General features: G+C 60.3%; 39 protein-coding genes, 1 tRNA gene, 1 rRNA gene and 1 riboswitch. Of the genes, 13 read left to right on the top strand and 28 right to left on the bottom strand.

The genetic code is table 11. The annotated features are described in order from the left end of the window. The 4 genes from HMPREF7215_RS12235 to HMPREF7215_RS01760 all read left to right on the top strand — a co-directional run. Positions 1 to 1,184 (top strand): ankyrin repeat domain-containing protein (locus tag HMPREF7215_RS12235; RefSeq protein ID WP_009163870.1); only part of this gene is annotated, 1,184 nt, incomplete at its 5' end. A gap of 659 nt (positions 1,185 to 1,843) precedes the next feature. Next, on the top strand, positions 1,844 to 3,091 hold the full coding sequence (locus HMPREF7215_RS01770; RefSeq protein WP_009163868.1) for an OmpP1/FadL family transporter: 1,248 nt from the start codon (positions 1,844 to 1,846) through the stop codon (positions 3,089 to 3,091). Positions 3,092 to 3,186: 95 nt separating this feature from the next. Continuing rightward, positions 3,187 to 3,765, top strand: coding sequence for a LysE family transporter (locus HMPREF7215_RS01765; protein WP_009163867.1), 579 nt, complete (start codon positions 3,187 to 3,189; stop codon positions 3,763 to 3,765). A gap of 67 nt (positions 3,766 to 3,832) precedes the next feature. Next, positions 3,833 to 3,918 (top strand) — tRNA-Ser (locus tag HMPREF7215_RS01760). 272 nt (positions 3,919 to 4,190) lie between these two features. On the opposite strand, the gene HMPREF7215_RS01755 is transcribed toward HMPREF7215_RS01760, so the two are convergent. The 4 genes from HMPREF7215_RS01755 to HMPREF7215_RS01740 form a co-directional block, all read right to left on the bottom strand. After that, a complete protein-coding gene (locus HMPREF7215_RS01755) occupies positions 4,191 to 4,604 on the bottom strand; it encodes a type II toxin-antitoxin system HicB family antitoxin (RefSeq protein ID WP_009163866.1) in 414 nt (137 codons plus the stop codon). 37 nt (positions 4,605 to 4,641) lie between these two features. Further along, a complete protein-coding gene (locus HMPREF7215_RS01750) occupies positions 4,642 to 4,812 on the bottom strand; it encodes a type II toxin-antitoxin system HicA family toxin (protein ID WP_009163865.1) in 171 nt (56 codons plus the stop codon). Positions 4,813 to 5,200: 388 nt separating this feature from the next. Further along, a complete protein-coding gene (locus HMPREF7215_RS01745) occupies positions 5,201 to 6,436 on the bottom strand; it encodes a dicarboxylate/amino acid:cation symporter (RefSeq protein WP_009163863.1) in 1,236 nt (411 codons plus the stop codon). A 24-nt stretch (positions 6,437 to 6,460) separates the two neighbouring features. Beyond that, complete coding sequence (locus tag HMPREF7215_RS01740; protein WP_009163862.1) at positions 6,461 to 7,498, bottom strand: threonine aldolase family protein; 1,038 nt, start codon at positions 7,496 to 7,498, stop codon at positions 6,461 to 6,463. 149 nt (positions 7,499 to 7,647) lie between these two features. On the opposite strand from HMPREF7215_RS01740, the gene HMPREF7215_RS01735 reads away from it, so the two are divergent. The 7 genes from HMPREF7215_RS01735 to HMPREF7215_RS01705 all read left to right on the top strand — a co-directional run bounded on the left by HMPREF7215_RS01735 (position 7,648) and on the right by HMPREF7215_RS01705 (position 15,187). Then, positions 7,648 to 8,598, top strand: a complete 951-nt coding sequence (locus HMPREF7215_RS01735) for a LysR family transcriptional regulator (protein ID WP_009163861.1) — start codon at positions 7,648 to 7,650, stop codon at positions 8,596 to 8,598. A gap of 238 nt (positions 8,599 to 8,836) precedes the next feature. Then, complete coding sequence (locus HMPREF7215_RS01730) at positions 8,837 to 9,754, top strand: ABC transporter permease (protein WP_009163860.1); 918 nt, start codon at positions 8,837 to 8,839, stop codon at positions 9,752 to 9,754. Further along, a complete protein-coding gene (gene opp1C / locus HMPREF7215_RS01725) occupies positions 9,747 to 10,607 on the top strand; it encodes a nickel/cobalt ABC transporter permease (protein WP_009163859.1) in 861 nt (286 codons plus the stop codon). Before HMPREF7215_RS01730 ends, opp1C begins: the two co-directional genes overlap by 8 nt. A 6-nt stretch (positions 10,608 to 10,613) precedes the next feature. Beyond that, a complete protein-coding gene (locus HMPREF7215_RS01720) occupies positions 10,614 to 11,591 on the top strand; it encodes an ABC transporter ATP-binding protein (RefSeq protein WP_009163858.1) in 978 nt (325 codons plus the stop codon). Continuing rightward, entirely contained in the window at positions 11,578 to 12,546 is a 969-nt protein-coding gene (locus tag HMPREF7215_RS01715; protein WP_009163857.1) for an ABC transporter ATP-binding protein, read from the top strand. The genes HMPREF7215_RS01720 and HMPREF7215_RS01715 overlap by 14 nt, the downstream gene beginning before the upstream one ends. A gap of 93 nt (positions 12,547 to 12,639) precedes the next feature. After that, on the top strand, positions 12,640 to 14,211 hold the full coding sequence (locus tag HMPREF7215_RS01710; protein WP_009163856.1) for an ABC transporter substrate-binding protein: 1,572 nt from the start codon (positions 12,640 to 12,642) through the stop codon (positions 14,209 to 14,211). Positions 14,212 to 14,353: 142 nt separating this feature from the next. Then, a complete protein-coding gene (locus HMPREF7215_RS01705) occupies positions 14,354 to 15,187 on the top strand; it encodes a M55 family metallopeptidase (RefSeq protein ID WP_009163854.1) in 834 nt (277 codons plus the stop codon). Between the two features lie 98 nt (positions 15,188 to 15,285). Here the strand turns inward: HMPREF7215_RS01705 and HMPREF7215_RS01700 are convergent, their stop codons facing one another. The 5 genes from HMPREF7215_RS01700 to HMPREF7215_RS01680 all read right to left on the bottom strand — a co-directional run bounded on the left by HMPREF7215_RS01700 (position 15,286) and on the right by HMPREF7215_RS01680 (position 20,131). Continuing rightward, positions 15,286 to 16,797 (bottom strand): tripartite tricarboxylate transporter permease, encoded by a 1,512-nt coding sequence (locus tag HMPREF7215_RS01700; RefSeq protein ID WP_009163853.1) that lies wholly within the window; start codon positions 16,795 to 16,797, stop codon positions 15,286 to 15,288. A gap of 11 nt (positions 16,798 to 16,808) precedes the next feature. Continuing rightward, entirely contained in the window at positions 16,809 to 17,288 is a 480-nt protein-coding gene (locus HMPREF7215_RS01695) for a tripartite tricarboxylate transporter TctB family protein (RefSeq protein WP_009163852.1), read from the bottom strand. A gap of 79 nt (positions 17,289 to 17,367) precedes the next feature. Further along, on the bottom strand, positions 17,368 to 18,330 hold the full coding sequence (locus tag HMPREF7215_RS01690; protein ID WP_009163851.1) for a tripartite tricarboxylate transporter substrate binding protein: 963 nt from the start codon (positions 18,328 to 18,330) through the stop codon (positions 17,368 to 17,370). Positions 18,331 to 18,343: 13 nt separating this feature from the next. Next, on the bottom strand, positions 18,344 to 19,375 hold the full coding sequence (locus tag HMPREF7215_RS01685) for a 2-hydroxyacid dehydrogenase (RefSeq protein ID WP_009163850.1): 1,032 nt from the start codon (positions 19,373 to 19,375) through the stop codon (positions 18,344 to 18,346). Between the two features lie 30 nt (positions 19,376 to 19,405). Further along, entirely contained in the window at positions 19,406 to 20,131 is a 726-nt protein-coding gene (locus tag HMPREF7215_RS01680; RefSeq protein WP_156797388.1) for an RraA family protein, read from the bottom strand. Between the two features lie 157 nt (positions 20,132 to 20,288). On the opposite strand from HMPREF7215_RS01680, the gene HMPREF7215_RS01675 reads away from it, so the two are divergent. Next, entirely contained in the window at positions 20,289 to 21,257 is a 969-nt protein-coding gene (locus HMPREF7215_RS01675) for a LysR family transcriptional regulator (protein WP_009163848.1), read from the top strand. 164 nt (positions 21,258 to 21,421) lie between these two features. Here the strand turns inward: HMPREF7215_RS01675 and HMPREF7215_RS01670 are convergent, their stop codons facing one another. The 10 genes from HMPREF7215_RS01670 to HMPREF7215_RS01625 form a co-directional block, all read right to left on the bottom strand. Next, a complete protein-coding gene (locus tag HMPREF7215_RS01670) occupies positions 21,422 to 22,153 on the bottom strand; it encodes a DMT family transporter (protein ID WP_269621654.1) in 732 nt (243 codons plus the stop codon). Beyond that, positions 22,154 to 22,336, bottom strand: coding sequence for a hypothetical protein (locus HMPREF7215_RS01665; RefSeq protein WP_040550111.1), 183 nt, complete (start codon positions 22,334 to 22,336; stop codon positions 22,154 to 22,156). A gap of 76 nt (positions 22,337 to 22,412) precedes the next feature. Next, a complete protein-coding gene (locus HMPREF7215_RS01660; RefSeq protein WP_009163845.1) occupies positions 22,413 to 22,928 on the bottom strand; it encodes a pyridoxamine 5'-phosphate oxidase family protein in 516 nt (171 codons plus the stop codon). Positions 22,929 to 23,021: 93 nt separating this feature from the next. After that, the gene (locus HMPREF7215_RS01655) at positions 23,022 to 23,678 is read right to left on the bottom strand and encodes a hypothetical protein (protein ID WP_009163844.1); all 657 of its coding nucleotides are present in this window, start codon (positions 23,676 to 23,678) and stop codon (positions 23,022 to 23,024) included. A gap of 13 nt (positions 23,679 to 23,691) precedes the next feature. Beyond that, entirely contained in the window at positions 23,692 to 24,387 is a 696-nt protein-coding gene (locus HMPREF7215_RS01650; RefSeq protein ID WP_009163843.1) for a DUF5058 family protein, read from the bottom strand. Between the two features lie 84 nt (positions 24,388 to 24,471). Beyond that, entirely contained in the window at positions 24,472 to 25,923 is a 1,452-nt protein-coding gene (locus HMPREF7215_RS01645; protein ID WP_009163842.1) for an amidase, read from the bottom strand. 268 nt (positions 25,924 to 26,191) lie between these two features. After that, positions 26,192 to 26,977, bottom strand: coding sequence for an ABC transporter ATP-binding protein (locus HMPREF7215_RS01640; RefSeq protein ID WP_009163841.1), 786 nt, complete (start codon positions 26,975 to 26,977; stop codon positions 26,192 to 26,194). Then, positions 26,974 to 28,035 carry a FecCD family ABC transporter permease gene (locus HMPREF7215_RS01635; RefSeq protein ID WP_009163840.1) on the bottom strand — a complete coding sequence of 354 codons (1,062 nt, stop codon included), beginning with the start codon at positions 28,033 to 28,035 and terminating at the stop codon, positions 26,974 to 26,976. The genes HMPREF7215_RS01640 and HMPREF7215_RS01635 overlap by 4 nt, the downstream gene beginning before the upstream one ends. Further along, a complete protein-coding gene (locus HMPREF7215_RS01630; RefSeq protein ID WP_009163839.1) occupies positions 28,036 to 29,040 on the bottom strand; it encodes an ABC transporter substrate-binding protein in 1,005 nt (334 codons plus the stop codon). It lies immediately after the preceding gene. 364 nt (positions 29,041 to 29,404) lie between these two features. Beyond that, a complete protein-coding gene (locus HMPREF7215_RS01625; RefSeq protein WP_009163837.1) occupies positions 29,405 to 30,412 on the bottom strand; it encodes an ABC transporter substrate-binding protein in 1,008 nt (335 codons plus the stop codon). Between the two features lie 150 nt (positions 30,413 to 30,562). Beyond that, a riboswitch (cobalamin riboswitch) is annotated at positions 30,563 to 30,731 on the bottom strand. 142 nt (positions 30,732 to 30,873) lie between these two features. On the opposite strand from HMPREF7215_RS01625, the gene HMPREF7215_RS01620 reads away from it, so the two are divergent. Then, complete coding sequence (locus tag HMPREF7215_RS01620; protein WP_009163836.1) at positions 30,874 to 31,536, top strand: L,D-transpeptidase family protein; 663 nt, start codon at positions 30,874 to 30,876, stop codon at positions 31,534 to 31,536. Positions 31,537 to 31,650: 114 nt separating this feature from the next. On the opposite strand, the gene HMPREF7215_RS01615 is transcribed toward HMPREF7215_RS01620, so the two are convergent. The 9 genes from HMPREF7215_RS01615 to rrf form a co-directional block, all read right to left on the bottom strand. Beyond that, positions 31,651 to 32,754 carry a putative NPN-dependent ornithine cyclodeaminase gene (locus HMPREF7215_RS01615; protein WP_009163834.1) on the bottom strand — a complete coding sequence of 368 codons (1,104 nt, stop codon included), beginning with the start codon at positions 32,752 to 32,754 and terminating at the stop codon, positions 31,651 to 31,653. Continuing rightward, positions 32,751 to 33,917: an ornithine cyclodeaminase family domain gene (locus HMPREF7215_RS01610; protein ID WP_009163833.1), complete on the bottom strand. Its 1,167-nt coding sequence runs from the start codon at positions 33,915 to 33,917 to the stop codon at positions 32,751 to 32,753. Before HMPREF7215_RS01610 ends, HMPREF7215_RS01615 begins: the two co-directional genes overlap by 4 nt. Then, positions 33,914 to 35,245, bottom strand: coding sequence for a helix-turn-helix transcriptional regulator (locus HMPREF7215_RS01605; protein ID WP_009163832.1), 1,332 nt, complete (start codon positions 35,243 to 35,245; stop codon positions 33,914 to 33,916). Before HMPREF7215_RS01605 ends, HMPREF7215_RS01610 begins: the two co-directional genes overlap by 4 nt. 50 nt (positions 35,246 to 35,295) lie before the next feature. Further along, positions 35,296 to 36,225 (bottom strand): carbamate kinase, encoded by a 930-nt coding sequence (arcC, locus tag HMPREF7215_RS01600; protein ID WP_009163831.1) that lies wholly within the window; start codon positions 36,223 to 36,225, stop codon positions 35,296 to 35,298. A gap of 35 nt (positions 36,226 to 36,260) precedes the next feature. Then, complete coding sequence (locus tag HMPREF7215_RS01595; RefSeq protein WP_009163830.1) at positions 36,261 to 38,750, bottom strand: AAA family ATPase; 2,490 nt, start codon at positions 38,748 to 38,750, stop codon at positions 36,261 to 36,263. A 9-nt stretch (positions 38,751 to 38,759) separates the two neighbouring features. After that, a complete protein-coding gene (locus tag HMPREF7215_RS01590) occupies positions 38,760 to 39,917 on the bottom strand; it encodes a CD0519/CD1768 family membrane protein (protein ID WP_009163829.1) in 1,158 nt (385 codons plus the stop codon). A gap of 97 nt (positions 39,918 to 40,014) precedes the next feature. Then, the gene (locus tag HMPREF7215_RS01585; RefSeq protein WP_009163828.1) at positions 40,015 to 41,394 is read right to left on the bottom strand and encodes an alanine/glycine:cation symporter family protein; all 1,380 of its coding nucleotides are present in this window, start codon (positions 41,392 to 41,394) and stop codon (positions 40,015 to 40,017) included. An 84-nt stretch (positions 41,395 to 41,478) separates the two neighbouring features. Beyond that, positions 41,479 to 42,471, bottom strand: coding sequence for an ornithine carbamoyltransferase (gene argF, locus HMPREF7215_RS01580; RefSeq protein ID WP_009163827.1), 993 nt, complete (start codon positions 42,469 to 42,471; stop codon positions 41,479 to 41,481). A 281-nt stretch (positions 42,472 to 42,752) separates the two neighbouring features. Further along, positions 42,753 to 42,862 (bottom strand): 5S ribosomal RNA (gene rrf, locus HMPREF7215_RS01575). Positions 42,863 to 43,011: the final 149 nt, after the last annotated feature.

The following is a 43,011-nucleotide window of genomic DNA, read 5'->3' as shown; positions in this document are numbered from 1 at the left end:
TGCTGCTGGCCCTGCGCGGCGGCGCCAACCGCGGCGCCGTGATCTCGCTGCTCGACTCGGGCGCCGACCGCGAGGCGAAAGATCTCTCAGGGCGCGTCCTCGGCGATTATTTCAAAGCGAGCCGCTTCAAAGCCGACGCCGCGATCGCCGCCCTGATTCAGGACGCCGCCGGTCAGAAGCCTCTTGAACCTTCGCGCCTCGTCCAGCTGTGCCGCTTCGGCAGCGCCAAACGCCTGCGCTCCGCGTTAAAGGCCGGCAGCGATCCCAACGCCGCCGTCGACGGCCTGACGCCGCTGATGTGGGCCGCCCGGGACAACCGCGATAAAGACATGCTGAGCGCGTTGATCGACGCCGGCGCCGACGTCAACGCCCAGGATCCGGAAGGCCGCACGGCCCTGATGTACGCCGTGAAAAATCCCGCAGCCGTCGCCACTCTGATGAACGCCGGCGCGCGCGTCGATTTGTTCGACAAAAACGGCCGCAGCGCCCTCGAATACGCCGAGGAAGCCGGCGTCGAAACCGACGGGCTGGGCGGACTGAAAGCCGCGGTCGAAAAACACCGCGCCCTGGCGGACTACGAAAACAAACTCGACGCCCAGAAGGCCGAATTCGATAAAAAAATTGCCGAGCTGACCCGACAGCTCGAAAAAGAACGGACCGTCCATCAGGTGACGAAGGACGCCGCCCGCCAGGCCGAAGAAGAAGCCCAGGCCGTCGCGGAGCAAGCCGCCGCCGAAAAGGCCGAACTGGCCAAGCGCATTGAGGCGGCCCAAGCCCAGATCGCCGAACTGACCCGGCAGCTCGAATCCGAAAAAGCGGGCCACCAGGCGGCGAAAGACGCGGCCGTGAAAGCCGCCGAAACGGCGAAAGCCGAATCGGCCGGAGCCGCCACGGCGCTCGAAGCGGCAAAAGCCGCCGCGGCCGAACTGAACGTCCGGATCGAAGCTGAAAAGGCCGCGGCCGTGAAGGCCACCGAAACGGCGAAAGCCGCCGCGGCGGACTCCGCCAAGGCGCTTGAGGCGGCCCAAGCCCAGATCGCCGAACTGACCCGGCAGCTCGAATCCGAAAAAGCGGCCCATCAGGCGACGAAGGACGCCTCGCTCCGCTCCGCCGAAGAAACGAAAAAGCCTCTGGGCGGCCTGCTTGACCTGCTTCGGCGCGCCGCCTGCGCGCCGAAGGAATAACCCTTCGGGCTGAAAAGAAGGGCCTGCGCCCGGATCGTCGGCGGCGATCCGGGCGCAGGCCTTGCGTTGTTCGGGAGGGCGGTTATTTCTTCATGAGCCCCTTGCCAGCGTTCCACGCCCGCCCGACCTTCTCGCCCGAAACGTAATAGCCGGACTGGAACCGATCGAAGATCAGCGCCTTCAATTTGGCGGGTACGATCTTTCCTCTCGCGAACGGCGATAAAGTTCATAAAAAAACGGCGCGATATCTGGGGGCCATGCCTCTCTTTTGCGCTTGCCGCCGAAGATAAGAAAAGATAAAATTATGCGCATGTGCAAAGGCGGGACAGCAGAGCCGCTTTTCTTTTTCCGATCGGGGAAACGGCCCGTTCGAACCGAAAGGCGGCGGCTTTGAAGCCTACAAGGTGGGGGAAAAACCTATGAAACCGCGGGACGCGCGTTCTTTGCGGCACGGACGCGCGAAGCGCGGCATTTTCAATGATGCCTTTTAATTGAGAATCAGGAGTCAGAGAGTATCTGCGCAAAAGGGCGCTGGAGACCGGCGGAGACATCGCAGGCCCCAGCCGGAGATCGGGGTCGCCCTTTCGTGGGGCGATTCCGACGGAGCTAGAGAGAGCATGACAGGCACGACACAAGAGACGAGGGGCAGGGGTTAGGGTATGAATATGAGAAAAACGGCCGCGCTGGCGCTTTCGGCGGCGCTTTTGGCGGCGCCCGCCTATGCGGACGGTTTCGCGGTGTACGAATGGAGCGCCCGCGGCGTGGGCATGGGCGGCGCGATGATGTTCGGCGACGAAGCTTCGCTGATCGCCTACAATCCGGCGGCGATCACGCAGTTCGACGAGAAAGGCACCTTTTCCGGCGCCGTCACCTACATCGCGCCGCGCGGCTACGCCGACTTTCTCGACGGCAGCGATAACGTCTTTCTGACGCAGCACAACAAGAACAATCCGGCTTACGTTCCCGCAATGTTTTACGCGCGCAGGATCCAGCCCAACGCTTGGTTCGGCGTCGGCGTTTATCCCCGTTTCGGCTTGAAAGCCTCCTATGATCCGGGCTGGTACGGCCGTTTCAGCAACCGCAGCATCGAGTTCCTGTCGGTTTCTTTCGCGCCCAACGTGGCATGGAAGATCGCGCCGTCATTGTCGATGTCCGCGGGCGCGGAACTGATGTACGCCGGGCTGAAGCTCGACAAGTCGACCCGACTCGGCGGCGAGACGCCGATCGATCTCGACGGCGACAGCTGGGGCGTGGGCTGGAACGTCGGCCTGAACTGGCAGGCGACGCCGCGGCTCTCGCTGGCGGCGCTGTACCGTTCCGAGGTCAAGCAAACGGTCGAGGGCGACGTAAACCTTTACAGCGGCATGCTGGGAACGATTTCCACCCGCGGCAAGGGGGCCATTCATCTGCCCGAGAGTTATACTTTCGGCGTCGGCTACAGGTTCAGCGACCGCACGCGCGTCGAGTTCAACGCCATCAAGACGATGTGGAGCTCCTACAAAGACCTGACCATCGACGTCGCCGTGCCGCAGCCGTATCAGGCGATGTTCGGCGGATTGACGGCCTATCCGTACAACGAGCCCAAGAACTGGCGCGACGGCTGGCGCTATCAGTTCGGCGTCGAGCACAAGATCAACGACAAGTGGACGATCCGCGCCGGTTTCGTCTACGACGACTGCTCTTCCCGCGATCCTGACAACGCCGATTTCATGGTGCCCACCGGCACGCGCCGCACCTACACTTTCGGCGCCAGCTGCCGCGTCAAAAACGTCGAGTATTCGTTCGGCTACGGCTACATGGACGTCGGCGACAAGCGCATCAACCGCAGCGGCGAGAAGCTTGAAGACGCCTCCACGCGCGGCTGCGACGCCCACATCATTTCGATCGGCGCGCGCATCGATCTGTGATTTTCGTCTGCAAACGGATATAATTCAAGGGCAGAGGCTTTTCGGCCTCCGCCCTTTTCTTTTTATCTTATCCATTTTTCGAAGGAGCGCTCCCGATGAACTGGTTCTCTTTTTTCAGCTATGTCCTTGTCTCCACCTTCACGCCCGGGCCGAACAACATCTCCTCGATGTCCAACGCCAGCCGCTACGGCTTCGGCGCGTCGCTGCGCTACCGCCTGGGGATCTTCTGCGGCTTCTTCGCCGTGCAGCTGCTGGCGGCTTTGTTCAGCGCCACGCTGCTGGATTACATCCCCGCCGCTCAGCCGTACATGCTGGCTCTCGGCGCCGCGTATATCCTCTGGATGGCCTGGAAGACCCTGACCAGCCGATCCGGCGGCGAAAGACCGTCCGCCGCCGACAACGCTTTTCTGTCGGGCGTGCTGCTCCAGTTCGTCAACGTCAAGGTAATAATCTTTGCCGTCACTACCATGTCGACTTTTGTGCTGCCCCACGTCCGTTCGCTTCCCGCGCTGGTCCTTTTCGCGTTCGGGCTGGCGGGCACGGCCTTCGTCTCGGTCAACTGCTGGGCCGCTTTCGGCGCCGCCTTCAGCCGCGCCCTGCGCCGCCACGAACGCGCCGCGAACGCCGTCATGGCCCTGCTGCTCGTTTATTGCGCGCTGTCGCTGTATCTGTAACGAAACGAGTCCGTTCCACGTTTTGCCAATCGCCGGGGCGCGTGCTATAATGCCGCTGGCACTTCGCGGAGGGGTGGCCGAGCGGTCTAAGGCGGCAGTCTTGAAAACTGTTGAGCGCAAGCTCCGGGAGTTCGAATCTCTTCCCCTCCGCCACAATTTAAAAAACAAGGAATTAAAATGAATCGCGAAGCCTGTAAAATTCGGGCTTCGCGATTTTTTGTTGTATAGGATAAAACTAAAATATATGTAGAGTTTTCACATGGATTGTGCTTAGAATCGCGCATTCTATTTCTGATTGAGAAATAGGGGCAGCTTCGATTCTTACTCTGTGTGGCATAAACAAATCATGTTCCCTTCTCAAGTGGCAGTGATTTTTTATTTCACTGTCTCTTGAAACGAGAGCATATCGTTAACGGAAGGCTTTTTCATTTGGCATAGCCAAGCTCTTTGATCAAGGCGTCCTGAAGTACCTTGGAGACGTTGATTTTTTCCTTTTCTGCAGCATAGTCAAGCCAGTTAGGCAAAGTCACCGTGCGGCGCACTGACTTGTTGTCGATCATGCGCCGATAGGCTGCCGTATCGATGTCTACAAAAGACACGATGCCCGTACCAGCGCCTGCAAACTCACCCTTCGCAGCGTCGATCTCTTTCAGTGCCGTCGGAGGGGGAATGTTTTCCCCTTCGTCCTCCAGATCGACGCATTTAAGGCTGATCGCGTCCCGCGCCATTTCGACCGCGTTGCTTAAGTCCTCGCCCTGAGTAAGCACTCCGAGATCCGGCACTTCGACCAGCACAACTCCTTCGACTGGCGTAAAAATCACAGGATAGACCGTTTTCATTTGTCCTTTCCCCTCCTCTTTGGAGTGCGCGAGAAGATTATGCTCCCCGTCTTTTTAATATGTTCTTCGCGAGTATTTCATTGATATCCCCGTGCCGAGGCACTTCTTCCGTCTCTTCGCCGCGGCTGTAAATATCGTGGCGCCTTCCATGGCGTTTGAAACGAAACCCCAGCGCTTCAAGCCGTTTTATGAATTCCTGCCGTTTCACCGCCTCGCCTCCTTCGTTCTAACTATATCATATGTATTTTTATACGTATCGTCAAGTGCGAATACAGAGAATTCACCTCTTGATAAAAAGAGCTGCCCTCTGGCAAGATAGCTTCCCCTCCGCCGTCAGAAATTTCATACTATTTCTTAATTAAAAGGTCGAACGCAAGGGAGCTGCGGAGGAGATTCACAAAGCGAGCTGCGCAGCAGTCGAGGTAATTCTGAGCGACTGAACTTCCCCGCAGCCCCTTGAAAACTATGCTAATACTTTTTATCAAGAATGAGTATCATGCAAAAAAATCGCGGCCAGTCGTCGTTGAGCCAACGCTCTTCGATGACCGGCCGCGATTTTTTTCTCTATCTCTCGACGTTTTCTATGTGAAAATCTTCTAGGCGCTCTGTTTCTCCGCGTCGTATTTTTTTTCGGCTGTGCCGACGATAATGGTACCGACGAGGTCGCCGAGGCAGTTATTCGTCGTGGTCCCCATGTCGAAGAGGCGGTAGAACGCGGCGATGACGCCGACGACTTCGATGGGCAGTCCCACGGACTGAACGACGACCATCAGCTTGACGATGCCGCTGCCGGGGATCCCCGCGCCGCCCATGGAGAGAATGGTGGAGATGAATACGGCGTTCAGCAGCTGGGGCATCGACATGGGCTGGCCGATCATCTGGCTGATGAAGAGGATGACGCAGGCGTAGAGCAGCACGGAGCCGTCGGAGTTCATCTGCGAGCCGAGGGGGATGGTGAAGCCGGAAACGCGCTCCGGAATGCCGAATTTTTCCTCGGCGGTCTTGATGTTGACGGGGATCGTGGCGATGGAGCTGCATGTGGAGATGGTGTAGATCCACACGTCGGCGCTCTCCTTGATGAACCGGAAAGGATTCATGTGGGGCTTGAAGGCCAGAAGGAAGCCGCCGTACACGAAGACAACGTGGGCAAGACAGGCAGCGTAGTAGGTTCCTACGAGCACTGCCATGGAGGTGAAGATGCCGGCGCCGTACTTGCCGAAGGAGTTGCCCATGAGAAAAAACACGCCGATAGGCGACACGTCCATGACCATGCCGATCAGCGAGAAAACCATGCTGCTGAAGCCGTCGAAACACTTTTTCATCGTCGCCTTGCGTTCAGGATCTTTGATGCGCAGGATGGCGACGCCGAGCAGAATGGCGATGACCAGTGTCTGCACGATATTGCCGTCGGCGAACGTCTTGATCATGTTGGTGGAAAACAACCCTTTGAGGAAGCCGGCGAAGGTGATGTCGACGCCGCCCTTGATCTGCTGCGAGGCCATGCCGGCGAAGTTGGCGATTTTCCCGGGCTGGAGCAGCGTCGCCACGGTCAGCCCGACTACGCAGGCCAGCACGGTAGTGACCACATAGTAGACGATGATGCGCGCGCTGACGCGCCGCAGCGAGGCGAGGCTGTCCTGCGAGGTGATGCCGGTCACGATCGTGCAGAGCACCATAGGGACCACGATCATCTTGATGCAATTGAGCCAGATGTCGCCGATGAAGCCGAGCTGAACCATGGTCTCGCCGACGACGAGCCCGGCGACGGAACCGAGGATCATAGCCACGAAAACCTGCGTCGTCAAAGATATTTTTTTACCGCCGATAACCATAATTCTTACCCCTTTCAAATGAGATCAAAGCGCCGCGTCGATTTCGCGGATGACGGCTGCCGCTCGTTCCGCGTCGCGGCGCGTGATGCCCTTGTAAAAGACGAGCCGTACCGAGGTGTTGATGATAGGGCGGATCAGCAGCCCCTTTCCCCTGGCGCGCTCGCAGAATTCCTGAGGCGTGACGCCGGCGTTTTTGACGTCGAGCATCATGATGTTGGTCTGCACGTTTTTCTGCACGAGCGTTTTTTTCAGCCCTGTCAGCAGCGAAGCGCAGTACGCGGCGTTTTCGTTGTCTTCACTCAGGCGTTCCACGTTATGTTTCAGCGCGTAGATGGCGGGCGCGGCGATAACGCCGGCTTGGCGCATGGCGCCGCCGAGCAGCTTGCGGGTGTCCTTGGCTTTCCCGATAAAGTCTTTCGGCCCGCAGAGAAGGGATCCCACGGGAGCTCCCAGCCCCTTGGAGACGCAGAACATGAGCGTGTCCGCGTATTGGGCCAGCTCCTTTACGGAAACGCCGAGATATGCGGCGGCGTTGAAAACGCGCGCGCCGTCCATGTGGACTGGCACGCCGTATTTATCGGCCAGGCGGCGGACGGCGGCCATGCGCTCCGGCGTGATACAGGTTCCACCGGTGTAATTGTGGGAGTTCTCGACGCAGATCAGCTTGACAGAGTTCCCCTTGAGCGCGCGTTCCATGTCGGCCGGGTCGGGCATGCTGTCGGCGTCGAATTTGTAAAAAGCTTTTTTCATCTGGCCGAAGCGCGGGTCGAAGGCGGTTTTTTCGCTGCGGTCGAGGTGCTGCAGCTCGTCGACCAGCACGGTGTCGCCGGGACGGCACCAGGTCAACAGGGCGGCCTGGTTGCCCATCGTGCCGGAGACGCAGAACAGCGCAGCCTCCTTGCCCGTGAGAGATGCCGCCATGTCCTCCAGTTTGTTGACCGTAGCGTCTTCGCCGCGTCCTTCCGCGTCCAGCCGTCCGTCATCGCCCAACGGCGCCGACAGGATCGTCTCCAGCATGGGACGATCCGGAAGCGTGAGCGTATCGCTCCTTAAATCGATCATTCCGTTACAGCCCCTTTCTCGTCGTAAAAAACTTCTCCTATCGGCATTAAATAACCTTGAGCGTGCATAATCAAATATAAATGTTAGAATATAGTTATAGATAAAAATAAATGATAAATGTGCATTACATCAGATTGAGGAGATTTTTCATGTTTCAGTACGCCGACTATATCTACGCCGTTTACCGCGAACGAAGCTTCAGCAAAGCAGCAGACAAATTATTCATCACTCAGCCGTCGCTCTCCATTACCGTCAAAAAGGCGGAAGCCGAGCTGGGACTGCCGATCTTCAACCGTCACACCGTGCCTGTGACGCTGACGCCTTTTGGGGTGGAATACATCCAGGCGCTGGAGCAGCTGCGCGGGCTGGAACGACGGCTGCACGAGTTCGTCGAGAAAGAGGGAACGTTGCAGAGCGGGCGGCTGGCGATCGGCGGCAGTAACCTCGGCATGCCCTATTTTGTGACGGAGCGTCTGGCGGATTTCCACCGCCGGTATCCGCAGATCGAACTGCAGATTCGCAATTTGAATACAATGCAGGCCAAGCATCTGCTCGATTCCGGCGAACTGGACTTTGTGATCACCAACCGTCCCTACGACGACAAAAAGTACGATCAGAGGGTGTGCTACCGCGAGTGCCTGATCCTCGCCGTGCCGAAATCGTTCGGCGTCAACGGAATGCTTTGCGGCAAACAGCTCGCGCCGGACGAACTGGGCAACGCGGTCTTCTCCGTCCCCGCAGCGCGGTCGGTGCGGCTTGACGCTTTCGCTCAGGTGCCGTTTCTTCTTCTCAGCAATCAGAATTACCTTCGTCAATACACCGACATCCTCTTCCGCGAACGCGGCGTTGATCCGCCGGTAGTTCTCGAGGTGGAACAATCGGCTGAATCCTTCAACTTCGCCCGTCTCGGGCTGGGCGCGACGGTTTTGAGCAACCGGCTCGTGCAGGGGGGCGATTGCGACGCGCTGTGTTTTTATAAGATCGACAGCCGCTATACGACGCGCAACGCGTTCCTGAGCAGCCGCCGCGGCGTCTATTTCACTTCGGCCATGAAGAGCTTCGAGCGGATGCTGCTGGACCCGGAATGGAACGAGAAATAGTTTTTTCCGCGTGCGGCGCGACGTTTTTGGGACAGAAAAAATGTATACGATTTTTCAAGACCGCTTTGAAGATATGCTTGAAAAAAATTATGACAGTCTCTATACTTTGATCTAAGAAATATAAAATCTTTCAGGCAAAGACGCCGTGCGAAAGCGTTTTTTTGATGAAAACAGACGGGGAGATGATGAGCAGGCTCACGCGGTGCTTCAATCTTTACGAAGGGGGAAGTAAAACAACATGGGGAAGTATATTCTTCGCAGGCTTGTGATGTCCGTCCCCGTCATGATCGGCGTCTCGATTGTCGCGTTTCTCATTATGCATCTGACCCCGGGCGATCCGGCGCAGCTTCTCGCCGGTCCCGACGCGACGATCGAGGACGTGCAGCTGATTCGCGATCGGTTCGGGCTGGACGAGCCGCTGCCGGTTCAATATGTGCAGTTCGTCAAGGGCGTTTTCGACGGTTCGCTGGAGTCGATGAAATACGAGGTGCCCGCGATCGGCCTGATCACGTCGCGGCTGAAGAACACGGCGGTCCTCGCCGGGGCGGCGCTGCTGCTGTCGGTCGCTCTGGGGGTGATGGCGGGGATCTTGTCGGCCGTGCGCCGCTACTCGTGGATCGATTATCTTTCCACGTCGCTGGCGCTGATCGGCGTCTCGATGCCGGCCTTCTGGCTGGCGATCATGCTGGTCATGCTGTTCGCCGTCGAGCTGGGCTGGCTTCCGGCCGCGGGCATGGGCGGCGTGCGGCACATCGTCCTGCCCGCTATCGTGCTCGGCACGGGATCGGCGGGGATCATCGCGCGCATGACGCGTTCGACGATGATGGACGTGCTGCGCCAGGATTACGTGACGACGGCCCGCGCCAAGGGGCTGACGGAGCGCGTCGTCGTGTATCTGCACGCGCTGCGCAACGCCATGATCCCCACGGTGACCGTGATCGGCATGCAGATCGGTTCGCTGCTGACGGGGGCCGTTCTCACCGAATCGGTTTTCGCCTGGCCGGGGGTGGGGCGTCTGCTGATCGATTCGATTCTCGGGCGCGATTATCCCGTGGTGCAGGCGACGCTGCTGGTGGTGGCTTTTATCTACGTAGGGGCCAACCTTTTGGTCGACATCCTCTACGCTTTTCTCGACCCGAGGATCCGCTATGAATAGTCCGAAGAAAACGCAAACTCACGCGGCGCTGGTATGGCGCCGTCTGCGCCGGAGCAAGACGGCGGTCGCGGGGCTGGTCATCGTGGGAGTCTATCTGTTTCTGGCTCTCTGCGGCCCGTGGCTGGCGCCTTACGATCCTTATTTTCAGGATCTGAATCTTTCCTATCTCCGTCCCTGCATGGATCACTGGCTGGGCTGCGACGAGTTCGGCCGCGACATTCTCAGCCGGATTCTTTACGGCGCCCGCGTCTCGCTGGTGATCCAGTTCTGGGCGGTGATGATCTCGCTGGTGATCGGCACGTTCCTCGGTTCGGTCAGCGGCTATTTCGGCGGCAGGATCGACGAGGTCGTCATGCGCCTGATGGACATCATGATGGCCTTTCCCGGCATTCTGCTGGCGCTGGCGATCGTCGCCATCCTCGGGCCGAGTCTGACGAATCTGATCGTCGCCATCGGCATCAACTCGGTGCCGGGGTTCTCGCGCGTGGCGCGCGGCGCGGTGATCAGCGTCAAGAAGAACGACTACGTGACGGCGGCGCGGGCGATCGGCGAGAGCGATCTGTCGATTCTGTTCCGCTACGTTCTGCCCAACGCCATCTCGCCGATCATCGTGCAGACGACGATGCGCATGGCGACGGTGCTGTTGACGGCCGCTGGGCTGGGTTTTCTCGGGCTGGGGGTGCAGCCGCCGTCTCCCGAATGGGGAACGATGCTCTCCGCCGCCCGGGTGTATCTGCGCTCCGCCCCTCACGTCGCGGTGATCCCCGGCGTGACGATCATGATCGTCGTCCTCGGCTTCAACTTCTTCGGAGACGGGCTTCAGGACGCGTTGAATCCCCGTTTGAAGGAGTAATCCGCCATGGCTGACGATAAAACGCTGCTTCGCGTCGAAAATCTGAATGCGTGGTTCTACACGGAAGAAGGGATCGTCAAGGCGCTGGAAAACGTCAGTTTCAGCGTCGGCCGCGGCGAGATCCTCGGGCTCGTCGGCGAGACGGGCTGCGGCAAGTCGGTGACGTCGTCCTGCATCATGCGTTTGATCCCGTCGCCGCCGGGAAAGATCATCGGCGGCAAAATCCTGTTCGAGGGCGAAGACCTCGCGCAGGCGACGCCGGAACGGATGCGCCAGATCCGCGGCAAGGATATCGCCATGATCTTTCAGGATCCGATGAGCTCGCTGAACCCCGTGTTCACGGTGGGACGGCAGGTGGAAGAGGCGATCCGCGTCCACAACCCCGGTATGAGCGCGGCGCAGATCCACGAGCGCGCCGCGGAGATGTTCAAAAAAGTCAACATCCCCGATCCCGAAAGGTCGATGAAGCGCTATCCGCACCAGTTCTCCGGCGGCATGAAACAGCGCGTCATGATCGCCATGGCGCTGTCGTGCAACCCTCGGATGCTGATCGCGGACGAGCCGACGACGGCGCTCGACGTTTCCATTCAGGCGCAAATCCTGTCGCTGATCAAGGATTTGCAGAAGGACTTCGGCAGCAGCATCATGCTGATTTCCCACGATCTCGGCGTGATCGCCACGATGGCGCAGAAAGTGGCCGTCATGTACGCCGGCAGCATCATCGAGTACGGTTCGGTCCGCCAGATCTTCGAACACCCGCTACACCCTTATACGCAGGGATTGCTGGGCGCGATCCCGCGCCTCGATCAGGCGCAGGAATATCTGGAAGTCATTCCCGGCGCGCTGCCCAATCTACTGCACCTGCCGGAAGGCTGCAAGTTCCGCGCCCGCTGCTCGCGCGCCACGGAACGCTGCGCGCGGGAACGTCCGACGGCCGTGGAGGCGGAAGAAGGACATGAGGTGGCCTGCTATGAATATCGTTGAAGTCAAAGATCTTCACATGTACTTCCCGATTCTGAAGGGAGTGCTCTTCCACTCGGTCGCGGGGCACGTCAAGGCCGTGGACGGCGTTTCCTTCTCCATTCCCGAGGGCGAGACGCTGGGGCTGGTCGGCGAGTCGGGCAGCGGCAAATCGACCGTGGGCAACATGCTGCTGCGCCTGCTCAAACCGACGTCGGGCGAGATCCTGTACCGGGGACGGTCGATCCTTAGCCTTTCGCCGCAGGAAGAACGCGAGTTCCGCAGCCAGGCGCAGATGGTCTTTCAAAATCCGTTCGCCTCGCTGAACCCGCGCATGATCGTCGGCGACATCATTGGCCGCGTGCTGAGGGTGCAGCGTCCTGAGCTGAAAAAAGACGAAGTGCGAGAGCGGGTGCTGAACGGCATGCAGGAAGTGGGCCTCAAGGTCGAGCACATGACGCGCTATCCGCACGAATTCTCCGGCGGGCAGCGCCAGCGCATCGCCATCGCCCGGGCGCTGATCTCGGATCCCGAATTCGTCGTCCTCGACGAGCCGACCTCGGCGCTGGACGTTTCCGTGCAGGCGCAGATCCTCAACCTGTTCAAGGACATTCAGAAGAAAAGACGCCTGTCCTATCTGTTCATCAGCCACAACTTGTCGGTCATCCGCCACATCAGCCACCGCATCGCCGTGATGTACCTCGGCAACCTGATGGAATTCTGCGACCGGCAGGAGATGTTCCGCAACCCGCTGCATCCCTACACGCAGGCGCTGCTGCGCAGCATTCCCAAACCTTACGTCACGGACGAGGACATTTCCGACAAGATCATCAAGGGCGACATCCCCAGCCCCGTCGATCCGCCGCCGGGATGCCGCTTCAACACGCGCTGTCCGCAGGCGACCGACGAATGCCGTCGCGTGCGGCCGCAATGGAGAGAAGTGAACGCCGGACACTGGCTCGCGTGCCATCAGGTTTAGCAAGCCGTTTCGATGTTTTCCGCCGTTTTTGCGGCGGAAGGGAATCCCCGCAAGGGATGAATTTTTGATGAATTTTTTAAGGAGGAATGCCGTATGAAGTTTTACCGTACCGCGCTGCTCGCGCTCGCGGGGGCAGCTCTGCTCGCCGCCGGGCCGGTTTTGGCTCTGGACAAGGACGTCCTGACGATCGTCAAGTCGGCGGAAATCATTTCCCTCGACCCGCAGGACATCACCGACACGCCGTCCGAAGACCTGAACCGCAAGATCTACGAAGGGCTCGTCGATTTCAATATGTCGCTGGACGTCGTGCCCAAGCTGGCCAAGAGCTGGGAAATTTCCGAAGACCGGCTGACTTGGACGTTCAAACTCCGCGAGGGCGTCACGTTCCACAGCGGCGCGCCCTTCAACGCCGAAGCCGTCAAGGTGAACTTCGACCGCATCCTCAACGGCCGCTACAAGAGGACGTCGCTCTACCAGCCCATCATCAAGGAAGTGCGCGTCGTCGACGAGTACGCCGTGGCCTTCGACCTCAAGCAGCCCTTCGGCCCCTTCCTCAACAACCTGGCCCACACCGCCGGCCTGATCCTCGACCCCAGCTACGTCAAGGATCCCGCCAAAAACGCCAAGATCAAGCGCCAGCCCTCCGGCACCGGCCCCTTCAAGTTCGAGGAGTGGGAACCCGGCGACTACGTAAAGATGTCCGCGTTCGAGGATTACTGGCAGGGCAAGCCCAAGCTGAGCGGCCTGATCTACAAGTTCGCGCCCGAGGCTTCGACGCGCGCCATGCTCGTCGAGACCGGCGAGGCTCACGTGGCCCAGGCCGTCGATACCAACGACGTGGAGCGGCTGAAAACCCGCGACGACGTGGAGATGCGCATCTTCCCCAACATCACCGTTTACACGCTCGTCGTCAACACCAGCGACGCGATCCTCGGCGACGTGCGCGTGCGCCGGGCCCTGAGCCACAGCATCGACCGTCAGGGCATCTGCGACAAGATCCTGCACGGCAACGCCGTTCCGGCTTACCGCATCATCTCCCCGATGATCAACTGCGCTGCCGGCCAGAACAATATGATCGCCTACGATCCCGAGCTGTCCAAAAAGCTGCTCGCGGAAGCCGGCTGGGACAAGATCGGCGAAGACGGCATCCGCATGAACGCCGAGGGCAAGCGCCTGAGCGTCGAACTGTGGACCTCCAGCAAGAGCGCCATCATCCCCGAGGCTTATATCGGTTTCGCCCGAGCCGTGGGCATGGAGATCAAGCTTCAGGCCATGGACTGGGCGACGCTGAACTCCCGCATCGAATTACCCGAAAAGAAAAACAAGGCGCAGATCTTCATGATGGGCTGGAGCCCCTCCACCGGCGACGCCGACTGGGTTTACCGCCCGCTGCTGGCTTCCTGGCTGGTGCCTCCGACGGGACAGAACCAGAGCTTCTACCGCAACGAGATCGTCGACCAGGGCATCAGGGACGGCATGCGCGAGTCCGACAACGCCCTGCGCAAGGCCGCTTACGAAAAGATCGAAGAACAGCTGATCGCCGATCAGCCTCGCATTCCGATCTATTCCATCAAGAACCTGTACGCCGTCCGCAGGGAAGTGAAGAACCTCGACATTTACCCGATCAACTTCGTCATGGTGAATCACCTGACCTGCGTGGAATAAACGGCTCGCAAAAAACGGAAGCGCGCGGATCCAGGCGCGAAAGCGGGACTGAGGCCGGCCTTTTCCGCCCTCAGTCCCTTTGCTGTCGCCGCCGCCCCCTTCGTGACGAACAAAAATCTCGTGAAAGGAATCTGATCGCACCATGAAAATTTACATCAGCGCCGATATGGAAGGCTGCACCGGCGTGACCGACGTTCATCAGACCATGAACGGACGTCCCGAATACGCTTTCGGCTGCAGGATGGAACTGCACGACGTGCGCGCCGCCGCCGAGGGCGCGCTGGAAGCCGGCGCCGACGAAGTGCTGGTCAACGACGCGCACGGGCGCAAGATCAACGTCGACATCAACGGACTCGACCATCGAATCCGATTGCTCAGCGGCACGCCCAAGCCCCTGGGCATGATGGAAGGCTGTTCGGGAAGCGACGGCGTTTTCTTCATCGGCTACCACGCCATGGCCGGCACGCCCGTCGCCGTGCTCGACCACACCATCTCCGGCGGCACGGTCTATTCGGTCGAACTGAACGGCGTGGAGATGGGCGAACTGGGGCTGAACGCCGCCGTCGCCTCTTCCTTCGGTCTGCCCGTGGCGCTGATCGAGGGCGACGACGCGCTGGAGCGCGAAGTCCGCGCGCAGCTCGGCGCGGCGCCCGTCTACGCGCGGGTGAAAGTCGCCAAAGGCCGGCTGGCGGCGGACTGCCTGTCGCCGGCAGACTCCTACGGTTATATCAAGGCGAAGGCGAAGGAAGCCGTTGAGCGCCTGAAAGCGCGCCAAATCCCGCTTTTCGACATCGGCGACGGAAGCTACGACCTGCGCGTCACCTTTCACACCACGGCCCAGTGCGACGCGGCCACCCAGATCCCCGCGCTCGAACGCCTCGGCGGCCGCACCGTGCGCGTCTGCGGCCGCGGCATGGCGGAAATGCGCCGCTGGACCGGCGCGATCATCGGCCTGGCAAGCACGGCCAACAGTTGATTCGATTCGGCGTCTGCAAACTGGCCTGCAACCCTCGACACAAAAAATTTCTGCCCGGCCGCAACGGTCGGGCAGAAATTTTTGTATGCGCGGTGGGCTCAGGCGGATTTTTCCTGAGCCCTCGACTTTTTATCCACATAGTTCATCAGAACCGGCGTGAACATGGAAAGCGCGATAAGGACCAGCAGCGCAAGGCTGATGGGGCGGCTCAGGAAATATTTGAACATGTTGCCGCGGGACATGATCAGCGCGCGGCGCCAATTGCTCTCGACGATCTCGCCCAGCACCATGCCCAGCACGAGGGGCGCGGTGGCGAAGCCCGTCCGCCGCAGCAGATACCCCAGCAGACCGAACGCAAGCATCACGAACACGTCGAACATGTTGTTGCGGATCGCGTAGGTGCCGATGGCGGAGAGCGCAACGACAAGCGGGCCGAGCACGCCCATCGGAACAGTGCTGACCCGGGCCACGTATTTGGCAATGGCCAGACCGATGAGTCCCATGAGAATATTCGAGAGCAGATAGCCGAATATGATCGTGTAGGTGACGGGGGCCTTTTCGGTGAACATGGAAGCTCCCGGGACGAGCCCGTGCATGAGCATGCCGCCGAGGAGGATGGCCGCCACCGCGCTGCCGGGCAGAGCCAGCGTGATCAGGGGAACGAGCGCGCCGCCGGTGGCGGCGTTATTGCCGGCTTCGGACGAGGCCACGCCTTCAAAAGAGCCGTTGCCGAATTTTTCGGGATGTTTGGAGAACTTTTTGCCGAGGCTGTAGCAGACCCATGAAGAAACGCCGGCGCCTGCCGCCGGAATGATGCCGATGATCGTGCCGATAACGGATGAACGGGCGATGGTCGGGATCAGTCCTTTGAACTCGCTCCACGGCGGCAGGATACGCCCCGTCATGCTCTTTTCGTCGACGATGGTATGCTTGCCCTTGAAAACATCGTCGGCGATGATCATGACCTGCGAGATCGAGAACATGCCGATCAGCGCGGGAACGAACTGGATGCCATCTTCGAGCTGGATGGAACCGAAGGTGAAACGCGGCGTGCCGGTGATGGCATCCAGACCGACGGTGCCGAGGAACAGCCCGAGAATGCCCGAAAACAGCCCCTTGTACAGCGACTCTCCAGCCAGGGAAGCGATGATCGTGACGCCGAAGATGGCCAGCATGCAATACTCAAGCGCCGAAAATTGCAGAGAGAATTTCCCCAACGGCGGCGAAAGGAACAACAGCGCCAACGCGCCGACGACGCCGCCGATCATGGAAGCGACCGTGCAGACGCCGACGGCTTCCATGCCGCGCCCCTGCTGGGTCAGCTTGTATCCGTCGATCGCCGTCGCGGCGGAAGCCGGCGTGCCGGGCGTGTGGCACAGCGTGGCAGTGATCGAACCGCCGTAAATGGCCGACGTGTAGACGGCCGTCAGCATGATCAGTCCGGCGACGGGCGACATTCCGTAGGTGATGGGAATCAGCAGCGCCACGCCCATGGAAGCGCTGAAGCCGGGCAGCGCGCCGATGACGATGCCGCCTACGGTGCCGACGATCAGCCCCGTCAACGCCCCCCACTCGAAGGTCATATCGAGAACCTGTTTTACCAGTTCCATGAGATCGCCTCCTAAAATCCGCCGCGCATCCGCAGCCAGTTGCCGAGCCAGCCCAATTCGTCGATGGAGACGTTCAGCTGACGAACAAGGAAGAAATAAGCGAAGGCCACGAATCCGGCGGTGGTGACCGCGATGAACAGCCAACTCTTCTGCTTGAGAAAACGCATCGCCGCGATCAGGAAGAGCACCGTTGCGGCATAGTAGCCGATGGCGAGAAACAGCAGCACATAGACAACGATCAAAGCGAACATGGTCAGCGGTGTTTTCAGCGTAGCGCAGGTCACAAAAGGCTTGACGGGATTTTCCGCCGTTGCGTGACGCGTTTTTCGAATGCCGTCGGCTAGGATGGTGAGCCCCAATACCGCCATAAAGGCGAGCAGAATGAGCGGCATCAGGGCCGGTCCCATGTCCATACGCAGGTCACAACACGTGAAAAAGGCGCAGAACAGCAGGATGACGATGCCAATGGTCACGTCCTGATGTCGTTTCATGAGAAACCTCCCCTTGTTTTACTCAAAGCGCCGCCGACCGGCAAAAGGCAGCGGCGCAAAAAATTTCATCAGAACGGGATTAACGCTTCACGTCCCAAATCTTGCATCTCCACTCGAGCTGATCGTTCAGCAGCTTCTTGTAAGCGTCGCCGGAATAGAGCTCGACGTTGACGCCCATCTTGCGCATGTTCTCGAGACACTCGGGGTCTTGAATGGCGGCGGTGACGGCTTGGGTCATTTTCGCGACGATCTCGGGATCGACGCCCTTCATGTAGGCGTAGCCGCGAGCGGAAAAGGATACGTAATCGCCCAGCCCTAGTTCCTTCTCGGTGGGCACGTCGGGCAGCTGTTCGTCGCGCTCATTGGCAAAGAGGACAATGACCTTGTAGTTTTCGGGATTGAGCGTAACGTCGCCGACATTGCCGATCAGGAAATCGATGTTGCCGGAGATGAACATAGTGTTCGCGTCGCCGGCGCCGCCGACGGGCACGACGCTGACTTTGGCGCCGTGGAATTTTTCGAGCATGCGGGCTACGCTCGCTTCGCCGCTGGTGATGCCAGTGCTGGAGGCTGCCGTCAGAAGTTCGTTGTTCTTGGCGTATTCAAGAAAGCTTTTATAATCCGTGAAACGCTTTTCGTCGGGGCGGATGGCGATGACCTGATAATCAATGGCCTGGTTGGCAAGAAGCTCAAAATCGTCGATAGTCTCTTTGCGGGGCGTCTTGTCGTCGTAGTGGCCGAACACGGCGCTCAGGTTGACGAGGGCGAACGTGTTACCATCGGTGGGAGTGTTGTGGAGAAAACGGTTCCATGCCACCCAACTGCCGCTGCCGGGACGATTTTCGACGACAACGGGCACGCCAAGCTGCTTTTCAAGCGCCGCCGCCAGATAGCGGCAGCCGAGATCGGAACTGCCGCCAGCGCTGTACCCGCATACCAGCGTGATCGGTTTGGTCGGCCAGTTGGTTTCCGCCACGACGGCGCTGCAGAACAGAACGGTCAGTGCCGTCACAATACCTGCGATACGTGAGCTTTTTTTCATAATGATTCGCCTCCTAAAAAATTTGAGGATCCGATGCGGTGCGAATATTCCAGAGCGGATCAGAAATCCGCTGCTTGCCAAGGAACTGCCGATTAACGACGCTGCGCGGGGTCGGTCCGCGCCCGCTTTCCATGGCATCGATGTTGTCCATGATGTAGGCTGCCATATTGCGGTTGTTGTCTTCCGTGTTGCCACCGGCGTGGGGAGTGATAATCAGGTTGTCGAGGCTGAAGGCCGGATGATCGGCGGGGAGCGGCTCATTCTCGATCGTGTCGAGCGCGGCGCCGAAGAGACACTTTCCCGCCAGCGCCTTCAGCAGCGCTTCGGTGTCGACGATGCCGCCGCGGGCGGTGTTGACCAGCAGGGCCGATGGCTTCATTTTGGCGAGAGCGGCTGCGTCGATCAGGTGCCGGGTCGAATCGAGCAGAGGCATGTGCAGGCTGACGATGTCGCTGCTTTTCAGAAGTTCGTCAAGCGGCAGAAATTCGACGCCCAGCTCCTTTTCAGTCTCCGGTGCGGCGCGGAAAGGATCGTAATAGGTCACTTCCGCGCCCATTCCGCCGACGGCTGCGGCCACACGCCGGCCGATGCTGCCAAGGCCGACGAGGCCGACGCGTTTGCCGCTGATTAGCCACGAGCGTGCGATGATGTCTTCCTTGTCCTTGCGCCCTGCTTTGGCGCGGCTCATCAACTCGGGCAAATGGCGCAGCGAGGCGAGCATCAGCATGACGGTCAGTTCGGCGACGGGCTGCGAGTTGACGCCGGCGCAGATCGAGACGATGATGCCCTTTTTCCCCGCCGCTTCGATATCGACCGCGTCGAAACCAACTCCCCAGCGGTGGATCAGACGGGCGTCGCCGCCGAGCTTCTCGATTTCCGCCGCTCCCATCGGGAAGCCGCGCAGGATATAATAGGTACCGTCCAGATGCTTTGCCAGTTCCTTGTTGCTCAGGACCTCTGCCACGTCGTAGCGACCAGCGCAGCGTTCGTACAGGATTTTTCTGCCTGCGTCCGGCACTCTGCCGACAATAACGACTTTATTCATAACATCGTGCTTCTTTCAGGAGCGGACGCTTTACAGGCCGTATTTGTCGGCAAAACTGCCGAGGAATTCAGGAGTATGGCCTTCCATACGCTTTTTGGTGGTAGCGGCGTGTTTTTCGGCGTACGCGTTCCAGTCGCCGTCCATCAGCGCGAACGTCTTGTCCTCCGAAGCTTTTTTCTTCTGCGCGGCAGCCGCCATTTCCGGGGCGTCCTCTTTGTGGATCACGACGATACCGTCCATGTCGCCGACCAGGATGTCGCCGGGGAATACGACCTGCCCGCCGCAGGCGATCGGCGCGTTGATCTCGCCCGGGCCGTTCTTAAAAGGCCCCTGCGGCGTGATGCCGGCGCAGTAGACCGGCATGGACAACCCGCGCAGTGCGTCGAGATCGCGCAGGCAGCCGTCGACGACGACACCGGCAAGCCCCTTGTATTGAGCGAATTTGAGCATGATCTCTCCGGCCAGCGAACGGTTGTTGCAGTGACCGCCGTCCACTACGATAATGTCGCCGGGGAGCGCCATGTCGAGAGCCTGATGAAAGAACAGATTATCGCCCGAGGGAACCTTGACCGTGACGGCCGTGCCGAGCAACTGCACGGCGTGGTCGGGATTGACGAGGCGCATGGAGTCGTGCATGCAGAAGAGGCGGTTCATCTCGTCGTTGATATTGCTGGAAGGAATGCCCTTGAAGGCTTCGACGAGATCGCGCCCCGGACGTCTGACTTCGCTGAAGATCCGATTGCCGATTGTGCTCATGAAAATCGCTCCTTTGAAATTTCCAGAAATTTGGCCGGACTGTTGGAGAGAATGATTTTTATCCTGCTTATCAAGATAAACGGTTCCGACTTTTTTATCAAACAGAAAAAAACGGGAGAGGCTCACAGCTTTTGACTGTCAGAAGGAGGAAAAGGAGATGCCTTTGCGAAGTTTGAGATATTTTCTGGTCGCCGCCGAGGAGATGAATTTCCGCAAAGCGGCCGAGCGGCTCTACATCACGCAGCAGTCGCTCAGCTCCAGCATCCAGAAATTGGAACGCCAGTACGGCGCCGCGTTCTTCGAGCGCAAACCGCGGCTGATCCTGACACCGGCGGGGCGCAGCATGGTCGAGTATGTGCGCAAAGTCCTGCACACTGAGCAGCAGCTTGTCGCTGCCCTGGCGGACACTTCGCGCACCAGCACGGGGTCGCTGCGCGTCGGCGTGACGGGCACGCGCGGTGCCGTGTTCATGCCGCGCATCTGGGACGTGTACCACAGGCAATTCCCCAACATCGTCGTCACCACCGTGGAAGCTTCAACCGCGGAACTGGACGAGCTGCTTCGGGATGGAAAGATCGATCTCTATATCGGCGTCAACGTGCCGCGGCACAACAACATGCAGGTGCTGACCTTCATGCGGGACCGCATCTACTGCGCTTTCAGCCGCCGCTTCCTGGCGAAATCACCGCCGGCGTGGCGCGAAGCGCTGCTCGATCCGCACGGCTTCGATCTGACGAAGATCGACAGCATGCCGCTAATCACGTTCACTCACAGTAACGGACTGCGCTACACGCTGGAACGCTTTTTCGAGAAGCAGGACATCCATCCCAACATCATTTTCGAGACGAGCCGGCACGATCTGGCGCTGAACCTGTGCCGTCAGGAACACGGCATCGGCCTCGTCTACGAAATGATCCTCTACGACGCCTTGAGACGCCCCGACATCGCCAACGAACTTTACGCCGTGCCTGTCCGGGCCGAACTGCCGCAGAAGAACACCGAGCTGACCTACCGCATGGAGAGCTTCCATCCCCGCTATCTGCAAGGCTTTATCCAAGTCGCTCAGGCCGTTTTCGAACAGTACTCAAAGACCATCGGCGCCGTGATTCGCCGCGCGCAAAAATAACCGGTCCATAAAAAAGCGAGTCTGTCTCGCCCCCTCGCGGTGGCAGAGACAGACTCGCTTTTTAGGGAGAAGCCCCTTGGGTGCTCTCTAACTCGCTGATACTTGCGGGGCTTCATGTCAATGAAACAAATGGAGCGATCGAGAGTCTGCGCCCGAAAACGAAATCACGACCGGAGCGGGACTTTTTCCAGGCGCGAAAGCGACACCAGTGCAATGGCGGCGAAAATGCAGACGCAACCGACAATCTCCGGCGCCGTGGGCGCCACGTTCGTTGCCAGCGCGGTCAGCGCGGTGCCGGAAAGGATCTCCAGCGAAGCCATCAGGCTTGAGACGGAAGCGGGAACGTATTCCAGCGACTTGTAGTAAAGCGAGTAGCCCAGCAAGCACCCCGTCAGCGTGGGCACCAACACCAGCGCGGCGATGTAGGGCGTGATACGGGCGAACTCGCCCCATTGACCGGTCAGCGTGATATAAAGACCGATCCAGAACATGCCGCCCAGGTGCGTGTAGTAGAAAAAGCCCCAGCGCCCGATGCCGCCCCTTGTGACCGTAGCGCGCACCAGCAACGTTTGGCCGGCCAAACCGACGACGGCCACGGCTCCCCAGAGGAGACCGCGCACGTCGATCTGCGTGTTCAGCGTCCACTCAGGCGTCAGCACGGAACAGGTTACGCCCGCCGTAACGAGGCACGCTCCCGCGAAATCCAGGCGGCTTGGCTGTTCGCCCGTGATCAGCGGCGAACACAGGGCCGTGAGGATCGGATAGGTGTAGTGCAGCACCAGCGCCGTCGGCGCGCTGAGATAGACGACGGAAAGCATGAAGCCGAGATACAGCCCGGAAGGACCGAGCAGCGAAAAGAGAAAGATCCGCGCGAAATCACGGCGCGAAGCTTTCAGCTACTCCGGATGGCGGAGGCGCAGCCACGGTCCAAGCGCAGCGACGACGACCACCATGCGGGCGAAAACGGCCGTGGAGACCGCCACGCCCGCGCCGCCGATCAGTTTCGTGGCCAGCGTGGTCAGCCCCCAGCACAAACCGGTCGTGCCGGCCAGCAGAATGCCTTTCAACGTACGACTCATGGCAGAGGAAAAATCTCCTTTTCAAAGCGTCGCCGCGAAGAGCGCTTCACCCCCAACGGACGCGTTCGGACGCGGCTCAGCTTTTTTTGACGACAACGGCTTTGGGATTGTCGGGATTGGGATAGCCCTTGGTCTTGCCCGTCAGCGACGTGATCTCGATCGCCAACACGTTGACCACTTTTTCCAGTTTGGCGTCGGCGACGGAATAGTTCTCCCTGACGTCGTCGTAATGGGCGTGGAGCAGGTCGATGGCGCGGCGCTTTTCGGCCAGATCGGTGACGACGCGCACCTTGCCCTCGCCCATGACGCTGCGGTAAATGCCCCATTTATAGCCGGCCTTGACGGGGCTTGGAACCATCTCGTAAGCAGCGACGACGTGAAAAGCCACGTCGGGGTGCGCCCGCATCGTTTCCGCCTTGCGCCCCTGCATGGCGCCGTGGATGTAAAGGCAGCCGTCCCCCAGGCCGTAGTGGACCGGCACGGAGTAGGGCTTCCCTTGCGGATCGATCAGCGCCAGATGAAGGATCTCGGCTTCTTCGAGGACCTTGCGGATCCATGCCTCCGACGTCACTTCGCGGTCTTTTCTTCTCATAAAAATCCCCCCAGACAAATCAATTGACGAAACGGCGCCGGCGGCGACAGGCTGTCCCGCAGCCGGCCGACGAGACGAAATCGAAACGCAGCGCTACTTGATGAACTTGGCCTTATAGGCGAACTTGGAGATGACCATGTTGCCGAACACGGCGATGAGGATATAACCCCAGCTGGGCAGCGGGACGAACTTGCGCACCAGCAGCACCAGCGGCAGCGCGTACAGGGCGATACGGGGCTTCTTGACCACGAACTGCATCAGCACGGCGCCGAACAGCGCCGGCAGAATCAGATTGGAGATCGCGTTTTTGGCGGTCTGAGGCAGAACGCCCAGGATTTGGTAGCCGAAGACGACGAAGATCGTCAGGATCGTGATGTTGGTGACGATCGAACCGGCGATGCCCATCGTGGAGATGATCTCGCCCTTGTCGGAACCGGCCTCGTTGTTGGTAACGTCAAGCGCGGTAGCGGCGGCGGGGACGCGCATCTGTCCCATGGAGCCGGCGAGGATCCCCATGTAGGAGCCGGCCGTGCCAAGCACGGTGTAGTAAGTGATCGGTTCGATGACGTAAAACGCGCCATAGGCCGCGGCGATCTGTCCCCAGCCGACCAGCAAGTCGCCGACGCTCGGCGCGGCGCCATAGAACAGCGAGAGGATGAGATTGGGCAGGAAGCTGCAGCAGATTGCCAGGAGCATGGTGACGCGGCCGACGCGAACGACCGATTTGTTCCATTCTGTTCTGAAATCCATGGGAACGGCCTCCTCACATGAAGAAGTAACCGCCGATCAGGCCGGCGATGATGGCGAAGCCCAGCGAATAATCTTTGAGCCAGGGATGTTTCTTGCCAAGCTGAATCAGTACGAACATGGAAGCAGCGCCGACGATCGCGGCAATGGTGCGGCCGCTGAACTTGACCAGATAGGGGCTGGTCATGTGGCTATAAAGACCGATGCTCGCCGTAGCGGTGAGAATGGCGCGCCATGCCTTGTCAGTACCGCCGATCCTGTCGCTGACTTTGTCCATCCTGTGGGTGAACAGCCACACCATCAGTAGCCAGCCGCAGCCGTTCACGCTCATCGTAAACCAGGAAACGGCCATCTGATCCAGACCGTAGCCGGCGCCACCCAGTTCCACGCCGCAGGCCGCGGCGCCGGTGCGGGCGGCGGTCAGTTCTGTGGCGGCCGAGCCGATCATGGACAGACGAATCCAGGAGATGGGGCCGCCGACGACCGAAATCATGGCCAGAATGACGATGACCTGAGCGATGGCGGGGCCCGTGGCGGAGATCATGCCGCTCTTGAAAGCGCGATTGCAGGTGCTCCTGTCGAGGCCGACGCTGCCGGCGAACTTGTAGCCCAGCTTTACGTAGCGGAGCGCCAGCAACACGACGATGCCGACGCTGAGGGCGGCGCATCCCCAGAAAGGCGCCGCGTTGCCGATCTTCAACAGTTCTTCCATAAAAGAGCTCCTCCTTGGACGGATGACGAAAATTTTGAGAGCGCAGAGCGAATCGAACAGTTCCGGAACGTTTTTGCGAAAAAACTAGAATTCGGGCGGGAATTTGTCGACGAAACCGGTGACCGCTTCGTAGGCCGAGGCGAACTGCAGCGCCTCGAACTCTCGATGAGGCGCGGCGACCAGCTGCAGGCCGATGGAAAGGCGATTTGCGCCGCCGAATCCGGCCGGCACCGTACAGACCGCGTTGCCGCCCATGGTCCACGGCGTGACGATCTCCATCCAATTGTGATAGGTACGCATCGGCGTGCCGTCGATCGCTTCGGGCCAGTGAACGCTCTTGTCGAAGGGGAAGCAGCAGGCGGTGGGCGAGACGATGTAGTCGTAGTCGTCGTAAACCCTGAGCATGGAGTGATAGAACTCGGTGCGCTTCTCGAAGGCGCGGTACACCTCCTGGGCGCTCATGGTCAGCGAACCCTCGTACTCCCAGCGGCTCTCCGGCTTCATCAGGTTCTGGCGGCACTTGTCGTACCACGGCTTCAGCGAGGACGCGCAGTAATGGCGGATGGGCAGCCAGATGGTTTCCCAGAACTCGTTCATATTGTAAAAGGGCTCGATGTCCTCGACCACCGCGCCGAAGTCCTTCATGCGCTCGACGGCCGCGCGGCAGGTTTCCATGACGCCGGGCTCGGTGGGCAGCGCGCCGCCCCAGTCGCCGATCCAGCCCACGCGGACGCCTTTCTGGTCCTTTTTCAGCGCCTCGCGCACGTTCGCCGGCGTCAGCGCTTTTACGCGCGGATCCGCCTCGCGGCTCAGCGGGAACTTGGCGTCGTAACCGGCCATGGTGGCGAACAGCAGGGCCACGTCGGCCACAGTTCGCCCCATCGGACCGTTCGTGCTCATGGAGTTGGTGAACAGTTCGGTGCCGCCGGAAGGGACAGCGCCGATGGATGGGCGCAGGCTGACGATGTTGCACCAGCCGGCCGGGTTGCGCAGCGAGCCCATGAAGTCGCTGCCGTCCGCCACGGCCTGCATTCTCAGGGCGACGGCGCAGGCCGCGCCGCCTGACGAGCCGCCGCTGGTGCGATTCTCGTCGTAGGGATTGCCGGTGGCGCCGAACACTTCGTTGTAGGACTGGGAACCGTAGCCGAACTCGGGCGTGTTGGTCTTGCCAATGATGATGGCGCCGTCGCGCTTCATCGCGGTGACGATGGCGCCGTCGGCGTCGGGGATCCAGTCCTTGAGAAGCAGCGAACCCTTGGTGGTACGGATGCCCTTGGTTGGAACCAGATCCTTCACGGCCTGCGGGAAGCCGTGCATCCAGCCGTTGTCCCTGCCGGATGCCAGCTCGGCGTCTTTTTTCCCGGCCTCTTCCAGCAGCGCCTCGCCGTCGACGCGAGTGACGATGGCGTTGACGCGGGGATTGGTCTTGTCGATGTGATCGAGATAGGAGGCCATCACCTCGCGGCAGGAAACTTTCCCGGCGTGGATGGCCTTGGACAGTTCTACAGCCGTCATTTCGACTACAGCATTGCTCACGAGAATTACCCCTTTCTGGTATGCCTGGACAAACGCGCTGATTGTCGTCCTGCGGATCTCGCCGCGAACGATCGACTCGGGACGGGAATATCGCCCCTTGACAGAATTTTCACACGCCGTCGGCGGAAAGGCAAGAGAAATTTCTTGCTTGCGCTCACGAAAAACGTCCGGCGGTTACTGGCTCGCCGGACGTCGCGTTCTTATAGGAGCTTCGCGTCTCCCAAACTCTGTGGCAGGGGGGATTTCTTTCGGGGCGTAAGAAGCGCTCTTAAAGACTCTCATCGGCGCCGAGGCGGCGCAGAAAGCTGATCCGCGGTCGCTTCGTGGCGGGATCGGGGGCGACGCCTGCTTCCACCCGGTAAACGGCGCGGATCAGTTCGGGCGTGAGCACCGCGGCTGGAGCGCCGCTGGCGAAGACGTGCCCGTCTTTCATCACGTAAACGCGGTCGCAGTACTGCGCCGCCAGGTTCAGATCGTGCATGACGACGAGCGATGTGACGCCGAGGCTGCGCAGCAGGTCCATGATCTCGAGCTGGTAATAGATGTCGAGGTGATTGGTGGGCTCGTCGAGGATCAAAAAATCCGCTTCCTGCGCGATAGCCCTGGCGATCAGCGCACGCTGCTTTTCGCCGCCGGAGAGCGAAGCGAAGGAGCGCCCGGCGCGATCCAGCATCCCCACGTACTCCAAAGCACGGTCCACCAGCGCGAAATCGTGCGCGTCGTCGCGCTGCAAGGCCTTTTTGTGCGGATAACGCCCCATCGCCGCGATCTCGCGCACGGTGAAGTCGAACTGCCCCGGCATCTCCTGAGGCACCGCCGCGGCGCGGCGCGCAAATTCCCGCGCGCGTAGCTTCCATACTTCTTCGCCGTCCAGCAGGATCGAACCGAAACGCGGCTTGTTGACGCGGTACGCGCAGCGCAGCAGGCTGGACTTGCCGCTGCCGTTGGGGCCGATGACGCCGACGAACTCGCCGCGTTCCACGTTCAGGTCCACGCCGCGCACGATGTCCCCGGCTCCAACTCCCCAGCGCAGCGACGTGACCGCCAGCTTCATCGCGGACCTCGCCCGCCGCTTTTGAGCAGCCAGATGAAAAACGGCGCGCCGATGAAACCAGTGACGATGCCCAGGGGAAGTTCCCGCGGAGCCAGGGCCGTGCGCGCGAACACGTCCGTCCAGATCAAAAAGCTCGCTCCCGCCAGCGCGCCCACCGGCAGGAGGCGGCGATGGTCGGAACCGACCAGCAGCCGCACGGCGTGCGGGACGATCAATCCGACGAAACCGATCGAACCGCTGACCGCCACGATCACCCCGGTCAATACCGAAGTGGCGGTGAACAAAAGGCGGCGGAATTTCGCCACATCCACGCCGAGCGCCGCCGCGTTCTCATCGCCCAGCAGCAAGGCGTTGAGCGGGCGCGACTGGGCGATGAACAGCACGAGACAGGCGACCAGCGCGACAAAGGGCAGCGGCAGGCGATCCCATCTTGCGCCGCCGAGCCCGCCGAGCATCCAGAACATCGCCGATTCGGCGCCGTTGCGCTGTTCCAGATAGACCATGAAATTCGTCACGGCCATAAACACGTACGAAACGGCGAGTCCCGACAGGACCATGCGCACCGGGGTCAGGCCGCTGCCCTGGCGCGCGATGGCAAAAACCAGCACGAAAGCCAAAGCCGCGCCGGCAAAGGCCAGCGCGGAAACTCCCGACATGCCGGTCAGCGCGGCGCCGAAGACCCGCGTCATGAAAAGCATGGCGAACACCGCCCCCGCGCATGCACCCGAAGAAATCCCCAACAGGTAAGGATCGGCCAGCGAATTGCGGACCAGTGACTGGATCACCGCCCCCGCGGTGGCAAGCCCCGCGCCGACGACAGCGCCGAGCAGCACGCGCGGGAAACGGATCATCCAGACAATGCCCACTTCGTTGCGCGGCCATTCTGCGCCGATCCAGCTCCATTCCGGAAATATCTGATGGAGGATGATTCCCCACACATGCCGGAACGGCAGCGGGGCCGTCCCCATCGACACTCCCAGCGTTACGCTGAAAAACAGCAGGACCGTCAGGGCGATCAGCAGCGGTGCCAGATTCCGTTTGGCAAAGAACCGGCCCACTTAAAACTTCCCGGGATACAGCCCGCGGGCGATCAGTTCCAGTCCGCGAACGGCTCGCGGCCCCGGATAGACTTCGTCCACCGACATGTAGATCAGCTTTTTGTCGCGGATGGCTTTGACGCCCTGCAGCGCTGGATTGTCGAGCAGCATGGCCTTGCTTTCGTTTTCCGGCGTGGCGCGGTATTCGAGGATCAGGATGACGTCGGGGTCGCGAGCCACGACTTCTTCCCACGTCACTTTGATCCAGCTGCTTTCGACGTCGTCGAAGATATTGCCGGCATGGGCGAGGCGAAGCAGAGCGCTGGGCATGGCCTGACCGCCGCAGGCGCGCGGTGCGTCTTCGTTCGGCGTGCCGAAGCTGCGGAAGATGAACACGCATGGCGTCGCCTTCACGCCGGCAAGCTTTTCCCGTATGGCCGATACTCTCGCCTTCATGCCGGCGATCACGGCCTCGGCTTTGTCTTGCACGTTGAAGATCACGCCCAGGTTGCGCAGGTCGTTGTAAGTGTCCTCCAACGTCACAGGCGGCTTGTTCATCACGCGGATCAGCGATTCGGTGATGGCGTAGCTTTTGACGCCATGCTTTTCCAGCTCTTCGGGCGTGACGGCGTTGCCGGCCGTGCTGCCGGGGATGTCGAGGCCATAGTTGTAGCCAGACAGGAAGAAATCGGGATCGGTGCCGAGCAGCGTTTCCAGCGTGATGTAGCCTTCCTGGGCCACGGGGATCTTCGCCAGTTTTTCGCGGTATTCGGGCGAGACCTGGTGTTTCGAGCCGGGGAATCCCGCATAGCCCACGAGTTTGTCTTCGAGGCCGAGCGCGAACATCAGCTCGATGATGTTGCTGTCGCCGTTGGTGACGACGCGCTCGGGAGCTTTTTCGAAGACGATTTTGCGGTTGCCGTTATCGACCGTTGCGGGGTAGACCGTTTCCGCCGCGCCCACGGCCGCGGCGGAAAGCGTGGCGCTCAGCAGCGCCGCAAGAACGGCGCAAAGCGATTTTCTCATCGTAAGACCTCCGATTCAGTTAAGACGATTAATACTATTTCTTAATCAAAAAGACGAACACAAGGGCGCTGCGAGGGAGATTCACAAAGCGAACTGCGCAGACTGCATAGCAGTCGAGATAGTTCTGAGCGACTGAACTCCCTCGCTGCGCCCAGAAAACTATGTCAACACTTTCTATCAAGAATTAGTATAAACAACGCGATCCCGAAAGGCCGCGGCCCTCTTGGAAAAAAGCCCCGTTCCGCGGCTCGCTCCGCGCGAACAGGGCCTACATTTTTTGACGCATGACGAACGCCGCCCGTCTTTCTGCATCGTGGGATGTCCCCCAGACGCGGCGGCACGTCTTCCGAAAAAACGCTTTCGTTTACTTGAACAGTTCGGGATAGAAAGCTTTGGCGATCAGTTCCAGTCCGCGGATAGCGCGGGGGCCGGGGTAGGCGTCTTCGATGCGGATAATGTAAACGCGCCCGTCCTTCACGGCGTTCACGCCCTGCAGCGCGGGATTTTCGAGCAGCAGCTTCTTGCGCTCCTCGCCGTTCGTCGTGCCGGCTTCGAGCAGCAGGATCACGTCGGGATTGCGCGCGACGACCTCTTCCCATGTCACCTTGATCCAGCTGCTGTCGACGTCGGCAAAGATGTTGCGCGCTTCCACCATCGCCACCAGGGCGCTGGGCATGGCCTGCGCGCCGTTGGAGCGGGGCGGCTGATCGGGAGCGCCCCATGTGGGGTGGATGAACACGTTCAGAGGCTTGGCCGTATCGATCTGCGCCAGTTTGGCCTCCACTGCTGCGGCGCGCGATTTCATGCCGTCGATGACTTGCTGCGCCTTGTCTTGGACGTCGAAAATCACGCCCAGATTGGCGAGATCGGCGTAAGTGTCTTCGAGGCTGACGACGTTTTTTTTCATCACGTGGATCAGCGACTCGGTGATGGCGTAGCTCTTGACGCCGTGCTTTTCCAGCTCTTCGGGCGTGATCGCGCCGCCGGCCGTGCTGCCGGGGATGTCGAGCCCGTAATTGTAGCCCGACAGGAAGAAGTCGGGATTGGCGCCGAGCAGAGCCTCCAGCGTGATGTAGCCGGGCGCGGCGATGGGGATCGCCTTGAGCTTCTCCCGGTATTCCGGCGAGACCTGCCCGCCGTACTCGGGGAAACCCGCGTAGCCGGCCATGCGGCCTTCGAGCCCCAGCGCGAACATCAGTTCGATGATGTTGCTGTCGCCGTTGGTGACGACGCGCTCGGGCGCCTTCTCGAAGACGATCCGGCGATTGCCGTTGTCGACGGTTACGGGATAAACGGTTTCCGCCGCGAAGGATGCCGCGGCCATGGCCAGTGAAGCGGCTGCCACAAGAAAACTGCGAAGAACCTTTTTCATGCTGTGAACCTCCTGCGCAAAAAACGTGACCCGGCCCCCGCCGGCTCGCCTCTATAGAAAACGCGGGCATAAAAAAAGACACGGTCCGCGGCCGTGCCTTTAGAGACAGTGATGTCTGCTGCCCTGAAAAGATTTCGCCCGCGCAAAAGCCTTCCTTCGCGTCGCCCGGCGCGTATCCTGACTCCCCTTCTTCCTGCGCGGACTCTTCCCAAAGGGCACAAGACCTTCAGTGAGCGTAATACCGCTTCGTCAGGGGTTACAGTGGCGGGGCCGCGCAGGACTTTCACCTGCTTCCGACGCCCGGCGACGTTCCATTTTCACATATTTTAAGCGCCTTCGGGCGCCCTTGTCAAATCTTGAGACAGGACGGAACTGAAGCGGAGCCCGCGCAGACAGCGCGGCGCTTTTGTGCTATGCTTGGCTCACCCAATGGAATCATTCCAAAGAGGAGGTTGCTCGTTATGAAGCGTACTCTTGCAAAGATTTTCCCGGCGCTTTTCGCCGCCGCGGCGTTGGCTGCGCCCGCCATGGCCGCCGATCTGCGCGAGCTGCTCGCCGCGTCGCGGACGGCGCAGAAGACCGGCGAGATCATCCTCGTCGTCGACCGTGCGCTCTCTCTGTGGAAGAAAAGCGACGCCGGCGCCTGGGAAAAGACGCTGGAAGCGCCGTGCGGCTACGGCAAGCTGGGACTGACGGAAAACAAGCGCGAAGGCGACAAGAAGACGCCCGTCGGCGCCTTCCCGATCCTGCACGCCTTCGGCAACAAGCCCAACCCCGGCACAGCCATGAAATGGCGCCCGGTGACTCCCAACTCCTACTGGGCCGACGACGTGAACCAGCCGAAAATCTACAACACCTGGGTGGAGAGCGCGAAAAAAATCCACGGCGAACACCTGGCCGACTACTATCAGTACGATTACGCCATGGCCGTCGGCTACAACGCCGACCCCGCCGTGCCGGGACGAGGGTCGGCCATCTTCGTCCACGTCAAATCCCGCCGCCACTGGACCACCGCCGGCTGCCTCTCGCTCGAACGCCGGGACATGATCGAGCTGCTGCGCCAGTGCCACGACGGTGCCTGGATCGTCATCGTCCCGAAAGCGGAGCGTCTCGCCCGTTTTTAGACGGAGCCATACCAAATACAAAAGCCATTTCTTTCATCATTCGCCGCGGCGATAAAAAACTGCCCCGCCTTTTTCGGCAAGCGAGAAAGGCGGGGCAGTTTTTATCGCCGCGAATCAATCCTGAGGCCTGTTCAGCGCGCGGTCGAGGTTGCGCACGAAATCCTGCGTGTTGGTGACCATGCTGACAGCCGTGACGGTGCCGCGGTCGGACAGCTTGTTGACGGCGAATTCCTGCACGTCGACGGTATACATGTAGACGGGACGGACGACGCCGTCGAACTCGTTGTACGAGGGGGTCATGTTGCCGGTGGCGATAGTGTAAAGGATCGCCGACATCATGATCATGGTCGAGGTCTTGCGGGCGTGGACGCGCATGGCGTTCTGAGCGGCGTAGACGTTGTTGCAGGCGCCGGGCAGGGCCAGGCGGTCGCGGATGGTGCCGGCCATGACCAGAGCTGTGCCGCACTCGACGCAGGCCTTGACGAAGCCGTCTTTGACCTTGCCGGAGGCGACGAGCGCTTCCAACGAACCGTAGGAGTTGGCGAGGTTGATGGTGTCGTAGAGGTTGTAGGTGCTGTTCTGCTCGTGTTCGAAGATTTTCTGTCCCCACGACGTGTCAAAGACGCCGCGCTCGAGATCGAAAGCGGCGGTTTCGGAACCGCAGAAGATCGCCTGCACGTAGCCGTTGCGGATCAGGCGCTCGAGCGCCAGGCGCGAATTCTGGTCGAGGGCCAGCGCCGTGCCGACGACGAGCGTCACGTAGCCGCGGTGTTCGCGCTCGTGCCGCAGCACTTCGTAGAGCGTGTCGTAGTCGAGCGAGTAGGCGGTCTCGCGCGAACGGCCTTCGCGGAAAGCGAAGGTGTCGGAGGTCGCGGTTTCGGCGAGGAAGCCCTGCGTCCACACGTAGATGCCCTCGCTGGCGTCTTCGGTACGACCGATCACGACTTTGTCGCCTTTTTTCAAGTTGCGGAACTCGACGATCTCGACGCGCTCCCGGCCGGGCGTGTCGCGGGCCACGCAGACGGTGTCCATGCGGCTCTGCGTCGCCAGCACCCACGTGCCGTTGATCTTGAAGTACTCGGGGTAGACCGACAGGGCGTGGTAATGACGGGGGCTGATCCCGTCGCGCTCGACGGTTTCGAGACGGCAGTTGGGCGCGTTCTTGAGGAACTCCTGCTCGAAATCGGGGTGGCGATATTTCGGCATTTCGAAATTCATTTGCCCGCCTCCTCGCGCTGCGCGTTTTTGACGACGACGAATTCCTCGGCGGGGACTTCCATCGCCTCCACCTGCTCCCGGGCGACGGCGCCGATCAGCGCGCGTTCGCAGTTGACGACGAAGTCCTGGACGTTGGTGTTCATCGGCACGACGGCGATGCGCTCGCGGGCCGCGACCACCTTGTTGGTGACGTTTTCGGTGATGTCGATAGAGTACATGTAGACCGGCGTGATGGCGCCGTCTTTTCGCACGTGATAGCTCGACGCCATGTTGGCGACGGAAAGGCTGTGCAGCATCGTGGCGATGCCGATGATCAGCGTGGCCTTGTCGAGGTGCTTTTTCATCTCCGTCAGCGCCTTGTCGGTGTCGCCGATCACTTCGGGCAGCGGGCCGTCGTCGCGGATCGAGCCGGCGAGGACCAAGGGCACGTTCATCGAGACGAGAGTCTTGATAATGCCGTCTTTGACGTGGCCTTCGTCGATGAATTTTTTCGTGGAGCCGGCCGCGCGCACTTCGTTGAGCAGGTCGAGGTGGTTGTAGTGTCCCATCGGCTGGTTTTCCTGCGTGTAGATGTTCTGTCCCAGCGCGGTGCCGAGGAAACCGCCCTCGAGGTCATGCGTAGCCATGGCGTTGCCGCCCATCATGCAGCTGATGTAGCCATTCTCGGCCAGGTGGTTGAGGGCGACGCGCGTGTCGTAGTCGAAGACGACGCTGGGGCCGAGCACCCAGACGATGTAGCCGCCGTTGTCGCGCTCGTACTCGAGCTGCGCGAACAGCTGTTCGTAATCGGTCGTGTAGGCGGTCTCCACGGCGCGGCCGGGCGCGGCGTAAACGCTTTCGGGGAAGCCTTCCTTGTACACGAGGACGCCCTCGGAGCCGTCGGTCGCGCGCCCCAGAACGACCTCGTCCCCCACTTCGAGGTCGCGGATCTCCGTGACGGCGATTTTCCCCTCTTTGAGCACGGCCACGCAGTTCAGCGAATTGTGCTCGGGAAGCTGCCACGTTCCGTTGCAGCGATAAAAGGTTGGCAGATGGGTGGTCAGATAAAAGCCGCGCGGCGCCACGCCTTTCTTCTCGACTTTCGCGCATTTCACTTCGCCCGCTCCCCGAAACTTCGCGTCATTGAAGTCGGGGCACGCAAAGACAGGCATTTCAAACTTCATGATTGCTCCTCTCTGGACAAACGAAACAGGTGGCCGATGTCCACCGTGTCTTTCTGTTCCGTCACTCGTTCTCGAAACTCGCTGGCCGTAACTTTCAGCCATTTCAGAAAATTACGGTTGAAACTCCGCAGTGAATTGTAGCCGACCTGAAACGCGATATCCGTCACCGACTGATCGGTGCGAAGCAGCAGGTTCGCCGCCTCGTGGATGCGCAGGTAATTCAGGAAATTCGTAAAGTTCATCTCGACGATGTAGCCCAGGGACTCGTTGACCATCCTGGGAGAGGCATTGAACCGCTCCGCCACGTCCAAAACGGTAAGATCGCTCGCAAAATTCCGATATATGTATTCGATGATCTTGCCGGCTTTCGGCGCGGGCAAAACCATGGAGACGCCGGGATTGTTCCGGTAGCAGCGGCGGAACTGCTGCGCTCCGATCCCCTGTTGGTCGGAAAAGACGCGGGACAGATGCGATATGTCGGAGTAATCGAGGATGTCGGCGATCTCCGCCAGGGAAATATTCGTGTGCAGCAGCAGAAACATGACCTTCGACAGCTTCATTTCCTGAAGCAGCTCGTAAAAACCGAGCCCGGTCACCTTGAAGATGTAGCGGGAAAGCGACGCTTCGCTGACAAAATAGATCCGGCTCAAGTCCTGAAGCGTCAGCTTGCGGTGCAGATTCAGGTACATGTACTGAAAAATGTGGGGGGAACAGCTTTCTTCCTCTTTTTCAAGACGGGCCTGTCCGTCGGAACGTTCTTCCTGGTCCTGCGCCAAGCGCAGGTAGAGGACGACCAGTTCCACCAGCTTCGCCGTCAGGTACAGGTCGGACCACGACTGGCGGACGGCGGACGTTGCGATGGAAACCGGTTCGATCTCGCGGCGGATCTCGTCGAAGAGGGCCCTGACGCGCGAGCGCTCCCGCTCCGGGACGCGCACGCCGCCGTAGCGGTACAGAAGCGTGACCATGTCGAATTTCTCGTTTTCGATGTTGAACTGGTTTTTGACGATGAAATTCAGAAACTCGAACGGATAGATAAGCAGGTAATAGCACAGCGGTTCCTTCACTTCGACGATTTCGGAAATTTCCCATGGCAGCAGGGCGATAACCGCTCCCGGCTCCATCGTATAGTTTTTGTCGTAGATCCTGATCGTGCCTTTTCCCGAAAGGACGTAGAGGAAGCGGCTGTTTTTGTGCAGCAGCGGCTTCGTCGGCGCGCTGTCCGACTGCACTTCGAAATAGGTCGCGACGCCCTCTCGGGACGCCGTGCGGTAAAACTCCTGAATCTCCACGCGCTTCCTCTGTCCGGGATTTTTCCGGGAAGTCATCTGTCCTCCCCCTTTTGCCGGCGCCTCCGGCGTCCCGAAGGCCCGCGGCGCTACGCCTGGATCCAGGTGCCGGTCGAGCCTTCCAGACCTTCCTTCGCCTTCTCCAGCGACGTGATCAGCGCCTTGCGGCCCGGTTTCGACTCGGCGAACTTGATGGCCGCTCTGATCTTCGGCAACATGGAACCTTCGGCGAACTCTTTGTCTTCGATATACTTCTTGGCTTCGGCCACCGTCAGCTTATCGAGCCACTGCTGATCCGGCGTGCCAAAGCGGATCGCCACTTTTTCCACGGCGGTGAGGATGACGACCACGTCGGCGTCGACAGTCTCGGCCAGTTTCACCGACGTGAAGTCCTTGTCGATCACCGCGTCGACGCCCGTCAGCACGCCGTCTTTCTCCACGACGGGCACTCCGCCGCCGCCGCCGGCGATGACGGTCACGCCCTGGTCGAGCAGCTTGCGGACGGCCTCTTCCTCGACGATGCGGACAGGCGCCGGAGAGGCGACGACCTGACGGTAGCCGCGGCCGGCGTCTTCGGCCACGGCCACGCCCGCAGCTGCCAGTTTGTCGGCGTCTTCCTTGCTCATGAAGGTGCCGATCGGCTTGGTCGGGCGCTGGAAGGACGGGTCGCAAGCGTCGACCTGGACCTGCGTCACGAGAGTGGCGACGCTGTCGTTCATCTTTCTGACGCGGAACTCGTTGCAGATGGCGTTCTGCAGATGATAGCCGATGTATCCCTCGCTCATGGCGCCGCACTCGGGGAACGGCACGAACGGCAGCTTCTCGCCCGATTTGGCGGCGATATCCATCGACTTCTTGATCATGCCGACCTGCGGGCCGTTGCCGTGGCACACGAGCACCTGCACGCCGGACTGCACGAAATCGACGATGGAACGCGCGGAGTGCTTGACGCGTTCCTTCTGCTCCTCAGGCGTGTTTCCAAGGGCGTTGCCGCCCAGCGCAATGACTACTTTTTTCATTATAATCTCCTATCCTCTTAAATGGAAACCCTTTTTCAGGAAACGACATCCGCGCCGCCGGTCCTTATGACGACGCGCGCGCCGGGACGCAACCGGCCGAGTAGTTTTTTCGCAGCCAGATCGGCGAGGACGGTCCGCTCCATATACCCGGCAACAGGATGAGCGCCGCTCTCGGCGCGGTCGAAACCGGCCGTGACGGCGTCGAGCGTCGCTTCGTCCCACGACAGTTCGATCTGCTCTTCCTCAAGCTCTCTTTGCAGTTCCCGCAGGCGGAGTGTCAGCAGTTCCCGGCGCTCCCGCAGCGAAAAGTCCTCGAAGTAATAGACGCCGTCGAGTCCGTCCCGCAGCAGTTCGCGCACCGGCGGATCGCGGTCCGTGCTGGTGACGGTGAAAAAGAGCAGGGCGTTACGGAAGTCGACGGTCCGCCCCCTGTTGTCGGCGATCTCGCCGTCGGCGGCGAGGCGCGCGATCAAACTCAGCACTTCCGCGCCGGCATGATCGACCGATTCGAAGACGATCACGCTGTGAGGGCGCAGGCGCACCGCTTCCGTCAGAGCGCCGGCCGCGTCGTGTCCGACATAGCCGGGCGGCGCGCCGATCAGTTTATTGACAGAAGCTTTGTCGGTGAACTCGCGCATGTTGAAGGACAACGGCGAACGTTCGTCTTCGTAATAATGCTTCGCGAACAGTTCCGCCAGATAGCTCTTGCCGGTGCCGGAGGGACCGACCAGCAGGAAGCTGCCCACCGGGCGGCGGCGCTTCATAAGGCCGCTGCGTGCCCGCAGGATGCTCTGCCGAACGGCGGAAACCGCGTCGCGATGGCCGACGAACTCGGCAAGCAGGCTCTTTCCGGCCTGCTCCAGCTTTTCGCTTTCGCTGCGGCCGATGCTCGACAGCGGGATGCCGGCGCGGACGGCAACGATGCGCTTGATCTCCTCTTCCGTCACTTCCCGCGAAACGGGGTAGTGCGGTCCGATCCGTTCGATCTCCGCGATCTTGGCGTCGAAAGCCTGCCGTTCCGCGACGAAGCGTTTCACGTCGTCGACGCGGTGAGCTTCCTGGGCGTCTTCCAGGCTGCGGCGCACTTCGTCGCGAAGCTCCTTGAGGCGCGACAGCTCGTCGAGACGCTCCACTTCCTTCTGCCAGGCGGCGAAACGCTCTTCGTAACGGGCGCGTTCGTCCGCAAGCTGTTTTTCCAGCGTCTGCCGCCGCCGCTGCGCCGCGGGATCCGCCTCGTCCAGCAGCAGGATGTGTTCCATCTCCCACTGGATGATGCGGCGGTTCCACTCGTCTAGCTCCTGCGGCATGGAGTCCATGCTCATGCGCACCATCGCGCCGGCCTCGTCGATCAGGTCGATGGCCTTGTCCGGCAGGTAACGGTCGGTGATGTAACGCTTCGAAAGCTGAATCGCGGCAATGAGCGCGCCGTCGGCGATACGGACGCGGTGGTGCGTTTCGTATTTCGAGACGACGCCGCGCAGCATGGACAGCGCCGCCTCTTCGGAAGGTTCCTCGATGAGGATCTTCTGGAAGCGCCGTTCCAGCGCCCGGTCCGGCTCGATGTAGCGCCGGTATTCCTCGACCGTCGTGGCGCCGATCATGAGGATCTCGCCGCGGGCCAGAAAGGGCTTGAGGATGTTGGACGTGTCCATCGAGCCGGAACCGCTGCCCGCGCCGATGATGGTGTGCAGCTCGTCGACGAAGAGGATGATGCGGCCTTTGGAGGCTTTGATGATTTCGAGGATCTCCTTGAGACGCTCCTCGAAGTCGCCGCGGTACTTCGTGCCCGCTACCAACGCCGCCATGTCCAGCGAAAAGACCATGCGGCCGCGCAGCAGCGCCGGCGCGTCCTGTTTGGCGATGCGCTGGGCGATGCCCTCGGCGACGGCGGTCTTGCCAACGCCGGCTTCGCCGATCAGGACGGGATTGTTCTTGAGACGGCGCGAGAGGACGCGGAAACACTCGTTGATCTCCTCGTCGCGTCCCAGCACCGGGTCCATCAGGCCTTCGCGGGCTTCTTTCAGAAAGTTGCGACCGAAGCGGTTCAGCTGCTCCATCTGCTCGGGGCTGATGCCAAGCTCGTCGGACGCGGTCAGACGGGCCGCCAGCATCGACTGGACCGATTCGACGGTGACGCCGAACTCGGCGGCGATCGCCGCGGACGGCGACTCGCGATCGCGCAGAATGGCCAGATACAGGTGTGGCGTACGCACGTAGGCGTCGAACGAGGCTCGCGAGATCTCGCCGCTGACCAGGACGATCCTGTGATACTGCCGGCTGTAATACAGTTTGCTGACGCCGGGCGTAGCGCGGCGATCCTGCAGCGCTTCCGTCAGTTTTCGTTCGTATGAAAGAAGATCGACCCCCGCTTCCAGAAGCCGGTATTTGATCTCGCTTTCCTTCTGGCGCAGGATCGCCAGCGAGAGATGAAGATCCGTTATCTCCGCGTGGTCGCAGCGGATAGCGATATTCTTCGCCTCCGCGAAGACGCGCAGCGCCTCCTGAGAAAACTTCGAAGAGTCCATGGAGCTCCGCTAGCCGACCAGCATCCAGAGCAGATGCGCCGCGATGCCGGCGCAGAGGCCGCCGATCGTGTGCGAGAGAATGGCGTTGCCGGTCATTTCCTTCATGTCGAGCGCGTCCATCATGGCGATATGGGTCGAGAAATAACCGCTCCAACACATGCAGATGGCCGTGAAAACCGCCAGGTCGTTGCCCGTCGCCGCGCCTTTTTTCACGAGATCGCCTACCATGCCGATCGCCGCGCCGCTGCTGCCGAGCGCCGTGATCGGCACGGCGATCGCTTCGGGCGACTGGAAGCCGAAGAGCGGATCAAGCAGGAAACGCAGCTTCGCCCCGATCATCGGCAGCAGCGCTACGCCCTCGCCCGCCGCGCCGGTGTAAACGCCGTCCGGGCCGGGGCCGTTCGTCAGCATCAGCACGATCGTGCAGATCAGCAGCACGCCGGGAATGATGGAAAGCCCCATATCGACGCCGCTCTTGCCGCCGTGCAGCATCGACTGGATGAAGCGCGATCCCACCGACCCTTCGCGAACGACGCGCATGTCCGCGGGGATCGTCTCGCCTCCGGAAGTCAACATCGCCGCGTCGACGCCGTAATAGGCCTTCGTTTTGCGCAGCATCAGGCGCACCGAGACGACGGAGCCCGCGATCGCCCCCAGATTGCCGATCAGAGCCGCCTTCATGGCGCCGTCCACGGACAGGCTCATCATCGTCGTCGTGATGATCAACCCCATGCCGAACGCCGTGCCCAGATTCGTCAGCGCCGCCATCTGGTATTTCTTGAAATAGCGCTTGAAGTTGTCGTCCTGGGCGAAGGCCAGGATCGCCGGATTGTCCGACAGATAGCAGTTCATGATGCCCAGAGCGCTCGAGCCGGGAAGGCCGTACAGCGGATAGATGACGGGCCGCAGCACGCGGTTGATCAGCGCGATCACGCCGAACTCCGACAGAAGTCCGGCCGCGCCGCCAGCCAGCACCGACACCGCCATCAGATGGAAGCAGACGGACGTCAGCAGCTGATACCCCGTCAGCATCATTGTTTTGAACATGTTGGCACAGCCCATGACGCTGCCGATCCCTACGAAAAAGGCAAGGAAAAAGAAAAGGAAAACAAAAGCCTCTTTTCCGATCTCCTTCTTGAGTTTGACAGTTTCCCCGTTCGCCTTCATTGTTCCTCCTGTAAGAGAGCAGGGAGTGCGGTTTAACGCCACGCGATAAACCGCACTGCCCGCCGATTGGATGCTTATCTATATTCCCGGACGACGCTTACTTTTTGCCGGGAAAATACTTGGGATTGCCGAAGAAATCGTCGACGATCGCCCTGACCTTGCCGCTCATCATCACCATGCCCAGCATGTTGACAAAGACCACCAGCCCGAGCGTGAAGTCGAGGAACACGCCGGCGTGCTCGAAGGAGATGAAAGCGCCGAGCAGGATCATCAGGCTGGCGACGACGCGGACGATCTTGCCGACGGCCGTGCCAAAGCAGAATTCGGCCTGCTTTTCGGCGTAGAAGACGATGACGATGATCGTCGAAAGCACGAACAGGAAGAGGCAGATGGAGATCAGCACGCTGCCGAAGGCGCCGAACTGGGCGGTAAAGGCCTGATGGATGGCGATGTTCTGATTGGCGGGATTCTTCCAGACGTCGGTGACGAGGACGACCAGCGCGGAAATGGAGCAGACGATCAGCGTATCGGCAACGACCTCGAAAATGCCCCACATACCTTGACGCGCGGGATGGTCCGTGATCGCGGCGGCATGACCGTATCCAGCGGAACCCATACCGGCTTCGTTCGAGTAGCAGCCGCGGGCGATGCCCTTCTGCATGGCTTTGGCCAGCGTGGCGCCGACGATGCCGCCGGCGACGGACTGAGGATTGAACGCGCCCTGGAAGATGGAAAGCAGCGCGCCGGGGACCTTGGAAGCGTGCGTGAAAATGATGACAAGGCCGAAAATGACGTAGAGGCCGGCCATGAAGGGAACCATTTTCTCGGTGACCTGGCCGATCCTCTTGACGCCACCGAAGACGACGAGAGAGACGAGAATAAAAATGACGACGACGGAGACTTTCGAACTGAGGCCGAGCTGTTCGATCGGGCCGGCCGCGGAAAGGGTCTGCAGCGTGATCGAAGGCAGGATCTCGAGCATGAAGAAAAACGCGACCGTCCAGCCCATGATCTTGCCAAGGACGCCGCCGATGCCGTTCTTGAACGTGTAGGAAGCGCCGCCGACATAATCGCCGTCGGTATTGGTCTCACGATACTTGATGCTCAGCGCCACCTCGGCGAATTTCGTGCTGCAGCCGATGACGCCGGCCACCCACATCCAGAACACGGCGCCGGGGCCCGCCATGAAGATGATCGCCGGGGCGACGACGATATTCGCCGCGCCGATCGACGAAGCAAGAGCCGTCGAAGCCGCCTGGAACGGCGAGACCGTCCCTTCGCCGCCGACGCTCGAACTGAACATCTTGCCGAACGTTTCCTTCATAATCGTAGGGAAATACCTGAACTGCACAAAACGCAGCTGGAACATGATCCAGACGCCGCCGCCCATGAGCAGGAGCAGGATCGGCCATCCCCAGAAAAAGTCGGTGAGCGCAACCACATTTTTGATAACAGATTGCATGAACGCTGAATCCATAACGATTCCTCCCTCTGTGTTTATACACGGTAGCGTGCGCCGCCGCTCGGCGCGGCGGACACACGCCGGTCGTCGTTTTCCCGCTTAGCAGAGCGTGGCGTACATGACCGCCTTGATGGTGTGCATACGATTTTCGGCCTGATCGAAAACGTACGACTGCTTCGACTCGAAGACCTCGTTGGTGACTTCCATTTCGGTGATGCCGAATTTCTCGGCGATCTCCTTGCCGACCTTGGTCTCGGTGTCGTGGAAGGAGGGCAGGCAGTGCAGGAAAATGGCCTGCTCGTTGGCGTTCTTCATGGCTTTGGCGTTGATCTGATAGGGCTTCAGCAGCTTGATGCGCTGTTCCCAGATCTCCGCGGGCTCGCCCATGGAGACCCAGATGTCCGTGTAGAGGACGTCGGCGTTCTTCGTGCCTTCATCGACGTCGCTCGTCAGCGTGACGGTGCAGAAGTTTTCCTTGGCGATTTCCTTGGCCGTCTCGACCAGCTTGGGATCGGGGAAAAGCTCCTTGGGAGCGCAGGCGACGTAGTTGACGCCCATTTTGGCGCAGGCGATCATCAGAGAATTAGCCACGTTGTTGCGGGCGTCGCCCATGTAGACGAATTTCAACCCCTTGAGGTGGCCGAAGTGTTCTTCGATCGTCAAAAGGTCGGCCAGCATCTGCGTGGGATGCCATTCGTCGGTCAGGCCGTTCCACACCGGCACGCCGGCGTAGGCCCCCAGTTCTTCAACGGTCTTCTGCGAGAAACCGCGGTACTCGATGCCGTCGAACATGCGTCCCAGCACGCGGGCCGTGTCCTTGATGCTTTCCTTGTGCCCCATCTGCGAACCGGCGGGATCGAGATAGGTCACACCCATACCCAAATCGGCGCCGGCCACTTCGAACGAGCAGCGAGTCCTCGTCGAGGTCTTTTCGAAGAGCAGAACGATGTTCTTGCCCTCGAGATAGCGATGCGGAACGCCGGCGCGCTTCATCGACTTGAAGTTCTTCGCCATCTCGAGCAGATAACGAATGTCCTGAGACGAAAAATCGATCAGTTTCAAAAAATTCTTGCCGCGGAAATTCTTAGCCATGTGGCGCCTCCTGAAAGTATGAGAATGTGTGTCACGATTTACGCTTAAAACTAATTGACTTATTTATTCTACAAAAAATACGAAACACTTGTGAGACATTTCTCTTTCATTTATTTGACTTTTTTTGCAGAATAGAAAACAGGGAGCCCGGACATCCGAGCTCCCTTAAAGTTCAATCCTGACGGCAACAGCCTTTGAGCGCCGCCGCCTTAAAAATTGTTTGCAATTCTCGTACGATGACATGATATTTTTAAAGCGTAACACGAAAGGGTTCAAAGAGAAACTTGCGACGACCTGCTCTCCCGCGAATCGCAGTACCATCGGCGCGTGAGGGCTTAACTTCCGGGTTCGGCATGGGACCGGATGGACCCCCTCCGCAATTCTCACCAGCTCCTCTGTTCCATCAGACTCCCGCCGCCGTCATGGCCTGGCCGCAACAGTGCGAAAGCTAAATTTTTTCAGGCGAACGTATTCGTTTATTTTCGGACTTTCGTTTTCGTTCTTTGCGCGTCGGCCAGTTCCGCAAGCGCAGGGACAAAG

The organism is Pyramidobacter piscolens W5455, from assembly GCF_000177335.1.
Classification (GTDB): domain Bacteria; phylum Synergistota; class Synergistia; order Synergistales; family Dethiosulfovibrionaceae; genus Pyramidobacter; species Pyramidobacter piscolens.
Note: the sequence above shows the minus strand (reverse complement) of the source record. Positions and strands in the feature narration are given on the sequence as shown.

Coding starts and splice junctions, on each gene's coding strand:
- HMPREF7215_RS01770 (WP_009163868.1), top strand. CDS start 1,844: ATGAATATGAGAAAAACGGCCGCGCTGGCGCTTTCGGCGGCGCTTTTG.
- HMPREF7215_RS01765 (WP_009163867.1), top strand. CDS start 3,187: ATGAACTGGTTCTCTTTTTTCAGCTATGTCCTTGTCTCCACCTTCACG.
- HMPREF7215_RS01755 (WP_009163866.1), bottom strand. CDS start 4,604: ATGAAAACGGTCTATCCTGTGATTTTTACGCCAGTCGAAGGAGTTGTG.
- HMPREF7215_RS01745 (WP_009163863.1), bottom strand. CDS start 6,436: ATGGTTATCGGCGGTAAAAAAATATCTTTGACGACGCAGGTTTTCGTG.
- HMPREF7215_RS01740 (WP_009163862.1), bottom strand. CDS start 7,498: ATGATCGATTTAAGGAGCGATACGCTCACGCTTCCGGATCGTCCCATG.
- HMPREF7215_RS01735 (WP_009163861.1), top strand. CDS start 7,648: ATGTTTCAGTACGCCGACTATATCTACGCCGTTTACCGCGAACGAAGC.
- HMPREF7215_RS01730 (WP_009163860.1), top strand. CDS start 8,837: ATGGGGAAGTATATTCTTCGCAGGCTTGTGATGTCCGTCCCCGTCATG.
- opp1C (WP_009163859.1), top strand. CDS start 9,747: ATGAATAGTCCGAAGAAAACGCAAACTCACGCGGCGCTGGTATGGCGC.
- HMPREF7215_RS01720 (WP_009163858.1), top strand. CDS start 10,614: ATGGCTGACGATAAAACGCTGCTTCGCGTCGAAAATCTGAATGCGTGG.
- HMPREF7215_RS01715 (WP_009163857.1), top strand. CDS start 11,578: ATGAATATCGTTGAAGTCAAAGATCTTCACATGTACTTCCCGATTCTG.
- HMPREF7215_RS01710 (WP_009163856.1), top strand. CDS start 12,640: ATGAAGTTTTACCGTACCGCGCTGCTCGCGCTCGCGGGGGCAGCTCTG.
- HMPREF7215_RS01705 (WP_009163854.1), top strand. CDS start 14,354: ATGAAAATTTACATCAGCGCCGATATGGAAGGCTGCACCGGCGTGACC.
- HMPREF7215_RS01700 (WP_009163853.1), bottom strand. CDS start 16,797: ATGGAACTGGTAAAACAGGTTCTCGATATGACCTTCGAGTGGGGGGCG.
- HMPREF7215_RS01695 (WP_009163852.1), bottom strand. CDS start 17,288: ATGAAACGACATCAGGACGTGACCATTGGCATCGTCATCCTGCTGTTC.
- HMPREF7215_RS01690 (WP_009163851.1), bottom strand. CDS start 18,330: ATGAAAAAAAGCTCACGTATCGCAGGTATTGTGACGGCACTGACCGTT.
- HMPREF7215_RS01685 (WP_009163850.1), bottom strand. CDS start 19,375: ATGAATAAAGTCGTTATTGTCGGCAGAGTGCCGGACGCAGGCAGAAAA.
- HMPREF7215_RS01680 (WP_156797388.1), bottom strand. CDS start 20,131: ATGAGCACAATCGGCAATCGGATCTTCAGCGAAGTCAGACGTCCGGGG.
- HMPREF7215_RS01675 (WP_009163848.1), top strand. CDS start 20,289: ATGCCTTTGCGAAGTTTGAGATATTTTCTGGTCGCCGCCGAGGAGATG.
- HMPREF7215_RS01665 (WP_040550111.1), bottom strand. CDS start 22,336: ATGAGTCGTACGTTGAAAGGCATTCTGCTGGCCGGCACGACCGGTTTG.
- HMPREF7215_RS01660 (WP_009163845.1), bottom strand. CDS start 22,928: ATGAGAAGAAAAGACCGCGAAGTGACGTCGGAGGCATGGATCCGCAAG.
- HMPREF7215_RS01655 (WP_009163844.1), bottom strand. CDS start 23,678: ATGGATTTCAGAACAGAATGGAACAAATCGGTCGTTCGCGTCGGCCGC.
- HMPREF7215_RS01650 (WP_009163843.1), bottom strand. CDS start 24,387: ATGGAAGAACTGTTGAAGATCGGCAACGCGGCGCCTTTCTGGGGATGC.
- HMPREF7215_RS01640 (WP_009163841.1), bottom strand. CDS start 26,977: ATGAAGCTGGCGGTCACGTCGCTGCGCTGGGGAGTTGGAGCCGGGGAC.
- HMPREF7215_RS01630 (WP_009163839.1), bottom strand. CDS start 29,040: ATGAGAAAATCGCTTTGCGCCGTTCTTGCGGCGCTGCTGAGCGCCACG.
- HMPREF7215_RS01625 (WP_009163837.1), bottom strand. CDS start 30,412: ATGAAAAAGGTTCTTCGCAGTTTTCTTGTGGCAGCCGCTTCACTGGCC.
- HMPREF7215_RS01620 (WP_009163836.1), top strand. CDS start 30,874: ATGAAGCGTACTCTTGCAAAGATTTTCCCGGCGCTTTTCGCCGCCGCG.
- HMPREF7215_RS01615 (WP_009163834.1), bottom strand. CDS start 32,754: ATGAATTTCGAAATGCCGAAATATCGCCACCCCGATTTCGAGCAGGAG.
- HMPREF7215_RS01610 (WP_009163833.1), bottom strand. CDS start 33,917: ATGAAGTTTGAAATGCCTGTCTTTGCGTGCCCCGACTTCAATGACGCG.
- HMPREF7215_RS01605 (WP_009163832.1), bottom strand. CDS start 35,245: ATGACTTCCCGGAAAAATCCCGGACAGAGGAAGCGCGTGGAGATTCAG.
- arcC (WP_009163831.1), bottom strand. CDS start 36,225: ATGAAAAAAGTAGTCATTGCGCTGGGCGGCAACGCCCTTGGAAACACG.
- HMPREF7215_RS01595 (WP_009163830.1), bottom strand. CDS start 38,750: ATGGACTCTTCGAAGTTTTCTCAGGAGGCGCTGCGCGTCTTCGCGGAG.
- HMPREF7215_RS01590 (WP_009163829.1), bottom strand. CDS start 39,917: ATGAAGGCGAACGGGGAAACTGTCAAACTCAAGAAGGAGATCGGAAAA.
- HMPREF7215_RS01585 (WP_009163828.1), bottom strand. CDS start 41,394: ATGGATTCAGCGTTCATGCAATCTGTTATCAAAAATGTGGTTGCGCTC.
- argF (WP_009163827.1), bottom strand. CDS start 42,471: ATGGCTAAGAATTTCCGCGGCAAGAATTTTTTGAAACTGATCGATTTT.